A 57,671-nucleotide genomic window follows, 5' to 3' on the forward strand; every position below is an offset into this window, starting at 1 on the left:
ATCGCAAAATGGTAATTAAAATCCCTAAATATAGAAAGGTAAAGGAACCTCAGAACACCATTGATGTAGGAGATTATGAGAAATACATTGTAGCGCCAAAGGAAACACGGTGGAGCATTGCCAATAAATACGGGATTACCATTGATAGCCTCTTGGTATTGAATCCGTCACTTTCAAAAACTTCGAATTACCTTCAGGAAGGTTACGAGCTATTACTTCCAAAAATTGCGGGTTCCACGGTAGAAAATCAGGAAACGCAATTATTTACATCCTATACGGTTCCCCCAAAGATGAATTTTTATAGGCTTGAGAAGGAATTTGGGGTAAAATCCGATGAAGTGGTGCGATTGAACCCAGAGATAACAGAACGTGGGGGACTCAAGGAAGGCATGATAATACGGTTGCCCGAAACAAAATTGGATCCCGGGGAAATCAATACCGATAACTATATTTTCTACGAAGTAAAACCCAAGCAGAACGAGTTTAGGTTAACGCGAAAGTTTGGTATGTCCTGGGAGGAATTGATAAAGCTCAACCCGGAACTTAGGGATGGTCTTAAAGCTGGAATGGTCCTTAAACTACCCAAAAATCAAGTGGGTGAATTTGAAGTTAGGAATTCATTGGTATTGGACAAGATCAATCTATTGGATAGCATAAACGTGGATAATAAGCCCAAGATAATGTTCCTATTGCCGTTCAGGTTGGATAAATTGGATTTGAACGATACCGAAACGGTTGAGTGGACCATACAAAACAGAAACAGTCTAAAATACAGTCTTGGTCTATATTCGGGGGCATTGGTAGCGTTGGATTCAATTAAATCCTTGGGTGTATCCGTTGATGTCAAAACATTTGACAATCGTCTAGATCTTCAAAGAACAAAGGAAATTTTACAGCGGGAAAACTTAGGGTCTTACAATGCTATTTTTGGCCCTTTGGATGTGCTTTCCCTTAAAGAGGCTTCAACACAGGCGGCTGGCTACGACCTGCCTGTTATTGCCCCTGTTCCCGCTAAAAGTGACATAAGTTTGGGAAACGTTTTTTTCTCCTACACGCCAGAGCATACCTTAAGGGAGCATATGCTTAGTTTTGTTCTTGAAAAACGGGTGGATGAAAATATCATCATCATCGCAGATGCCAAAAACAGGGTTGTAAAGGATTCTATTTTAAGAAAATTCCCAACTGCGAAAATAATTTCGGTTAAGGAAGAGGAAAAAAACATTGGTATCAATCGAGATAAGTTGGAGCTTCAATTGTCCAAGGAGACCGAGAATTGGGTATTTGTAGAATCAGATAATTTTAAATTGATATCCAGTGTGGTTTCCATTTTAAATTCCTTTCATAATTCTGTTTTGGATATAGAGGAGCCTAATGCCAAAAAGATTCGGGTACGCATGTTTACTACAGATAAGAACAATGCTTTTGACAACGATGTTATTTCAAGCACACACCTGTCCAATCTAAGGTTTACGTATCCGTCCGTATATAGGGAAGCTCCGTCGGATTCCTTTGAAAAAAGATATAAGGCACGTTTTGGGGTCGTGCCGGATAGATTTGCGGTCAGGGGTTTTGATGTGACTTTTGACCTTCTTCTAAAACTGGCATATAAGAACGATTTGTTGGATGTTTCCAAGTTTATTGGCGAAACCCAATACAGTGGTAGCAAATTCGACTACGAGAAGGATATTTCCTCTGGATATTTTAACAAGGCCTCTTATATCATGGGGTATGACAATATGTATATCAAGGAATTGGAGTAGTACAACCTCCAGTGCTTCGTTTTCGTTGTTTTTCCAACAATAATTCCCCAATCCCTTTGGTAATGTGGAGATATATATTGGTATTGAAAATTCTATTCACCTTTTATTCCTCTTTTATATGGGCTCAGGAAGAAATCCTATGGTCGCCCCACGGAAAATTGGAATGGAGGGATTTTCAGGGGGACGTTCCCCCAGGTTCCAAAGCCGCGGCCACTACGGCGAGCGGAATCAGTTATAGCTTTTCAACCTTTTTTGAAAATGGGGAGATGAAAGTGAATTACAAGGTAGAGTCCTTTTTTTATCCCACGAAATCATGGTTTAGACCAAAAATTTGCAACGATGTGACCTTGCTTCACGAACAGTTGCATTTCGATATTTCCGAAGTATTTGCCAGAAAAATGGATAGTGAAATGTCCGAAACAAAATTTACAAAAAACATCAAGCAAGAAGTTAGGCTACTTTACAAACGGATTTTAACGGAGTTGGATGCATTTCAAAGGCGGTACGATTTGGAAACCGATTTTTCCCGAAACATCGAGAAACAAAAACTCTGGCAGAAACAAATAAGTAGTATGCTCAAGGAGAATGAAAACTTTTAATTACTCGAACAGGCTGTTCTCAAATCTGCAAAAGACTGCCTAGTACTTTCCGATAAGTAGTCCCTACAGGTCCTTTCCAAGTCGTCTAAATCTGCTATAATTGCAGTACAACTTCTATCAGGGTTTGCTTCATTTGTGTCCTCAAATTCTTGTACACGGTTTGCACATGTCAAAGCTTCCGTAGTTTCATCAAAAGCGTCCTTTACTTGTTTTACACAGCTGGAAAGTAGCAATATCGATAAAGTTAAAGCAGTTAGGTTTTTTAATTTCATGATTTTGATTTTGTGGTAAAAAGGTCGGGATTTTGGTTTGCAATAAAAAGCTAACGAATAAAAAACCCTTTTCTTGTGAAAAGGGTCAATTAAGTCTTGTAGCCAATTACTTTATCTAAACATCACATATCGTTACACCTTGTTTTAGGGCTGCAATCTTATCTTCCCAACTGGGCACAAATTCTTGGGCAACATATCCTGTATATCCTGTATCCAAAATAGCTTTCATGACTGCTGGATAAAAAATCTCCTGGGTTTCGTCTATTTCATGGCGTCCCGGATTGCCTCCGGTGTGGTAGTGGCCGTAATACTGATGATAGTCCTGTATATTCCTGATTATATCACCTTCCATTATTTGCATATGATAAATATCGTAAAGGAGTTTAAAGTTATCAGAACCAATGGTCTCACAAAGGGACACTCCCCACTCGGATGTATCGCACATATAATCCTTGTGGTTTACCTTGCTATTTAATAATTCCATTTGAATAACTACTCCATGCTCTTCGGCCATCGGTATAATTTCCTTAAGCCCTTTGGCACAGTTCCGCAGTCCTACCATGTCGTTCATACCGTTTCTATTTCCGCTAAAACAGATCAGGTTGGTGTACCCTCCTTCAGCGACCAAGGGAATGACACGTTTATAATCTTCAATAAGTTCTTTATGGTATTGCGGGTCGTTCCATCCTTTTTCAATACCAAGACCGGCTCCCCAACACATAGAGGCATGGATATTATATTTCTTTAGTAATGGAAATTGTTCCGCGTCCACCAAATCTATTGCCCTAATATCCAGTTTGTTCAACTCTTGTAAAAACGTTTCGAAAGGGATAGAACCATAGCACCAATAGCAAGCACTATGGTTGATATTATGCTTAAGCTTAAAAGGTTTTTCAGAGAGGTTGGTTTCCGTAACTGTTTTGGCAGAAGCCATAAAACCAACGGAAGCCGCAGCGGATGTGCCTATAAAGTCTCGTCTTTTCATCTGTTAATTTTTAAAGTACACATGCAATCGGCAATTTTAATCTTTTCAATGAAAAGATTTTAAAATGCCCATTTCATATTGATTGTTAAAGTTGATTTCCTAAAGATAATTTTTTTAGCTTTAAAAAATGGATTTAAAACCGGATAACCAAAAATTAATTGAATTGGCACATTATAGAATGCCATACGGAAAATATAAAGGCCGCTATTTGGTGGACTTGCCTGAACCGTATCTGGTTTGGTTCCAACAAAAAGGGTTTCCTGATGGAAAATTGGGAGAATTGTTGCGTTCTATGCTGGAAATCAAAACAAATAGTTTGGAAACCTTAATTAGGGGAATCCAAAAACATTTTCCAAAGGAAAGTCCTTAAGTTTTATTCTCAATTTGTACTTTTGTGTCCCGTAACATAGAAATCGCAAAATGGCACAAACCAAATACATCTTCGTTACGGGAGGCGTTACTTCATCCCTGGGAAAGGGTATCATTGCCGCATCTTTGGCAAAACTGCTTCAATCCAGAGGATACAAAACAACCATTCAAAAATTAGACCCCTACATCAATGTAGATCCTGGTACGCTCAACCCTTACGAACATGGTGAATGTTATGTTACGGATGATGGTGCGGAAACCGATTTAGATCTTGGCCATTATGAGCGGTTTTTAAATGTGAGAACATCCCAGGCAAACAATGTTACCACGGGAAGAATCTACCAAAGCGTCATAGAGAAAGAGCGAAGAGGAGAATTTTTAGGGAAGACCGTTCAGGTAGTGCCACATATCACCAACGAGATCAAGGAGCGGGTACAAGTGTTGGGAAACAGCGGCGAGTACGATATTGTGATAACAGAAATAGGGGGAACCGTTGGTGATATCGAGTCCTTGCCCTATATTGAAGCGGTGCGTCAATTGCTGTGGGAGCTGGGCGATAACAATGCCATAGTGGTTCATTTGACCTTGGTACCTTATTTGTCGGCCGCAGGCGAACTAAAGACCAAACCTACGCAACATTCCGTAAAGACCTTGATGGAAAGTGGTATAAAGGCAGATATCTTAGTTTGCAGGACAGAACACAAAATTTCCGATGAAATAAAGGATAAATTGGCCCTTTTTTGCAATGTAAAACGAGAGGCCGTTATTCAAAGTATTGATGCTTCCACCATTTATGATGTTCCCATATTAATGCAAGAGGAGGGACTGGATACGGTCACGCTGCAAAAGTTGGCATTGCCCAACACCAAGGAACCGGACCTTACCAATTGGAAGGAATTCTTGGAGAGACATAAAAACCCGAAGAACGAGGTAACTGTAGGTTTGGTAGGTAAATACGTAGAACTTCAAGACTCCTACAAATCGATTTTGGAGGCATTTATTCATGCGGGTGCCAAAAACGAGGTGAAAGTAAATGTGCGGTCCATCCATTCCGAATATATTTCGGCTACGAATATTGAAAGTAAACTAAAGGGCCTAGATGGTATTTTAGTTGCTCCGGGTTTTGGAGAGCGCGGGATAGAAGGAAAAATACAGGCCGTGAATTATGCCAGAACCAATAAAATTCCCTTTTTGGGAATATGTTTGGGCATGCAGATGGCAGTTATTGAATATGCCAGGAATGTGCTGGGTCTTAAAGAAGCCAGTTCTACCGAAATGAATTTGGATACACCGGATCCTGTTATAAGCCTAATGGAAGAACAGAAGTCCGTTACGGATAAGGGCGGAACCATGAGACTAGGATCATGGGATTGTCAACTAAAAGAAGGAAGTTTGGTACAAAAAGTTTACGGTGGTGCCGTTGAAATTTATGAAAGACATCGCCATCGGTACGAATTCAACAATAAATACAAAGTAGATTTGGATGCGGCCGGTTTGGTTGCATCGGGAACCAACTCTAAAACCAATTTGGTAGAAATCGTAGAGTTAAAGGACCACCCTTGGTTTATTGGAGTACAATATCACCCGGAATATAAGAGCACCGTGGCCAATCCGCACCCATTGTTCGTTGGTTTTGTAAAGGCCGCCTTGGTACACAAAAAGTCACAAACTAATGCCAGTATGGCATAAACTGCGTATTTGGGCATATATTTGCTCCTTGAGAACCAAATAATTACCGCACATATTATATTTAAATGGAAGAGAAGAAATTAGATGTAAAGTCTATCATTGGGTTTGTCTTGATTTTTGGAATCTTGATTTTCATGTTCTATCAAAACAAACCTACTCCAGAAGAACTTGAGGCTCAGAAAGCGAAACAGGAACAAATGGATGCTGCTGCGGCCGAGGAGTCATCTCCCGAGGATATTGTAATTGACGATACCCCTGCCGTAAACCTAAATGATTCTACCGCCGTTGCAGGCTACAAGAGTCAAATAGGTGCATTTGGATTTACCACGCCAAAAGGAGGAACCACGGTATTGGAGAATGATGTGCTTTATTTGGAGATAAGTAACAAAGGAGGCCATGTGGTAGAGGCAAAAATGAAAAATTTTGTCACCTATGATTCGGTTCCCGTTTATTTGGTTAAGGATGGCAATTCTGCCTATGCCATTGATTTTTCTACTACTGATAATAGGGTCTTAAATACCAAGGATTTATTCTTTGAACCCACATTGAGCAAATCAGGAGATAACCAGGTCCTCTCCATGAAGGCCAAGACTGCCAATAACCAATTTTTGGAATATAGGTATGAGATGAAGCCAAATGAATATTTGGTAGATTTTTCGGTACGTACCCAAGGTTTGGACCGAATCCTGAACAGTAATAAACCTGTTACATTTGATTGGAGGATGAAGGGTATCAGACATTCCAAAAGTATCGAATATGAAAACAGGTATACCCGTTTGACCTATAACCACGAAGATGGTAAATTAAGCAAACTTTCTGCTGGCGGCGACGATGAGGAAACGGAAGAGGACATTAAATGGATTTCCTACAGACAGCATTTTTTTAGCTCTATTCTGGGAACGGATGAACCTTTTAAAACAGGGGAGTTGAAATCCCAAGATTTGGTCAAGGAAGAGAGTAGGACCTTTGGTTTTACAAAGAACTATACGTCCATACTACCTTTGGAAATCAAGGGAGGGGAAATCTCAAAAAATATGTACCTCTACTATGGCCCAACGGATTTGGAAGTACTCTCCAATTACAAAGATTTGAAGTTGGCGGATTCCATTCCTTTTGGTTGGGGAATTTTTGGATGGATAAACCGCTATGTGTTTACCCCGTTTTATGGATTGTTGAGCACCTATTTTCCATACGGAATTGCTATTATCATCATGACCATCCTAGTGCGGTTGGCCATGTCTCCAGTGACCTATAAATCCTATTTATCCCAGGCAAAGATGAAGGTATTAAAGCCGGAAATCAATGAATTGAACGAGAAGTACAAGGACAATGCCATGAAAAAGCAGCAAGAGACCATGAAATTATATGGTAAGGCCGGGGTAAGTCCCATGAGCGGATGTGTCCCGGCATTTTTACAAATGCCCATTTTCTACGCCCTGTTCATGTTTTTCCCAACATCCTTTGCACTAAGGCAAAAATCTTTTTTATGGGCGGATGATCTATCTTCATTTGATACTATTTACCAATTCCCGGAGGGTTTCTCCATTCCTTTTTATGGTGATCATGTAAGCCTTTTCCCTATTTTGGCATCTATTGCTATATTCTTTTATATGATGATGACCACAGGTCAAAACATGCCCACCCAACCCGGAATGCCCAATATGAAGTTCATCATGTATTTAATGCCTTTTATGATGTTGTTCTTCTTTAACAACTATGCCAGTGGTCTTAGTTTATATTATTTCGTTTCTAACTTGATTACCATTGGAATCATGTTGGTCATCAAGAATTTTATATTGGACAATGATAAAATCCATGCCCAGATTCAGGAAAACAAAAAGAAACCTAAGAAAGAAAATAAGTTTCAGCGTAAAATGCGGGAAATGATGGAGCAGGCAGAAGCCCAGAAGAAGAAATAGATTTCCATTAAATTGAATAAAATGAAAAGCCTCTACTATTTTAGTAGAGGCTTTTGCCATTGATTAAGGTTTGGTTTGGTAAGATTTGGGGATGTAAATATGGCGTATTAGTTTTCTAAAAAAAAAAAAGGGTTGTCAAGTAGGGTTATTTGTATGCTAATGAATAATAAGCTGATGTTAAAAATGAACGGATTCTTTTATTTCGGTTCACATTGGATATTTATATCGGAATGCTATCATATTTATAAACCCTATAAATTTAAAAAAGCCGCATGAAGCGGCTTTATAAACGTTGATAAATTGGTTTAATTACTGGTGTTTGGTATCATCACTTTATTAATGGCATGAATGACACCATTGAAGGCTTGTACATCCACCGCAATGATTCCAATATCAGTATTGCCTGAACCATCGATTATTGTAACATTGTTTTCAGAATTAATACTAAAAGTTAGCGTGTCCCCCTCTAAAGTTGCAGGAGAAACCAATCCATCGCTCAAATCATTTGAAACAATATTTCCTCCTGAAATAACGTGATGATTGAGAACAGCTGTTAAAACATCTCCACTTGGTACTTCTGATAGTGCGGCAAAAGCATCGTTCACTGGCGCGAAGACCGTGAAAGGAGCCGGTGCCTCACCAGAGGTACTTAATACAGATACAAAATCAGGTTGGCCTTCGCTGGTAAGTGCGCCTACCAACGAGCTAAAGTTGGGGTCGGCCGTTGCGAAAGTAACTACGGTAGGTAAATCTATGACGGTATCCACGGCATGTATTATTCCGTTCGTCGCTACAATATCTGCTGCAGCAACTGTACTTGTACCATTTATCCGTACACCATCATCTACATTTATATACAGACTTAAGTTATCACCATCCGCATTGGTAGCTAAACTATTCACATACATATTGGTCAAGCTTCCGGAAGTTGCTGCTGTTCCTGAAATTACATGATTGGATAATATTGCATTTAAATCATTGCCATCTGGATTCATAAAGCTGCCAAATGCCGTATTTAAAGGTGCAAAAATAGTATAATCTGTTTCAGAATCGGAAAGCAAGTCGGTAAAAGTTGTATTTTCATCTGTGGTAAGAGCTCCTACTAATGAAGATAGGTTTGGATTTGCTACTGCGTGGTCGACTATATTTGGTAGACCAATGACCGAATTTACAATATGCACTACACCATTAATCGCCTTGTTATCCGCAGAGGTTACCTCTGCAACCCCATTTATCTCAACACCACCTTCCGTATTTATGAAAAGGCTTAGGTTACTATCATTAGGCCCGGCTGTTGACAGTGAAGAAACATAACCTGTGGTAAGATCTGTAGATAAATTGGTGCCATTAACTACATGGTTTAATAACACTTGGGTAAGAACTTCAACAGGTACGTCGTCAAGACTGGCAAAATTGTTTGCGGTCAAGAAAGCTTCAAAAGCATCATTGGTAGGTGCAAAAACGGTAAAAGGACCTCCATCGGCCAATACAGCGGGTAAATCACCATTAGCGGTCAATAGCGCATCCACTAAAATGCTCAGGTTTGGTACCGAGATTGCTAAATCTGTAATGGAACTTAATAAAACGTCACTTAACGCGTCCAAAGCAGATTGGGGTATTAGAACCTTATCAATTATATGCACGACACCATTTTCAGTTTGTATATCAGCAGTAGTAACTGATGCCATTTCACCAGCAGCGTCTGTAAAAGAAACACCTCCAACTAAACTTACGCTTAAGTTTTCACCTTGGACAGTAGTAATTGATTGACCTTCTTGAAGCTGATCGGAAGTAACTGCAACTCCTGAAACCACATGATACGTTAGTATAGTGGCCAATAAATCTTGTAATTGTTGGCTATTAAAATCATCAAGGGAATCAAATCCGTCCAATCGATTCAACAAGTCCGTAAAAGCTTCATTTGATGGTGCCAATACCGTAAAATCAATGTCCTCGTTGCTCAAGGTGGTAATCAAATCATTATTGGAACTTTCGTCTGCTTTGGATAAGGCAGAAACCAATGAACTTAAGGAACTTGTTGCTTGTGCAGTTTCGACAATGTTGTCGTCTTCAATTATAATAGGACTTGGTTGATCGTCGTCACTACAAGAAAAGAAAAATGCCACCATCAAGAGCAAAATGGCAGGCTTCATAAATGTTTTAAAAGTTTTCATGTCAATTTTGTTTAATTATTTGACAAGAAAATTAAACAAAATATTATTGTTGAAATTAAAGATTTGTTAATTTTGACTTGGTGATTAACTTGGTTTAGGTTGTTTTTTTGGTTTGAACGCACACAATTTGGGGTGTTTTTGGCTTCTTCTTTTCTGATTTATCAATAAATTTTTTTATTAAACTTTAACATAAACCTTTGATTTAAAATCTTCTTATAGCATAGGTTTCAATATTTTTCAGCTTTCGGATAAACATTTTTAGACATTTCAATATACTTCCCAGAATTATTATAATTGTAATCCGGTATTCTAATTTTGTACTTTTGTTACGCCAAACAGGTCAGTATGAAAAAAGTTGTAGTTGGACTTTCCGGGGGAGTAGATTCCAGCGTGGCAGCCTATCTTTTAAAGGAGCAAGGCTATGATGTCATTGGGCTTTTTATGAAAAATTGGCACGATGATTCCGTAACCATCTCTGAGGAATGCCCGTGGTTAGAGGATAGCAATGATGCGCTCATTGTTGCTGAAAAACTGGGTATTCCTTTTCAAACTGTGGACCTGAGTGCACAGTACAAGGAAAGAATTGTGGACTATATGTTCCGTGAATATGAAATGGGACGCACGCCTAACCCTGATGTACTTTGCAATAGGGAAATCAAATTCGATGTTTTTCTCAAAATTGCCATGGAGTTAGGCGCGGATTATGTAGCTACGGGCCATTATTGCAGAAAAGGGACCCTTGTTAATCCCGATGGTACGGAAACCTATCAGCTTTTGGCCGGCAAGGATAAAAACAAGGATCAGTCCTATTTTTTATGCCAACTTTCCCAAGAACAATTGTCAAGGACATTGTTTCCCATTGGTGAGTTAACCAAACCCGAAGTACGGCAAATTGCCGCAAAAATGGATTTGATTACGGCCGATAAAAAAGACTCGCAAGGTTTGTGTTTTATAGGAAAAGTTCGCCTTCCCGAATTTTTGCAGCAACAATTGAAACCCAAAAAAGGTAAAATTATAGAGGTTGCCTCAACAGAAAGTAAATATAATCAGGTTGTACCGCACTTTGATGATAAGGTTTCCGAACTTGAGTTTTTTGCAAAAAAGCCCCAGTATACCCTTGCGGATGGTAACGTGGTAGGGGAGCACCAAGGGGCCCATTATTTTACCAAAGGTCAGCGTAAAGGACTACAAGTAGGGGGAACCAAAGAGCCGTTGTTCGTTATTGAAACCGATGTTGACGAGAATGTGATTTACACGGGACAAGGAAAATCGCACCCCGGACTTTACAGGAGAACTTTGTTCGTTCAGGAGTCGGAAATACATTGGGTCAGACCGGATTTACGCTTAAAAACCGAAGAAAACTTATCCGTTAAGGCAAGGATCAGGTATCGCCAAGAACTTCAAAATGCCATTCTTTATAAAATTGAAAATGGATTGTACGTGGATTTTGAGGAAGAGCAATCGGCCATAACGGAAGGACAATTTGTAGCTTGGTATCAGGATGACGAGCTTCTAGGTTCCGGGGTTATTTCATAAAGGTTATTGGGATTACCAAAGTCACAACATCCAAAATTTGAATCAATGCAGAATAGGATTACAGAATTATTCCGTGTGAAATACCCAATTATTCAGGCAGGAATGGTATGGGCCAGTGGCTGGAAATTGGCATCGGCGGTTTCCAATGCCGGCGGATTGGGGCTAATTGGAGCAGGAAGTATGTATCCGGAAGTTTTAAGAGAGCATATTAGAAAATGTAAAAGGGTAACGAATAAGCCCTTTGGGGTCAATGTTCCTATGTTATATCCGGAGATTGACAAGATTTTCAAGATAATCGTAGAAGAAGGGGTTAAAATTGTTTTTACTTCCGCCGGTAACCCAAAAACGTGGTCTTCCTACCTAAAGGATAATGGAATAACGGTGGTACATGTTGTAAGTAGTTTAAAATTTGCATTAAAGGCCCAAGAGGCCGGAGTCAATGCCATTGTTGCCGAAGGTTTTGAAGCGGGGGGTCACAACGGAAGGGATGAAACTACGACCTTCGTACTTATCCCCATGGTTAAGGAGAAAATCCATATACCGATTATTGCTGCTGGGGGAATTGCAACCGGAGCGGGGATGCTCGCTGCCATGGTTCTTGGTGCCGATGGCGTACAAATTGGAAGTAGGTTTGTAGCGAGTGAAGAAGCTTCCAGTCATTCAAGTTTTAAGGAAGAGGTTGTAAAGGCCAAGGAAGGGGACACCCAGTTGACCTTGAAGGAATTGACTCCTGTGCGACTTTTAAAAAATAAATTTTACTTGGAAGTGCAAGCCGCCTACGATAGGGATGCCTCATTTGAAGAACTCAAAAGTCTTTTAGGCAGGGGCAGGGCCAAAAATGGAATGTTCGAAGGTGACTTGGAAGAAGGCGAACTAGAAATAGGTCAGGTTTCATCGATTATCCATGAAATAAAACCAGCTAAGCAAATTGTGGAGGAAATCATGTGTCAATACAGGGATTGTCTAACACTTTTTTGCACCGGGAAATAATTTTCATTTTAGGAAATTGATAACTGGTTTAATTTTCTTCTTCCTTTGAAAATGTAAATGTAATTCTTGCACCGGTCAGTACACCGTTTACTTCCTGAACGTCCAGGGAAAGGGTATATGAAAATTGTGAATCATCCTCGTTAAAGGTGACATCATAAACATTTGAACCACAGGATACAACCAGCAAAAGCTCGTTTTGACTCAATTGCCAAGTCCCGGATGTTGTACTCTTTGTGCAGCCATCCGTTTGAGTACCGGTGTTATAAGTATATGTCCTATTCTGATTGAATGTGTAAAATGCATCTTTGGAACAATCGCTGGATTGGTTGTAAATATCCGTGCTTGGATTGTCTTGGGAATCATTGCTAATATCCACCTCTGTGTCTGCCGTTATTGCGCTGATTTTCCAGGTACCTACAAGCGTCCCTTCCGTTTCCAACAAATCTCCAGTTAAAGGCGATGGACATGCTACGGGGTCCTCGTTTAGATTACAATTAACGAATAGCATGCATAGCATGGCAAATCCCAATTTCTTAATAAAATGCGAGTTCATAACCTTCTTTAATCAGAAGATGCGATTATAGTAAAAGGTTGCCTAAGATGTTTGACTTTTTAAATGAATCATATTTCTTTAAGCTCCTTTATCTTGTTGTTTCAAACTACCCAAGTACTCCATTAAATCCCTAAGTTCCCTTCTTGTAATCATTCTGCCCATGGGAGGCATGGCGGAAACCGAGTTCTCCCTCTTTTTTATTCTTCCTTTAGGAACGCGCATAGGTTCCGCTTCAGAAGTACGCAACAGCAGTTCTTTGCTGTTTTCTTCCAAAGGTACGCCGGAGACCATTTGTCCATCGGTTAGGGTGAGGTTTACGGTGCCATATCCTGGTGCCAATCTAGCACTGGGTTCAATAAGGGCTTCCAAAATTTGTTCACGCGTCAAAATATTCGCGATATTATCCAGCGGGGGACCTACCTCTCCTCCCGAGCCGTTTACTGCATGACAGCGCACACACTGGGCCGTTGGGTTACTATTAAAAACATCCCTTCCGTTCCATCTATTGCCTCCGTACAAAGTCTCTAAATATGAATCGGCCGTGTAGCCCGCGTCATTCAGCTTGTCCATTTTGGCGATTAAAACAGAATCTTCGGTTGCCGCTACAGACTCCATTAAATCGAGGATGATATCTTGTCCCAACCTATTTTTACTCGCTTTGTCAATGAGGCTGTTCAAGATGGCATTGGTTTTATCCTTGGGTAGATCACCCAATACATTCAACATACTTTGTTGTTCCCTTGTGGACCCATTTTGAAATATGGGGTCGACCAAGGTTGGAAGTTTTTCTTTGGGAAGGTTTAATTGGGCCAATAAACCCACAGCCGCGGTTCTCACTTCCTCGTTGGCATCTTTCATGCCCAAGGACATGGCCACTTCCATTCTTCCGTAGTCCAGATTTCCCAAGGCCGATAAAACGGCGGCCCTAACTTCCGCATTTTTACTATTCCTGAAAATGTTGAAGAGTTTGTCATTATAGCTATCGATACCTACGGCACTTAAAGCTTTTGACACTCCAATAAGGATTTCAGGATTTTTTTGCTCCAGAAAAACGGGGATTTCCTGCTCCAATCGGTTTTTTAACTGACTGCTATCCCTGATGATTTCGCCCCTATACCTACCATCGACCCGGTCTAAAACAGAAGGTTTGTTCCATGTACTTAAGGCCGATAGCGCCTCGCCCCTTAAAACATTGGAAACGGTCTCTCTTTTTGCAAAATCAATCAGGTCCTGTAAGGCCTCATCACTTCCCACACGCAACGCCGCATTGATGGCCCTTCTCAACAAGGGTTCAGATTTGTACTTTTCGTTTCTCAGTAGTGCAGCAAGATCCGGCAAGGCAGCTTCTATAGACCAATCATCGTTGATGGCCCTGGCCACTTCCGTAACAATATAGGTGTCCGGATCTGAAAGGAATACGCTTATTTCCGGACTCTGAAGTTTTCTCAGTACCAATACGGCCGCCAAACGGAGACTTCTATCTTCATGGCTTGCCAAAGCAACCATTGGCTCTACCTTGCCTATTCTGGAAAGGGCAAGAACCGCAGCATGCCTCAAATAGAGGTCTTGGTCATCATTGACGGCAAGCATTTGGATTAAAGGCTCTATGGCAGGTTCGTAGGCCAAACGTCCCAATGCCTGTGCCGCGTAAAATTTAACCCTATCGTTCTCATGTTTCAGCAATGTTATTAATGTTTCCGATGCATCGGGGTACCGAACGTCGCCCAATACTTTGGCTACTTGGGCAATAATCTCGGAATCGCTATCCGATAACAATGGCACTAATGGTTCCGCTTTTTTTGGATTATCCGATGCAATTTGGCCAATACCCCAAATGGCATGTATCTTGGCGAACTGGTTTTCTTCTTCCACGATGGCCTTTTCCAAGGCCCGATATCCCCAAAATGTCCTATTTGCAAGTTCAAACTGGGCCTTTAACCTGATACGCATATCCTCATAACTTAATAACTTGATGAGGTTTTCAGTGTCATCATCTTTATAATTATGGGTCATCAGCTTTTGGGTCTCCAAACGTTGTTGTTCCAAATCGTTTTCCGTTTCCGTAACATCCAATTTCCAAACCCTACCAAAATCTTTGGACCCCCATCCATTGATCCAATCGGCCAGATACAAGGCTCCGTCAGGTCCAAAGGCGATACCAGTAGGCAAAACTCCTGTTAAAATGGATTCGTCCGAACCCAGTTCAAAAGATGCCCCTTTCGGTTTTAGATCAAAGGACCAGATGTGGGACCTGCTGGGATCACCTACAAACTCCACCAAAAAGAATTTGTCCAACCATTTTTTTCCCAAGGCCGTTCCCGGGTTATAAAGCATTCCGGTGGGACCGTTGTGAAAATTTTGAATTGGTGGAATGATGTAAGCGGCTTGTCCTTCCCATCTTGGAACATATAATTTTTCGTCCATCCAAACATTGTATCCATTATTGTTCGGGTCAGTATACTTCCCATATTGCCAGTTGGCACGCCAGCCAGCGTCAGACCCTTCTACAATATGCACCAAACGCTCGCTCTCGCCCTTGTGGTCCCCATCATTATCGGAGGAAATAATATTTCCGTAGGCATCAAACACAAATTCATGGGTATTTCGTAGTCCACGGGCAAAGACCTCAAAATTACTTCCATCTGGATTGCTACGTACGATGACCCCTTGATTGGGGTATTTATGGTTGACCCCATCAACAGTAGTGATGTTCGCACCAATATCGCCTATGCCCCAATATATTTTACCATCGGGACCTTGGGTGGCCCCGGACATACCATGTCCACCAAAACCAATATGTACCGCAAAGCCGGTCGCTATACTTGTTTTTTCATCCAAGATTTTATCTCCATTGGTATCCTTCAGGCGATACATATCCGGTCCAATGCCCACAAAAACATCCTCGTCACGAACTAAAAGAGCCCCGGCAACATCATTGATTTCATCATTGAAGTCATTGAGAATCTGGGTAGATACGTCCGCGATGCCATCACCGTCCGAATCTTCCAGCATCCAAACCTCGTCCTTTTGAACAGCCAAGTCCTGCCAATCATGAATAGAATCATTGTTCAGATCTGGAAACCATTGATTCTCCTTACTTTTTTCCGGAGCAAAGGTCTCTCTAAGAAAGTCTCTTCTATCCTCAACGGATTGCAAACCAATGGAGGCTGTCATCCAATCGCGATGTCCGCGGATATCAAATTCGGAATTTTTGTTCCTATTGGACCTAGTTATATATATTCTCCCCTCGTTATCGACATCCATTGCTATAGGATCGGGTGCCAAAGAATCGGTGGCCCATAGGCTTAACTTTAGTCCATCGGCTACAATAGCGGAGACCCCCGCTCGGGCGGATTCTACTTTTTTAGCTATAGCCGTACTGTCCTCATAAATCACCACAGGTGTCTCAACGGGGTTTTTGTCTTTACAGGAAATAATCAATAATAAGAATAGTAAAAGCAGGGAGTTAATTACGAATCGCATGATATTCTTTACGGATTTAGAAGTCTTAAAAATAGTAATTATCAAATTCAAACTAACGGAAAAAGTATTTGGATTTATAAATTAGCCTAGGCTAAAATTTGAAATTTAAAATTTTAAGTACCGATTATTGCCTAAATACATGAATTTTCCCTAGTATCCATGTATACAATACGCGGCACATCGATTATATTTGAAACTACATTTACTATAATTTAATGAACCGCTTTATGAAACCCTTATCGAGGGATTTGTTACAGCAAGTTAAATACCCCTACAATTGGAAATGTTTAAAAATCAATTTATTAATTCAATTTTAAACGTATGAAATCAAGAGTATTACTTTTCCAAATTCTTTTTAGTTGTTTTTTCATGGTCTGCGGCCAAGAAGGCCATCCATTGGAAGGTAGGTGGAACCTGACCATCTCGCAAGAAGGTACAGATTTGCCAAGTTGGTTGGAGGTCATGCATTCTGGGAATAATACACTAATTGGTAGGTTTACCTATGCTTTTGGGAGCGCCAGACCAGTGGCCGAGGTCAAAAAATTTGGGGACATCTTTCAGTTTGATATCCCGCCCCAATGGGAGCCTGGAGCATCCAATATGGAATTTCAATTTAAAATGGTGGGTGAGGGCCTGGAAGGAACCATGGTCTATACCAATGGAAAGACATATACGTGGGTAGGGGAGAAGGCCCCTGAGCTGCCTTATTACGATGATTATAAATTAGGCAAAAAAATCGACCTCTTCAATGGAAAAAACCTGGATGGTTGGGAGATAAAGGATGGCAACCAATGGAAAGTTGTGGATGGTATCTTGACCAGCGACAAATCTGGGGTGAATTTAGTTTCCAAGGAAAAATTCAAGGATTTTAAGATGCATGTGGAATTTAGATATCCTGAAGGAAGTAATAGTGGACTATATTTAAGGGGACGTTATGAGGTACAAATTGCCGATAATATTGGATTACCACCAGCATCCATTTATTTTGGAGGCGTCTACGGTCTTTTGGCCCCTAATGAAAATGCGGCAATGAAGGCTGGGGAATGGCAATCTTTTGATATCACTTTGATAGGGAGAAGGGTAACCATTGTGGCCAATGGAAAAACCGTTATTGAAGGACAAAATATCCTAGGTATGACGGGTGGCGCTTTGGATAACCATGAAGCTGAACCTGGTCCCATCTTAATTCAAGGAGACCATGGTCCCGTTGAATTTCGGGCTATCGAATTAACACCAATCAGCCAGAAATAAAAGAAGGCCTCCATTTCGGAGGCCTTCTTTTATTCGTCCCAATTCAATTGGGAAATGATTGTTAAAGCTTGCGCTTCCTCGTCCTTATGGACAAAAATTTCCGAGATATGGGGCAAGGGGGTTCCAAAACCGGCTAATCTAGCCGATTCACTTTCGCTTTTAACAATCGGACTTATATCGTTTTCCTTTAACAATTGCTCCACACAATCGCTTTGAGTGACATTTCCACCAAATACTTTAATATAATCCGATTTCATGTTCATTAAGAATTTAATATATTGATATTAGACCGATTTCGTCCAAAAACGAATAAACTAGCCATTATTTTAAAGTACTGATAATTTCCTTCAGGTGTTCATTAAAGTTACTTAAAGTTTCGCTAAGCGCTTTTATTTGTTCCCTCGCCTCGGACCAATTCTTCTGTTCGATTGCTTCCCGAACACCCGGAAGGGTCTTGACACCGTATCCGGTATAGAAACCAGGTGCATAAATCTGATGTTTGAACCATGGTCTTCTGGGCAATCCTTTCTTTGACAAAAGTTTGTGCTCCGCATCCATCAACATCGCATTGAGCTTGTCCTTTTTAGCCTTTGGAAGACTACTCAAATCCAGTTTATTGTATGTATCAATGGAAGCTTTAAGTTCACCAATTACATTTTGTAAAGGGGAAAAGTCCAGATAGGGAACGGGTTCCTTTCGTTCGGGGGCTTTTATATTTTCCCTGGGATCTAATGCCAATGAAAAAGCATTTCTGTCTATCAGTTTATTATGTTTTTCAACAGACGAACGCATTTTTGAGGTTTCTTCCATGATTTCGTCCAAATAACCAGATACCGTTTTATGCCATTGTGTAAAATCCAACGGAATAATATCCGCATTGGCAAGTCGTAACGTGATTCTTCCTGCTGTATTTGCCAAGGCTACTCCATAGGCAAACTCGGGGTCTTTAAATCTTTTGTAGTGTGGATAGGTGTCGTAAATAGTGTGGTATTCGCCTCCTTCATTTTCTCCACCAAAACCTATATTCAGTGAAGCGATACCGGCATGTTGGATGAAGGGTGTATAATCGGACCCAGAACCTAGGGCATAGAGTTCAAAGGAATCGTCTCCTCCATTGACCATATTCCTTGCAATCCTTCTTTCTTTGACGGAAACCTTTGTTTGTGGATCTTTAACGGCTCCTGCAACTTCACTAACCATAGCTTGCAAGGAATGCGATCCCCCAACCCCTAAAAAACCTCTTCCGTTCCCATCGGTATTGATATAGGCTACTACTTTTTCCTGAAGTTCTTTTTTATGATCTTCCACCCATTCCGTAGAACCTATGAGTCCCGGTTCTTCGGCATCCCAAGCGCAATAAACCAAAGTCCTTTTCGGTTTTTGTCCTTTTTTTGCCAATTCCCCTACGGCACGCGCCTCTTCCATTAGTGCTACCATACCACTTACAGGGTCATTGGCACCATGTACCCAAGCATCATGATGATTCCCACGTACGACCCATTGATCTGGAAATTCCGTTCCCTTCATGGTGGCAATGACATTGTGTGCCGGAACCAGTTTCCAGTCAAACTTCAGTTTCAAATGTACTTTGGCCTTTCCAGGCCCGATGTGGTAGGTGATGGGCAAACCACCACGCCAAGATTCCGGGGCAACGGGCCCGTCCAGAGCTTCCAATAAAGGTTGTGCGTCTTCATAGGAAATGGGCAACACCGGAATTTTAGTGATGGTAGGGGCCTCCTCCTTCGTTAGCCTTTTGGCATCTTTGGTAGCGCCATAACCCGGGGTCAGAACATCTCCCGGATACGTGGGCATGTCCATTACGGAACCACGCTGTACTCCTGTCTTATTTTTGAAGGCACCCTTTGGATATACATCCCCACGTCCATAGCCATCATCTTGTGGGTCCGAATAAATAATGCATCCTATAGCCCCGTTTTCAGCCGCCAATTTTGGTTTTATGCCCCGCCAGCTTCCTTGATATTTGGCAATTACGATTTTGCCCTTTACGCTAATTCCCAATTTTTCAAGCTCTTCATAATCTTTGGGAATTCCATAATTCACGAATACGAGTTCTCCTTCAACGTCACCATCCGTTGAAAACGCATTGTAACTTGGTAACAGAGCATCACCTTGGTCAGTAAACGGGTCGCCCTCTACGGGTACTGCCGTAAGTTTTGCTTTGTAAGGGGTTGGACCGGTCAACTCCAACACTCTCTCAGTGGGATAAGGAAAAAGAATATGATAGGTCTCAATTTTGGCATCATATCCCCAAGACTTGAATTGATCCTGCATCCATTTGGCATTTTCCTCACCAAATTTAGTACCTACCCAATGGGGTTCGGCGGCCATTTTCTGCATCCAATTGTCAATATTGGAGGAATTGAGTTTTTCTTCAAAGGCTTTTTCAATTGCCTGTTGTTCGGAGGCACTTTTTTCGGAAAAACCTAGCATTGAATTTTGGGCACTGCCAAAGGAAAAAACCAACAATAAGCACGATAGGGTAATAGTATATTTCATAATAGTGTTAAATAGATGTTCCTTAAAAGTTACCTAATAATTTTAGAATTTTCAACAGGGTTACAATGAAGAAAGGAACGCTACTCCAGATGTATCGTTTTTCCGGACTTGGAACTGTCGAGGGAGGCCTGTAATATCTCCATGGCGATCATGTTATTTTCCAAGGTATACGGACCATATTTCTCCAATACCAAACTTCCATTGATTACGGCAGCAAATACCGAAAAAGGGTCATCATAGGGAATAGGTCTGTCCTTAAAAAAAAGAGTTTCTTCCGTGTAGCTGCTGTAGCCTGTAGAAAGCCTAATTCGCAATTGATTGGCATTATCCGAATATAGGGCACCCGTTTCCCCGTAGAGTTCCATATCCTTTCTTCCAATGGGCCAATTCCATGAGGGTTCCAAAATAGCCATGGCTGTATCATAGGTCAGAATAATGGTGGCATCATCGTCTACATTTGGATTGTTTTCGGATTGGAGTTGTTGGGTAACGGCCGTGACGGAATTCGGCTTTTTACCTTTCATCAACCAAGTCATTAAATTCGCCCCATAGCAACCAAAATCCATAATGGCACCTCCACCGTTTAGCTCAGGGTGCGTCAACCATTCAAAAAACTCATTGGAAACCCCAATTTTCTTGGGACCCTTATGGCCGTCCCTAATGATAGCTTTTCTAAGCCCGCCAATTGTACCTTCCTCTAAAAGGCTTTTTGCCTTAAAATTGGTTTCATACCAAGACGTTTCATAGTTAGTCAACAAATGAATACCATGTTTTATGGCCAAGGCTTCCATTTTTTTGGCGTCCTCCAAGCTTATGGCCAAAGGTTTTTCTACCATTACGTGAATCCCTTTTGGGGCACAGGCTTCCACTACGGACAGATGATCTTTTATGTTGCCGAAGGCCGCAACGGCATCCGGTTTTGTGGCTTTTAGCATTTCCTCCATACTATCAAAGACGATATCCATCGAGAAGCCGTACTGCTTTGACATTCTTTGAGCCAATTCCGTATTTTGCTCGAAGATGCCCACCATGTTGATATCTGATTGATGTTCCCTACCCAAAATCCATCCAACATGTCCGTGGGTCAGTCCTGCTATACCTAGTTTTAAGGGTTTTTCCTGGGCCAAAAGAGGAAAAATTGCTAATACCGAAATAGTAATTGAAAAAAGTAATTTCATTTTGTAGGGTCGATTTAGTTTATATTTTCATCAAGAGCAGCATATTCTATTGGAATCTTTATAAAAAATGTGGTACCCTTATTAAGTTCTGATGTTATCCAAATTTGACCTGCGTGATGATCTACTATTTTTTTGCAGCCATATAATCCAAGTCCGGTTCCCTCATAATCATTTTGTGTGGGTATCCTTTGAAATGCGCCAAAAATATTTGACCGTTGGTTTTCAGGTATTCCAATACCATTGTCCGAAATTTTGAAGACGTAATAACCATTTGATTCTTCACAATCGATATGTATAAGGGGGGTTCTATTTTCAGGGACAAACTTCAAGGAATTGTCCAAAAGGTTTTGAAATAACAGTCTAAATTCAATATCATAACAATTAATTATTGGCAGATTTCCAATAATTATCTGTGCTTCCAAACTTTTAATTCGCTCAGAAAAATCTTCAAGGATATTGTTTAATAAATCAATAAGAGATACATCATTTTTAAATTTCGAACCTCCTATTTTGGCATGATCTAAAATGTTGTCAACCATGTTGGACATTCTGTAGGAACTTGTTTTGAGATAGTTTAAATAAGTGGAGATAATCTTATTATTGGAATTCTTTAAAATGGACTCCAATTCAGTAGCAATGCTGTTGATATTGTTTATGGGGGCTTTTAAATCGTGTGTAACCAAATATGTAAATTCCTCCATCTGTTTAGTCTTGAGTGCCATTTCATCGTTTAATTTTTGCATTTCCCCATTTTGTGAGGATAGATAATTTTGAATTTTTAACAATTCATCAGTTGTGGTCTTTAAATATTTATTTTTTAATTCTAGGTCCTCTGTATAAAATCTGGTTTTTTTTTCGTCATACATGTAAAACGTTAAAGATAACCAACATAGACAGGCTACGAATACTATAATTTCATCAAAGGCCAAATTAATTGTACCCAATAAAGGCCCGTAAATATTTACGTAAATGGTAGGTACAATATACATTAACAAATCAAAACCTATAATAAACTTTCTTGTCTTGGGATGATCACGGAAAACAATGAAACTAAGAAAGGTTGAAGTTGCAATCCCCAATCCTTGGTTAAAATTTCCTCCTACCAACACAATTATTATCCCAAACATTAGAGGGGGTAAGGTAGTCATGTACAAAGAAGTTAAAAAAGGTTTTCCCAATCTATACAATACCAAACCAAGCGCGAAACCCAATGTTGCTAGAAATGTAATAATTTGCGCTGTACGCGAGTAAAAAAATAAAGTAACCAAAAATACAAGGAAAGAACCTATGGTGGAAATTACCGTAATGTAGCTGAAGATATCTTTGGTTGAAGATTCCTGAGTAAAATCACTCTTTACTTTTTGGAAAAATAATTGCAATTCTAAAGGTTGTTTTTGAAGATCTAAAAGGTACAAATTATCAGTTAAATTTAGATAAATATGGCCATAAGATTGTAGGCTTTTACCTAAAATTATTCCAAAGAGATTTCCTTTATTACCCTTCCTATTTTGCAATCATGCTCAAAAATTCATAGGTACTTCCATTATCAGGAATTTGGCATTTTTGGTAGCGTTTAACTCAAATGAATCGGTGTCCCAAATCCCGAAACCGTCCCTGGCATTCAGTGTTGTGTCCTCGATATTCAATTCTCCTTCCAAAACAAAAACATAGGCCCCGTTTTCTTCGGATTTTAAAGAGTAGGATTCCGATTGCCCTTTTTCAAAATCGCCCATATGGAACCAAGCGTTTTGATGGATCCATACGCCTTGGTCTTTTGGATTTGGAGAGAGTATCTGATAAAGCTTATTCTTCACTTTTAAATCGGATAGCGAAATTTGGTCATGTCTCGGTTCCACGTTTTCTTTATTCGGAATAATCCAAATCTGAAGGAATTTGACCACCGAATCCATATTGTTATTAAATTCACTGTGTTCCACGCCGGTTCCTGCACTCATTACCTGAATATCACCTTCCTTGATGACCGTGAAATTGCCCATGTTGTCCATATGCTTTAAATCGCCTTCCAGGGGTATGGAGATAATTTCCATATTGCTATGGGGATGCTTTCCAAATCCACGTCCCGCAGCAACGTTATCGTCATTTAAGACCCTTAATGCCCCAAAATTCATTCGGTTTGGGTCGTAATAATTGGCAAAACTGAAGCTGTGAAATGAATTCAGCCAACCGTGATTCGCATGCCCCCTGCTATCCGCTTTATGTAGTATCGTTTTCATCTGTTAATTTTTATTGTTTTTCATAGTTTAGATGTAATTCGGCATCCCGATAACTATCGGTACATCTCTGTTTGTATCCAAACTTTTTATAGTTCAATTCATATATAATCGTATTCAGGTTAGTCGTGAAATTACCCATTTTTTTACAAAGTATTTTACTGGCTATAGTTGGCAGAAAATCGACTTTTCATGTATTAGGTCAAAAAATTGATTTTTTAGGTAGGGTAAGCAAAAAACGTATTGTTTCCTTAGATAAAGATTTCTTTACTCATAAAATTTAATAGCAACTATTTCGTTGATGAACGTATATAAAACTAGAGTAAAACCATGCACATCAGGATATTTCTCTTAATTATTGCTTTTAATTTAACATTATCCTATTCCCAAGATTTTAACAATGCGGCAAAACATGTGGGTGCCGGAGTGGTCATTGGTGGAGTAGGTGGCTATGCCGCCCATAAAATATTTCCTGGTCAACGGGGCTGGACCTGGGCAGGTGCCGTTGGGTCGAGTTTGGCCGCCGGTCTTGCCAAGGAAACGTATGACAAGTCCAATTCCGGTTTATGGCAAACAGATGATGTGTTGTATACCACACTGGGTGGGGTAATATCCGGACTGGCTTTGGAACTTTTGTTTAAAAATACATATCGTAGAAATGGTCGCTCAGGGAAGGGATGTGGTTGTCTTGTTGCTGACGGTTCAAACAATGCGACCCCTATTTTTATACCTGTTGTTTCGGAAAAAAGCTCGAGAGATATTCAATCCCAAATTCAAGTATCCTTCTTTTTGGAATAAGTTTTATAATATTCCCCGCGCCTTGATTTCTAGATATTTGTTAATGGCCTTTATGGTCAGTTCTTCGGGTTTGGTCAAAATGGTCTGTATACCATACTTTTCCAGTTCCTTTTGCATCAATTTTTTATCCAGGGAGAACTTTTCGGCAATGGTTTTATGGTAAATCGCCTGCATATCCTCGGCATCGGTATGGATGAGTTTTTCCAATTCGGAGTTTTCAAAGAAGATGACCACTAGCACATGTTTTTTGGCCATGGCCAAAAGGTAGGGTAGTTGTCTCTTTAGGGCTGAAATATGTTCGAAATTGGTATATAGCAACAGAAGGCTTCGGTGGGTTATTTTTCGTTTTACGTGTCCGTAAAGCAATCCAAAATCGGAATCCGTAAAAGCGGTGCCAATGTTGTACAGTTTTTCCAGTATGGTGTTGAGGTGGGTAATCTTTTGAACAGCCGTTACATAGGTTTCAATATTTTTTGAAAACGCGATTAACCCGGTTTTATCATTCCGTTTGAGGGTCACGTTGGAAAAGGCCAAGCAGCTATTAATGGCATAATCCAACAGTTTCAATTCGTTAAATGGCATTTTCATCACCCTTCCCGTATCAATGATGGAATAGATAGGTTGCGATTTTTCGTCCTGGTACTGGTTTACCATCAATTGATGCTGTTTCGCCGTTGCTTTCCAATTTAAGGTTCGTATGTCGTCACCTTGTACGTATTCCTTGATTTGTTCAAACTCCTGGGTATGGCCAATTCTCCGAATTTTTTTGAGGCCAATGGTTGTTAGCCTTTTGCTGATGGCCAAAAAATCATATTGCTGCATCTGTATGATGGAGGGATACACGGGAACCATCTGATCTTTTTGAAAACTGTATTTTCTTTTGATGATACGCAGCGGCGATGATGCAAATACAATCAGGTTTCCAAATACATATTCTCCACGGTCTACAGGGCGAACCTCATAATCGAACTGTTTTTTTTCACCCTTGATGAGCGACGTTTTAAAGTCGAAATCCCGCTTTTGAAACTGAATGGGCAATTCGTCAATAATGGAAATATAGGTCCGGAATCCATACTTGGTTTCAAACGTGATTTTTATTGGATTTATGTCGCTATTGGAGAGCTTTTTGGGAAGCTTTCTTTCGGCAATTATATTTTGGCCTGATGCATAGAGCAGAAAAATATCAAAAAGAAACAGACCGATAAGCAGTAGCGTCAAAAGCCATGCGATGGGGTAGAGTGGTTTGACCCAATAGGAAAGGACAAAACAACCCGAAAGGACCGCTATGTACCTAAAAAAGATATTATTAATGTAAAACGACCTTATAAAGTTCATTTATCTTGGTATTTCTACACTTTCCATGATCATTTGTACGACATTCTCAGTGGACATGCCTTCCATTTCCCGTTCCGGGGTTAGGATGACTCTATGGTTCAAAACTGGAACCATGGCTTTCTTTACATCCTCTGGGGTCACAAAATCCCTACCGTTGATCGCCGCGAATGCCTTTGCACTATTCAGGGCCGCAATGGATGCTCTAGGCGAACCGCCCAAATACAGATGTGGATGGTTTCTTGTTTTGGCCACGACTTCGGCAATATATTTGAAAATCTTTTCCTCCACCACTACTTCATGAATCTGTCCCTTGAAAATCGCCAATTGTTTTGGGTCGAGAATATCCTTAATCAAAGTTTGTGGTTGCGACCCTTTACGTTCGTGATGGGTTTTTAGGATCAAAACTTCCTCATCCGTCTGCGGGTATGATATTTTTATTTTAAAAAGGAAACGGTCCAATTGTGCTTCGGGTAGGGCATAGGTGCCTTCCTGTTCAATGGGATTTTGGGTGGCTAACACCATGAAGGGTGCGGTCATGGGATACGTAGTGCCGTCCATGGTCACCTGCCGCTCCTCCATAGTCTCGAACATGGCCGCTTGGGTCTTTGCAGGCGCCCTGTTTATTTCGTCGATCAAGATGATATTCGAAAATATCGGACCTTTTTTAAATTCAAAGTCGGTAGTTTTTGCATTGAATACGGATGTCCCCAAGATATCACTGGGCATGAGGTCTGGGGTGAATTGGATCCGACTGAAATCGGTTTTCAAAGTCTTGGCAAAGAGCTTTGCCGTGATAGTCTTAGCCACGCCTGGAACCCCCTCGATAAGCACATGCCCATCTACGAGGAGCGACACTATTAAAAGCTCAATAAAATTTTCTTGACCTACGATTACTTTGGAGAGTTCCTGTTTGATGTCGGCTACAGCCTTTTGCAGCTCGGCCAAGGGAATCCGACTGTCAAAACCAAGTTCGTTCTTTTGTTCCTCGTTATTTTCCATCGTTATTGGATTTAAATTTCTGAATCAGATTATTTAGTTGTTTGAGTTGATGTTCTGATACTTGGTCGCTCGACCTAAGCTCGTCCATCAGCTTAAAAAGTGATTTGGTTTCCTCAAGGGAGTTTCCACTTCGGGCCGATACATTCTTGTAAAATTCCTCCTCTTTGGTAACGTTTCCAAGATAGTACCGACTCCTGATATCATGGAGGAAATAATTGATTTTATGCTCCGCTATGGATTTTCTATCCCCTTTTTCAAAATACATGTCCGAAATGGTTCGGGTAAAGGCGAGCGTCTGGTTTTGAAGCGGTTTCACAACGGGTATGGGGCGTTGCTTTCTTTTCCCCTCAAAAATTATGTAAACTAGCCCTCCAATAAGTACGAGATAATAGGCCCATTTCAATTCTTTGGTGTTGAGAAATATATACATGGGCGAGGTGTAGAAGGACTTTCCACTTTTGTAGTAGTTGTCCATATAAATATGCTCCGCTTGCCCAAAATAGGAAACTAAACCGGCCGTGTACTCCCTGTTGTCTTCCTCCAAAATAAAGTAATTGGTAAAGGCCTTGGGAAAGGTGGATAGTATGATTTCCCCCTTACCAAACGGACTTTTTATGGCCGTTACATCCTTGGATTTTTTATCATTTCCTTCCTCGAGTAGTTCCACGGTGGCCAATGCGACCGACTTAATTGTATCAAGTGCTTCAAAGACGGTCACAAAGCTTTCCTTTTTATAAGGATATGATTTACCACTTTTCAATTTGGGATTTACCAATCGATGTTCCTGATTCTGGGTTACCTCAAAACCTGCATATCGGGTTCCGAGTTCAAATCCTAAGGTATCCCTGAGGGTTTCCTCAAAACCTTCGGAAGCAATGAAAAGGGTATTGCCTTCGGCTGTCCATTCCAACAACCGGTTCAGCTCGGCTTCCTCAAAAAATACGCCATTGTTCACAAATGCATAGATGCCTTTTTTGGATTGGATATCAGCCAAGAACTCAAAAGGGGGGATATGGACCTGTTGTACTTTTTCTTTAAAAAGTAGGTTTTCCAGCAAATCATTTATAACAAAAGTACCGTACGGAATTTTGTGGGTACTCACATAAGACTCGAACCAATTAATAGACTTTGGTTTGTTGTATTGTAAAAGCAACAACCCGGCAATCAGGATTATAGCGGTTACTATGTAGGAAATCCCTTTTTTACGCATTGGTCACTTTCTGTTTTAAAGCAATAAAGAAGTTGGACACATTTTGGTATTTGGGTTCGTCCAGCGGAAAATCCCCGTACCAGATGTAGTTGTAATAAAGGGTCGAGGTTTTAAAGGCATCCTTTAGCCCTGTTTCCTTAATTTCGGATAGGTAGTCCTCGTTCGTTTTCTGCAATTCCCATTGAATGATTTCCTTATCGGTCATCAAACGTAATATCAATAAATAATAATAGCGGATGGCAAGTCTATAATTCTTATCGGCTAATGCTTTTTCTATCAAAGACTCTATATTTTCGTTCTTGATGATTTGCTCCTCTTCGGACAGATGCACCAAAGACTTATTGTTTTTAGTATGCATCAAGGAACGGGCATGCACGTTCAGGAAAAACTTTATCAGGATAAAAATCAGGATTCCCAAAAGGAGATACGGGAGAATTTGAAGAAAGGCATTGAATGCGCCTGAGGCCTTTTCAATGCCGAAAATCCACTCGAACAACCTCATGAATATCCTACCTAACCAATTCTTAAAAGAAATCCACCAATCCGGAGCGGTTTTTTCCACGACTTCATAGTCGAACTTTGGGTCATTCCTAAAAGTATCCAGATCGGCATCTTCTATGACTACCGGATTTATTTCTGATGTATCATATTTAACGACCAAAGAATCCTGCTGGGCCAATAGAAAATCGGTCAGAAATAAAAATAGTACCAATAGGACCCGTTTTGGCATATTATTCTTCGGCTGTTTTTCCTAAATTTTCTATTTGTTCAAAGGTTCCGGTGAAATTCTTTTTTTCGTTGAGGTTGAAGTAAATAAGGGCCAAAGAAATGATGCTGATTAGGTTCAACAAAAATTGGGCTACGGTACCAATAATATTGAATAGTATGTACAAGGGGTCCGTTGTCATTTCAAAAACATTTTCGGCATCCACTTCTCCAGAAAGAATGCCCATTTTTGCCCATTGGTACACTACGGCGGGTAATGAAAAGGCCAAGGCCGCTATATAAAGTATAATCCCGATGACGAAGATTGTGGCAAAGGATATCCACCATTCGTCCTTTACCAACTTAAAACTGTAGCTATACGAGTCCGATGCACCCATTTTATCAAAGACCATAATACTGAATGACAGTGCCAAAGGAACGTAAAGATAAATCCCTGGTATAATACAAAGCATAATCCCTACTATTATGGAAAGGCCAACCATGATGCCCAATCCTATAAAACTCCAAAAGCTTCCGTAAACCTCTTTTCGTATGGTATTGAAATCCGTGGTGCCCTGACCATTGGAATAGGATTTTATGTAGTGCAGTACCGTAGATTGTGACATGGTGTACAGCACAATAATCGATAGGACATATACAAGCCCAACCACGAAAATGGTGGCAATGCTTGCCGCGCCGCTTTCATTTTGAAGCATAAAAGTGAAACCATTCCCAATAAAATATAGGTAGGCTACTAGGGCAACGATCATCGCAGCAAGGAAGGGGCCTACAATTTTGAAAAAAGTACTGAAAAAGGGTTTGAACTCGGCCCTTAGAAAAGCAAAGGTGTCCGAGATAATTTCCCCAAGATCCCGCTGCTTTTTGAACTCAATGTAATTTGGTTTCATTTAATCTTAATCTTTTATGGATTTGGTATGGATATATAACGTAGTAAAAAAGAATTAGTGCAAGCGACCCTAAAATTATCAAAATAGCAAGCCAGTCCGGCATTTCAGTGTGCCTGGTCACAAAACCTTCCAGGAATCCGGCAACCACAAAAAAGGGTATGGTACTTACCATGATCTTTAGTCCGTTCTTAACACCTCTTTTAAAGGATTCCAATCGAGTGTAGGTACCCGGAAACAACATGCCGTTGGCCAGGACGAGACCGGCGCAACCAGCGATTATTATGACCGATATCTCAATGGTGCCGTGGATCCAAATGGTACGCACTGACTCCCACAGCAATCCTTTTTCGTAGAAAAAATATTGAAAGCTGCCGAGCATGATTCCATTCTGCAACATTACCATGAGGGTTCCCACGCCGAGCATGATGCCGTACACAAAGGCCATCAAGGCCACCCTTATGTTGTTGATGGTGATTCCCAGGAACATATTGAACTCCCCCATTTGCTTGTAAACCGCCATGGGGTCGCCCTTTTCGATGTTTTCAAGGGTCATGTTCACATAGGCATCTCCCAATATGGATCGGACAAAATCCCCTTCATTGGCGGCCGAATAGGCACCTACGAACGAAAAAAAAACAAATACCAGAAAAGCGATCAAAAGTTCTCGATGATGCTTTTTGAACATCAAGGGAAATTCAGTTTTCCAAAAGGTGATGATACGGCTTTTGGACTCCCTTTTTGTCTTGTATATTTTTTGATGTGCCTGTGAGGCGAGGGAATTGAGATAAAACTCGGTATTGCTATTTGGATAGAAGGTTTTGGCGTAGCTCAGATGGTCCGTAACCTCTATGTATAAATCAGACAATACATTTGGGTCCAGATTCGTTTTGTTAGCCAATGCGCTTTCAAAAGTTGACCATTTGTCCTTATTTTGCTTTACAAAGGCGGCTTCGCGCATTAACTACTCGGTTTATACCAAAGAAACAAAAGAATGGAACAATTTCAAATAGAAACTGCTCAAAATATAAGCATTGCCCAAAATACCGCGCATCTTGGGGACCGCATTTTGGCCTATATTATTGACACCCTGATTATCGTTATTTACTACGTTCTTATGTTTTGGTTGCTACTGGCATTGGATGTGGAACCGGGCGATTCCTGGGCCATTTACTTGCTCATGAGCCTTCCCGCCTTCCTATATTATTTTTTGATGGAGACTTTTATGGATGGGAAGACCATTGGTAAGCATTTTATGGGTATACGGGTGGTCAAACTGGATGGAACCAAACCCGGGTTTTCCAGTTATTTTATTAGATGGATTCTACGGATGTTGGACATTACCTTGACCTCTGGAGGTATTGCCGTTTTTACGATTTTAATTCGCGGTAAGGGACAACGAGTGGGGGACATTGCAGCGGGAACTACCGTAATTAGCGAAAAGCGAAAGGTGTTCTTGAAGGATACGCTTTTACGGGACTTACCTTCTGGTTACACCCCAAAATTTCCTCAGGTTACGGTCTTTAAGGACAGCGAGATGCAGACCATCAAAAACTTGTACGATAACGCCCGAAGAAATGGAAACCACAAGGTAATTTTATCCCTGAACAACCGCATAAAAAAGGTAACAGAGATTTCCAGTGATTTACAGCCCATGGAATTTGTGGATATCGTTATCAAGGATTACAGTTATTATACGCAGCAACTTTAGTATATGCTCTACTCCCTTATCGACATTCTAGGAACCATTGCCTTTGCCATTTCGGGAGTACTGGTGGCCATGGATAAACGCTTGGATGTCTTTGGTGTCTTTATCATCGCCTTTGTGACCGCTGTTGGTGGCGGTACCTTGAGGGATGTGCTGATAGGTAACACACCGGTTGGCTGGATGACCCAGCCCAACTATACCATCATCATCATCATAACGGTTATTTTTTCGATTCTTTTTGCCGGAAGGCTGAAGCACTTTAGAAAATCCCTATTCCTTTTTGATACAATTGGTATAGGCCTTTATACAATGGTTGGGATACAAAAGGGCTTGGACGCCGGTTTATTGCCTATTATGTGCATCGCTTTGGGTACCATGACCGCCTGTTTTGGAGGGGTTATTAGGGATATCTTGTGCAATGAAATTCCGGTTATTTTTAGAAAGGAAATTTATGCGACCGTTTGTATTCTTGGTGGTGGTATCTATTTTTTAATGCTCCAGTTTCCCGTGAATCCAGATATTCCCTACATCACGGGAATTATCTGCATCATAGTTTTACGCCTTTTGGCAGTGAAATTTAAGATAGCCTTGCCCAGTATTTACAATAAGTGAGACTTATTCGATGACCTCCGCTTTGGTGATATAAATATTCTGTTGTGGCCAATCACCCTTACCAACGGGTTGGGCATTGATTTTATCCACTACCTCCATCCCTTCGATTACTTTGCCAAAAGGTGTAAAATCTCCATCCAGATGGTAAGACCCAGGATCTGTTACTACAATAAAAAACTCATATGGGGAAGCGAGTTTGTGGGGATTGTCCGTTTCGCTGCTGGGCATGGAGACGGTGCCCCTGTGATGGCTGTATCCTTTTTTTGTATCCGGTGGAAGTAGGTACCTACCAATGTCCCATCGTTTATCGGCCGTTCGTTTATCATCGGAACTACCTCCCTGTATAATGAAATCCTTAACTACTCTGTGGAATTGGGTATAGTCAAAATATCCTTTTCTGGTCAGATAAATAAAATTGGCCTTGTGGTAAGGAACATCGTCATAGAGTTGAATGACAAAACTTCCAAATTTCGTCGTCATTTTTACCTTATTAGCTTTAAGGTCTTTTTGATAGTCGAAGAAAAAATCGATGGCGTTCTCTTCCGTGAGTTCAAAGGTATCTTCTTCCACCTCCTTGGTTTCTTGGGTTGCCATAGCAGAAGAATCCACTTCTTTTATTTCGATTCTAAAAGGGGTTTCAGATTTTTGAGGCTTATCTTTACAACTGATGAATTGAACCGTAAGGAATATGAAAAAATAGTAGAAAGTCTTTATACGCATGGATTTCAACTTTTTTGAGCAACGGATTTCAAAAATAAAGGATTTACCACTTCCAGGCGAAATTTCGCATTATAAAATGGCCCCAGAGTTTAGGATAAGGGAGTTGATGGAAGGTAGGATGGTTAGGGATAATCCTCGCAAGGCCGCGGTGATGGCCCTTTTTTATCCAGGAAATGAAAATAGGACCCAACTTTTGTGTATTTTACGGAAAACATATGAAGGGGTACATTCCAATCAGGTCGCATTCCCAGGGGGTAAGGCGGAAAAGGAAGATGGAAACTTAAGGATTACCGCCCTTAGGGAAACCTATGAGGAGGTTGGGGTGAACCCCAAGGATGTGGAAATCGTAAGGACTATTTCAGAAGTGTATATTCCTCCAAGTAATTTTGAGGTCCAACCTTTTATCGGTCTGTATAAAAAACCAAAACCGTTCAAGATTCAGGAATCCGAAGTAGCCTCACTTTTGGAAATTTCCCTGACGGATTTTTTAGAGGATATCAACCTAACCACAAAAAAAATGAGTACCTCGTACGCCAATGAAATTGAAGTACCGGCCTTTAAATTAAACGATTATATTATATGGGGTGCCACTGCAATGATGTTGAGCGAGATTAAAGATCTTTTGAAGCAGGTGTTATAAGTAGTATTTAGTATTTTAGCGACTATGGGATTGTTTAAGAAAAACCCTTTTGGGCATAACCTTTATCTAAAAAAATGGTTGATACGGATATTAGGTCTCATGTCCCATCAAAGGTATAAGCGATTTAATAAGTTGGAGATAGAGGGTTCGGAGATTATTCGTAACCTTCCCGATGCCAATGTTCTTTTTGTAAGCAACCACCAGACCTATTTTGCTGATGTGGTGGCCATGTTCCATGTTTTTAACGCTAGCTTAAGCGGTAGGGAGGATTCGATTAAGAATGTAGGCTATATTTGGCAGCCAAAGCTCAATATGTATTACATCGCCGCAGCGGAAACCATGAAAAAAAGTCTACTGACGAAGATTCTGGCCTATGCTGGTTCTATCAGCGTGGAAAGAACTTGGAGGTCTGAGGGCAAAGAAGTGAACAGACAGGTAAAAATGAGCGATATTTCCAATATTGGTATTGCGCTTAGGGACGGTTGGGTAATTACCTTTCCCCAAGGAACCACCACTCCTTGGAAACCCCTTAGAAAAGGTACGGCCCACATCATAAAAAAATACAAGCCCATAGTGGTTCCCGTGGTTATCGATGGTTTTAGACGCTCCTTTGATAAAAAGGGGCTAAGGGTCAAAAAGAAAGGGATTTTACAATCCATGGTCATCAAAGAACCGTTGGAAATCGATTATGACAACGAGTCGACGGAATCCATCATAGAGAAATTGGAATATGCCATTGAACAGCATCCTTCCTTTCTAAAGGTCATTTCAAAAGAAGAACTTTTGGCGTACGAGGAAGAGAACAAACAAAGGCGTTGGCGAAAGACCGATTAAATTTCCAGTTGTTTTAGTTCACTATAGTTTTTATTCAGTTTTCTTAACAATAGACCGTAGAGAAGAAAATAGACACCACCCATAAACAACGTAAGGACAACCCCAAAAATTCCAACAGAAACCATGAGGGTAAGTTTTAACTTGTCTGGGGAAATGTTTTCAAGGTTATTTTTTAAATCTGGAAATGCACTTAGAACATTATCGCTTAAAGCGATACCTAGGACCATAATCAATACATTTACCAGTACCATCGAAAGGGAAAAGATAACATAATGTTTTACCGTTCTTCTGGTCCTAATGATCTTTCGCATTAGATTTTTGGAGCTATCCAATACTGAAATTTCCCTAAATCTCCTGTAGAATTGGAAAATGAAATAGAAAATAACGGCATAGGTTACCGCGGATGCCCAAAATAAGTATTTAGATACTCCAATCTTCTTATAAACTTCCATTCCATCTTGCATGGATGGTAAAAGATATAGTAAATGGGGCAGGGCAAACTCCAAAATACTGATAATCATTATCCATTTGACAATGGACGAGGATTTCTTCCAAATCATTTTGTGAATATCCTCATATGACAGTTTGGGAAGATTTACCTCTTTTTTCTGCCAGTCCCTTTTTAATAAGTCCAATTCATCCGTCATAAACTAAGGGTTCAAAATAGTTCTTAACTTTGTTTTGATACGGTTCATCTTTACACGGGCATTTACCTCTGTAATACCCAATGTTTCTGCGATTTCCGTATAATTTTTATCTTCCAAATACATAAATACCAACGCTTTGTCAATATCGCCCAATTGCCGTACGGCCTTGTACATTAATTTTAATTGTTGCTCTTCCGTTTCATCATATTCATCGGCCTTTATTTTAAAAATGACCGACTCATAATCCTCCGTATCAATTCTTCTTTTGGATTTTCTATAGAGAGTAATCGCAGTATTAAGTGCTACCCTGTACATCCAAGTGCTGAACTTGGCTTCTCCCCTAAACTTGGGGTAGGCCTTCCATAATTGAATAGTTATTTCTTGAAACAGGTCATTGTGAGATTCCTTGTCATTTGTATACAACGTACATACTTTGTGGACAATATTTTGATTGTCCTGCAGCTCTGTCACAAAACTATGTTCCAGTTCTTTATCCACTAATGGTTGGTTGTTGTTGTGGTATTAGTAGTCGATAAATGAGAAATGTTACAAACAATATCCAAATAAATAAAAAGTGCACAGTAGATTACCTGTGCACTTTCTATGATTAGGGGCATATTAATTCCTATAATCCAAGGCAGGCTCCCGATTTCCCAAAAGCGGAATGTATTTGAAGTCGGCTCCCCGTTTTTCTAAGAATTCGGCCTTGGCGGCCTCCACCAATTTTTTATCGGAAAAAATATCTATGGCTGTTAAGGTCAGGGTCTTTGCGGCGACCATCATGCCTTTCTTACCAATGGAAGTACCTCCCGCCGCTACGGCCTGCCAACTATGCGCCGGTGTACCTGGCACCCACGTGGCGGCGCTCATTCCTACGGTTGGCACAGTAAAGCTTACATCGCCCACATCGGTGGAACCTCCCGGTTTTGCTTCGGTTTTGTAAGGTTGAATGTTTTGGGCAACACTTATATCGGCCTGATTCTTACCCATGGATTTCGCTATTTTATCAGCAAATTCCTTCTCTTCAGGTGTATAATCAAAACCTCCGACTTCGGTTAGATTGTCGAACATCACTTTCTGTAGGGTAAGGTTGGGTAATAGTTCATGGGTACCTCCGATCATCTCGTAATCAACGGTAGTCCCCGTTCCCATCGCGGCCCCTTCGGCAGCTTTCACGATCCTATCAAAAATATCGATGACCACATCCCTTTTCGCATGGCGTGCATAATAATAGACTTCGGCAAAATCTGGAACCACATTGGGCGCCTTACCACCGGAGGTTATAACATAATGAATTCTTGCATCAGATGGAACATGTTCCCGCATCATATTGACCATCATGTTCATGGCCTCCACACCGTCCAAGGCGGAACGCCCCTGTTCGGGCGCGGCAGCTGCATGGGCAGAAAATCCATGGAAACGAAACTTTGCCGATTTATTTGCGAGTGCAGCACCCGCATTTGATGCATTTTGGGCACCTGGATGCCAATGCAGTGCAATATCCACATCGTTAAAAAGTCCGGCCCTTACCATATACACTTTTCCCGATCCGCCCTCTTCCGCTGGTGTTCCATAAAACCGAATAGTCCCTTGTTTATTGTTGGCCACCATCCAATCCTTGGTAGCTATGGCTGCCGCAGTAGAAGCTGTACCAAATAGGTGGTGCCCACATGCATGACCGGCAGCACCTCCAGCCGATTTTTTCTCGGCCACCGCCTCCTGTGAAAGTCCCGGAAGCGCGTCGTATTCGCCCATTATGGCCACTACCGGACTTCCGCTGCCATACTCGGCAATAAAGGCCGTTGGAATGCCCGCTACGCCCGTTTCAATAGTGAATCCGGCTTCTTCCAACGTTTTTTGTAATAACGCGGAGCTTTTTACTTCCTGATACCCCATCTCGGCCAGGTTCCAAATTTCCTGCGAGATTTCCCCGTAGGATTCACTTTTTTGGTCCAAGGACTTTAGAACATCTTTTTTTGTTTTTTGAGCGCTCAAAGAAAGTACAGAGGTACATAGAACTAAGAGCATTGAGATTGATTTTCGCATGCTAGGGTTATTTATTTGAATTAGTCCTTAAAATTACTAAAAACGCGATATTCTTTTCGAATGGAATCCTGTTTGTTTAATTTTGGAACTTACTTTTATACTATGAACATACCTCGTTCCAATAATCCTAGAATTGTAATCATTGGAGGGGGCTTTGGAGGAATTGCCTTGGCTCAAAAACTACGGAAACAAGAAGTACAGGTGGTACTCTTGGACAAGAACAATTATCATACGTTTCAGCCCTTGCTTTATCAAGTATCCACGGGCGGATTGGAACCGGATTCCATAGCCTATCCCTTAAGAAAGGTATTGATTGGTTATGATAATTTCTTTTTTAGACTTGCCGAGGTTACCGAAATACTTCCTGAAAAGCAACTTCTAAAAACCTCCATTGGAGAGATATCATACGATTATTTAGTGGTCGCTACGGGTTCTGAGACCAATTTCTTTGGCAATACGGAATTGGAACAGCACGCCATGGCTATGAAATCCATACCGCAGTCCTTGAACCTAAGAAGCCTCATTCTGGAGAATTTTGAACAGGCACTATTAACGGATGAATACCACGAACGTGATGCGCTTATGAATTTTGTAATCGTTGGGGGAGGACCTACGGGAGTAGAACTGGCTGGTGCCTTGGCCGAAATAAAAAAAGGAATTCTTCCCAAGGATTACCCTGATTTGGATACTAGAAGAGCACAGATAAACTTGATTCAAGGAGGAGACCGAATATTAGATGCTATGAGCGAAAAGGCCTCTGAGAAGGCGGAGCAATTTTTGGAAGATCTTGGCGTACAGGTTTGGAAAAATGTGAGGGTAACCGGTTATGACGGAAAAACCGTGCGGACCAAAACAGATTTAGTCTTTGAGACAGCCACCTTAATTTGGGCGGCCGGGGTGAAAGGAGCCACGATTAAGGGTCTGGATGCCAAGGAGCTGATTGCTGGTGGCAATCGATTGTCTGTCAATGAATTCAATCAGGTAATTGGATACCCGAATATTTTTGCCATAGGCGACATTGCATGTATGCAAAGTGAAGAGGCACCTAGGGGGCATCCTATGATGGCGCAACCGGCCATTCAACAGGGCAGAAAACTGGGTGAAAATTTGGTCCGACTCATAAACGGCAAGTCGCTTGAACCTTTTGTATATAAGGATAAAGGCAGCATGGCCACAGTGGGTAGGAATAAGGCCGTATGTGATTTAAAGCATATTCGGTTTCAAGGTGTTTTTGCTTGGTTTGTTTGGATGTTCGTGCATCTATTTTTCCTTATAGGCTTTAGAAACAGGGTTGTGGTATTTATTAACTGGGTGTATAATTATATCCGTTTTGATCGGGAGGCACGTCTGATTATCAGACCTTTTAAAAGGAATTACGACCAGTTTAGGGATTGATTTTCAATAAGCTACGTTAAATATTTCCTAAGTCGGAAGACTTTAAATGGTTTTTTCTTTTCCTTTAGGGAAAAGACCTATTTCTATGAAGTTATATCTCTTTTTTGTGTTTTTTATCTTTCAAACGCTTGGTTTTTCACAAACAAATGGATTTGGGAAAGAACCTAGACCAAATGAAGGCTTACAACTGGAATCATTTGGGTATCCTATTTTCTTTGGAGGGGAACAACACAGTTCCTTTCATTTGAAATATCCCATTACAAATACCATAAGGGCAGAGCTAAATACTTTTTATGATACCTATATTTTATCTGACCGTATTAGAACCGATATTCAGTTCAAAAAATATTGGGATGATAATTGGTATTTGTTTTCTGGTATGGAATCAGAATTTAGCTTTAACAAATATCCAGGAGTAGAATCCAAGAAACAGGCTCGTCCACGGATTGGTGTTATTTCCGGTTTAGGATATGAAGTCAATAAAAACTTTACTATGGAGGCTCAAAGTAATTTCCAGATAAATAACGCCCCAATTGGAGCCTATGGAGAACATTTGATACCCATGCCACAAGTATATACGCTTAAGGGAAAGATTAAATTTTGATTATTTTCTTGGATGGAATTTATTTAGAACTTCCGCCAAATGCGTTCTATCAACGTGCATGTATACCTCCGTTGTCGTAATGCTCTCATGTCCCAGCATTTGTTGGATCGCCCTAAGATCGGCACCATTTTCCAATAAATGGGTGGCAAAGGAATGTCGAAAGGTATGTGGACTGATATTTTTGTGCAGCCCTATTTTTTCGGCAAGATTTTTAACTATGGTAAATACCATGGCCCTTGTCAATTGCCTGCCCCTTCTGTTCAGGAAAAGGGTATCTTCAAAACCTTTTTGAATATTTAGGTGGATTCGTACTTCCTTTCTGTAGATATTGATATATTTTTTGTTGATGTCGCTGATTGGAACAAATCGTTGTTTGTCTCCTTTACCTGTCACCTTGATAAAATCCTCCTCAAAAAATAGGTCGGATATTTTTAAACCGATAAGTTCCGATACGCGAAGGCCACAACCGTATAAGGTTTCTAGCATGGCCCGGTTTCGTTCGCCTTCGGGTTTGCTCAAATCGATATTTTCTATGAGATTATTAATTTCCGCTTCGGAAAGGGTGTCCGGCAATTTTCTGCCTATTTTGGGAGATTCTATCAGATCCAAGGGGTTGTCCTGCCTATAATCCTCGAAGACCATATAATTGAAAAAACTTTTAAGACCGGATATGATGCGTGCCTGTGAACGAGGATTTAGCACCTTGGCTACCTCGTATATGAACTGTTGCAGGATATCTTTTGAAATGGTTGTTGGGGATTCCTTAATTTGATAATCCGAAAGGAAAGCAATAAGTTTCTCCACGTCCATTATGTAATTTTTAATGGAATTATGGGCTAAGCCACGTTCCAATTTTAGATAATTACCATAATCAATTAGAGCATTTTTCCATTCCATATTTCAAAGATAGGATTTAGGCAGTTCTTTTTTAGTACTCTGGAACTTAGGCCTAACGCTGACCCTTTAAAAATAAACTTTGAATGTTGTTTTGAGGACAAGTTCAATATCTTTAAAATTTCAATAACGCTAACTTTTATATTAATGAGAAAATAGTACTTAATTAAATTTTCCTCCAATCAGTTAAGCCCTATACTAATCAAAGAATTGTTCCCTCGAGTTAAAATTATTATCCTAATGCCTAAGGCAACTTAAGTTATTTTATATACGATATTATAAACGTATGATCTAGGTAAACAAAGATTAATATATTTGATAAAGCAACCTTTAAATTAATAAACATGAAAAAAATAGTTTTTTTGGTGTCCTTCTTCCTAATGGGATACTACACGGTGACTGCACAGGAAATTACAAGATTTGGAGCAAAAGCAGGATTTAATCTTTCCACGCTGGGAGGGGACGCTCTGTATAGTTTTGACCCAAAAGCTGGTTTTCACTTAGGAGGTGTTTTGGAAATTCCGTTCAGTGATAACATAATCATTCAGCCGGAAGCACTTATTTCCCTTCAAGGAAGCGGCGGTTTTTTTCAGGACGATTTGAATTTTTGGTATTTGAACATTCCAGTAATGGCCAAGTATAATGTATTTGATGAACTATACATAGAAGCAGGTCCTTATCTTGGTTTATTGTTGTCAAATAATTTAGACGGAAACACTTTTGTGGGTGGTCAGACCTTTGACGAAACTAACGGACTTGACCTAGGTCTGGGAATTGGTGCGGGGTATCGTTTGGATGAAAATTTCTATTTCCAAGCTAGATATTCAGCTGGATTGATAAATGCCATAGAAGACCTCAAAACCAAAAACAGGGTATTTGCGCTTTCCGTAGTATATTTTCTATAATAAGAAAAATTATCTTATCAAAGGCGAAGGAGTTCCTTCGCCTTTTTTGTACTCGTTTAAATGACCCTTTTTGGGAAACTACCGGACCCAAAACCCTCACTATTCTCTTTTTTACCACCATTATTTTACACGTCACAACTTAAAATTAGTCAATTGTTAAAATCAGGTTAAGTTTAAGGCTTAATCAACAAACAAGAATAATGAAAGCTTTAGTAACAATTTTGTTTTTATTGGGAATAGGATACTATGGTACAGCCCAGTATGTGGACCGGACAAACTTTAGGGCTGGTCTGGTTGGAGGTGTTGTGGTAGGTAACTTTTCGGAAGCCTATAGCCTAAATCTAGGTTTGGATATTTATCACCACTGGGGTGTTTCCAAGGAAATAGATTTGGGTCTTACTACGGGCTTTATGAATGCCTTTGGAGAAAAAAGGTCAGATTCTGTTGGAGGAACTTCAACTCAAAATGAATTCAGTAATTATCAAATAATTCCTATTGGAGGATCGGCACGGATTTACCCCACTTCAGGATTTAAATTTGGCGCGGATGCAGGCTATGCCATCGGGATAAATGAAGGTAACAAAGGTGGATTTTATTATAGACCGTCCATAGGTATCGACTTGAGCGGAGGATCTTCGGAATTGAATGTTTCCTATCTGGCCGTTACTGAAGACGTAACTTTTGGTACGGTACTTTTAGGGTATTTGTTCCTGTTTTAGAAGATTTCGAGAGAATTATTTCATATGTGGTATTCCTTGAATACCACTTTTTTTTGTTCAAATAATTAGTACTTTTAACTTCATGAAGCTTATAATAATCAATGGCCCTAATCTCAACCTATTGGGAAAAAGGGAACCTGAAGTTTACGGTCACAAAACCTTTGAAGATTACTTTTCTGAACTGCAATTTCGTTTTAAGGATGTGGAATTGGAGTATTTCCAATCCAATATTGAAGGTGAGCTGATTACCAAGTTGCAGCAAGTAGGTTTTCAGTACGATGGTATCGTATTAAATGCCGCGGCCTATACACATACGTCGGTTGGATTGGGCGATGCCGTAAAGGCAATAAATACACCTGTTGTTGAGGTGCATATTTCCAACACGTACAATCGGGAGGATTATCGGCATGTTTCCTACATTTCCCCTGGGGCAAAAGGGGTGATTTTAGGTTTTGGGCTACAGAGTTACGACTTGGCTATCCGCAGTTTTTTATAAAATGAAATTATTCAGATAGATCTAAGGACCCTTTGTTTTTCGTAGATACATAAAATTTTATGCTATGAAAAAATCGTTTTCTATTTTGACCCTTGTTTTTATTTTCATTTTCTCGTCCTGTAGTAATTCCGATGATATAAATCTTAAACCAATTGAGGATGAAAGCGTTACGATAGTAAATACCTTTCCCAATCTTTCCTTTTCAAGGCCCTTAGATCTGCAAAGCCCCAATGATGGTACCAATAGGATTTTTGTGGTTGAACAACGAGGGACCATAAAGGTATTCGAGAACGATACTGAAGTCACAGAATCAAGAACGTTTTTTGATATGAGCGGAAACATTGCCAGTTCAGACGAACTCGGGTTATTGGGCCTGGCCTTTCACCCAAATTTTGAATCGAACGGTTACTTCTACGTTTGCTATACTCCCTCAAGCGATTTGAGTGTAGTTTCCCGTTTTAAAACAATGGATAACGACCCTAATATGGCAGATCCAAGCAGTGAGACGCTGTTGTTGCAAATTCCCCAGCCTTATACCAACCATAATGGAGGTCAGCTTGGATTTGGACCCGATGGTTATCTATACATAGCATCCGGTGACGGAGGATCAGGGGGCGACCCTGATGGAAACGCACAGAATTTAGGAAACCTTTTGGGAGCAATCTTGCGCATTGATGTTGACAATACGGGTAATGGTCTTAATTATGCCATTCCTAACGACAATCCATTTGTGGATACTGAAAATGCCAGACCTGAAATCTATGCCTATGGCCTTAGAAATCCATGGCGCTTTTCCTTTGATGTACGGAACGGGAATTTATGGACAGGTGATGTGGGTCAAGGCGAAAAGGAGGAAATCAATATTATAGAATCTGGAGGAAACTATGGCTGGAACATCTTGGAGGGAACTTCGTGCTATAACGCAATGGATTGCGATGACTCTGGTACAATTACCCCTGTTTTTGAATATGATCACAGCAATAATGATAGGTCCGTAACTGGAGGATACGTGTATAGGGGAAGCCTAAACCCCTCCTTGGTTGGGTATTATATTTATGGGGACTTCATATCCGGCAGGATATGGGCCTTGGACAATGTATCCGGCTCCATGGCATCCAATAAATTATTGTTCGAAACTAGTTTGCCTATAGCTTCCTTTGGAACGGACCAAGAAAACGAACTTTATATCTGTAGTTTCGATGGTAATATTTACAAGATAGTAGAACAAAGTCTACCGTAGATATTTTTCCTCTACATAAAAAGTTGCAAATGGAAGCAAGGAGGCAATTCCAAAAATTGCCAAGCGTTTAAATCCCCATTTTTTGTTGTAGCAAACAATGATGGACAATAAAATAAAAGCTATAAACAAAAAGCCATGGGCATACCCCACCCATTTGTTGGGCTCGGGAATTTCCGCCCAATACTTCAGGGGCATGGTCACTCCAAATAAGGCCAAATAGGATATTCCTTCTAAAATGGCAGTGATTCTAAAGGCTTTGAGCATATCAAAGTGGAATTAAGGAAAAGCGAAGTGCCTTGGCACTTCGCCTAAACAATATTTTATAAGTGAATTACCTCACCATAGGCATCCGCTACGGCTTCCATGACCGCTTCGCTCATGGTAGGGTGGGGATGTACGGCCTTTAAGACTTCATGACCGGTTGTTTCTAGCTTTCTTGCTACAACGGCTTCGGCAATCATATCAGTAACACCGGCACCTATCATGTGGCAACCTAGCCACTCACCATATTTTGCATCAAAAATCACTTTTACAAATCCGTCGGAGGCTCCTGATGCCTTTGCTTTTCCGCTAGCGGAGAAAGGAAACTTTCCAACCTTGATATCAAAACCTTTCTCCTTGGCCTGTTTTTCGGTAAGTCCCACGGAAGCAATTTCTGGAGAGCAATAGGTGCATCCGGGGATGTTTCCATAATCCAAGGGTTCCACATGCATTCCTGCAATCTTTTCAACACAAAGAATACCTTCTGCCGATGCCACATGGGCCAAAGCTTGTCCTGGTGTTACGTCTCCAATCGCGTAATACCCTGGAATATTGGTTTGGTAATAATCGTTCACCATAATCTTGTCCCTATCCGTAGCAATTCCAACGGCCTCCAATCCAATATTTTCGATGTTTGTTTTTATGCCGACAGCTGACAATACTATATCCGCTTCCAAAACCTCTTCACCTTTGGCCGTTTTAACGGTCGCTTTTACGCCATTTCCTGAAGTATCCACAGCGGTTACTTCTGCAGAAGTCATGATTTTTACCCCCGCCTTTTTAAAGCTTCGTTCCAATTGCTTAGATACATCCTCGTCCTCAACGGGAACGATGTTGGGCAAATATTCCACAACAGTTACCTCCGTACCCATGGAATTATAGAAATAGGCAAATTCGATGCCTATGGCCCCACTACCTACAACGATCATTTTCTTGGGTTGCTCGGCGAGGGTCATGGCTTCCCTATATCCAATTATTTTCTTCCCATCCTGAGGCAAACTGGGTAATTCCCTGCTTCTTGCACCAGTAGCGATAACAATATGTTCCGCGCTATATTCGGTTTCTTTGCCATCCTCGGATTTTACAGAGACCTTTTTCCCTGGTTTCAACGTACCAAAACCGTTGATAACCTCTATTTTATTCTTCTTCATCAAGAATTGGACCCCTTTGCTCATCCCATCGGCAACACCTCTACTTCTTTTGATAACGGCGTCAAAATCCTTATCCACACCTTCAGCTTTAAGACCGTAATCACCAGCGTGCTGTAGGTATTCGAATACTTGAGCCGATTTAAGTAATGCCTTTGTTGGTATACAGCCCCAATTTAGACAGACACCACCTAAATTTTCCTTTTCAATAATGGCGGTCTTAAAACCTAGCTGGGAAGCTCTAATAGCGGTAACGTAGCCACCGGGCCCACTACCCAAAACAATGACATCAAAAGTGCTCATATAAATTTCTTTTTGAGGTTGAAAATTGAGGTGCAAAAATACAAAACCAAATCGGAATTCTGCCTTTGATGGGAAATAAAGAAAATATAGCAGCCTACTTAATCATGGTGAGGCCATTGAAGTATTTTGCAATTTTATATTGTCCTTAAGATGAAAACAAAAAGTCCATATCTCCACTTAACAAAACTTTAGGCCCCTATTTATAATATTTAGGAATACTTTTAATTAATTAATAATGAGACTTTTGTATGGTTCTCTTTAATCAGTTATAGAGTATTCTACAGATTTTAATCCTCGACGAAATTTAACGCGACGCCATTAATGCAATGTCTTAGACCCGTTGGGGCAGGGCCGTCCTCAAAAACATGGCCCAAGTGCCCACCACAGGTGGCGCAGTGTTCCTCGGTTCGTTTGTAACCAATCTTGTAATCCACATCGTACCCCACGTTTCCTTCAATCTCTTGATAAAAACTGGGCCATCCGGTACCGGAATCAAATTTGGTATCGCTTTTAAAAAGCGGGGTACCGCATCCAGCACACACGTAGGTTCCTTTTTTCTTATTGTCCAAGAGTTCACTGGTAAAAGGATTCTCCGTTGCGGCCTTCCTCAAGACATAAAACTCGGCATCCGTCAATTCCGCTTTCCATTCCGTCTCCGTTTTTTCAACCTTGAAGCTTTTGCTCTGTTTCTGGCCTTCATTTTTGACCATATCTTTTTCCTGTGAGACGCCTTTGCAACCGGTTAAAAGTGTCAAAACTATAAGTACTGCAGAGATTTTCATGAGTGTTTTTTTTAATGTGTCGATAATTTTTCTGTAACCTTTCAAAGTTAACTTAGATACGTAGAACTTTTAGTTAAGGTTTTCTAAAGAATAACCATGGAAAAAACCCCCGAATTATCGGAGGTTTACACTCATTTTTTTAAGTTTTTATTATAAATCGACTTTTTGCACATCCTTTTCAGTGACTCCAAGTCTGCTCATGACCGAGTTTATATTGGAAACATCCAATTTTCCACTTTGTGCGGCCTCGGCAGGCAATACGGCTATTCTAAAAACTTGGTTGTCCGTATCCCCTGGTAGTAGGGTGGCCAAGTCAAAGTCGGCCTCCAAGAAAATACTCACGTCAAAAAACGTATAATCATAATTATACTGAAGTAGGCCTTGGTCGATGATTCTGGTTTGCGGCATCAACCTCCAAATATCAACTGGGTCCCCATTTCCATCCTCTGTTTGGTCCCATAATAGGTATACCAATACGACATCGGTCTCAAAAACCTCAATGGATTGTGGAAATTCATAAAATATGGAATAATCATTTCCCGCATCAAACGTACCTTGTATATCAACCACCTTCCCTAAAATGTTTATCCCGTCTTGGCCATCGATACCATCACGCCCGTCCAAACCATCAAAACCCGGAGGCCCCTGAGGTCCTTCGCAGGCCATAAAAAAGAATGCCAAAAATGTACTGAGTAGAATCGTTGTTTTTTTCATGATATTTAATTTTTTGGGTTCACCATTATTAATTTTATCCAAGTTATTCAAAAAGCGTTCCAATTTTAGTATTTTAGGAAATATATGCTGCGGATAATAAATCGGTTTACATTAAAACCGAGAATAGGTCCATAAACGTATAAAAAAGGAACTAAATTTTGATTTTGAAGCGGGCTTCGGAACATATAAATCCCTAATATCGCTTAAAGTTGATTAGATTTACAGGCAAACCAAACGTGAAATTATGTCCAAAGTAATACCTCATTCGCTGTTTACAGATTTTGATATCGACCTTTTTAAAGGAGGCAAACACTATCGTTTACATGATAAATTGGGGTCCCATATTATAGAAGTTGACGGTATAAAAGGTACCTATTTTGCCGTTTGGGCCCCGTCCGCCAAATCCGTATCCGTTGTTGGCGATTTTAATTATTGGAATGCCGATGAACACAAATTGAACGTTCGCTGGGATTCCAGTGGCATTTGGGAAGGTTTTATCCCCAATGTCCAAAAAGGAGCCATTTATAAGTATAAAATCCAATCCCATAATAATGATATTTGGACGGAGAAGGCAGATCCCTTTGCCAGATTGTGCGAACATCCGCCCAAAACGGCCTCCATCGTTTGGTCAGCCGATTACAAGTGGAAGGATTCAGCCTGGATGGGCTACAGAAAAGATAAAAACGGCTTGGACAGGCCCTATTCCGTCTATGAAGTCCATATGGGCTCTTGGAAAAGGGACGCGGGCAATAATGTGCTCAGCTATAAGGAGTTGGCCAAAGAGCTGGTTTCCTATGTAAAGGAAATGGGATATACGCATGTGGAGTTTATGCCCGTGATGGAATATCCATACGACCCTTCCTGGGGATATCAATTGACCGGATATTTTGCGCCAACCTCCAGGTTTGGTACGCCCGAAGAGTTCAAATTTTTGGTAGATACATTTCATCAAAATGATATTGGGGTTATTTTGGATTGGGTGCCATCCCATTTCCCGGAAGATGCCCATGGATTGGGTTATTTTGATGGTTCCCACCTCTATGAACATCCTGACAGAAGAAAGGGATACCACCCAGATTGGAAGAGTTTGATTTTTAATTATGGACGGAATGAAGTGCGGGCCTTCTTGATAAGCAATGCGCTTTTTTGGCTCGATCAATTTCATGTGGATGGCTTACGGGTGGATGCCGTTGCCTCTATGTTATACTTGGATTATTCTAGGGAGGATGGCGAATGGGAACCCAATATGTATGGAAATAACGAGAATTTGGAGGCCATGTCGTTCATTAGGGAGCTCAATCAAGAGGTACAGGCTAGTTTTCAAGGTGCGGTTCAAACCATTGCAGAAGAGTCCACTGCATTTTCTGGGGTATCAAGACCCGTGGAATACGGAGGTCTTGGTTTTGGGATGAAATGGATGATGGGCTGGATGCACGATACCCTGGAATACTTTAAGAAAGAACCCATCTACAGAAAGCATCATCAGAACGACCTTACATTTAGTATGACCTATGCCTTCACGGAGAATTTCATGCTGCCATTTTCCCATGACGAGGTAGTTTATGGTAAGCAGTCCTTGGTGTATCGTATGCCAGGGGATGAATGGCAACGATTCGCCAATTTGAGATTGTTATTCGGCTATATGTTCACGCATCCAGGAACCAAATTGATGTTCATGGGAGGAGAATTTGGCCAGACGGCGGAATGGAACTTTCAGAATAGCTTGGATTGGCATTTGCTACAATATGAATCACATGCAGGTGTACAGCAATTTGTGAAAGATTTAAATTCACTTTATAAAAATTCACCTGCCTTGTATGAAAAGCAATTCAGTCCTGAAGGTTTTCAATGGATAGACTATGGGGATCATGAAAATTCCGTACTTACATACATCAGAAAGGGCCATGATGCGGAGAACGATCTCGTCATAGCCTGTAATTTTACCCCTGTAGTAAGGGAAAATTATAGGATTGGCATGCCTAAAAAAGGAAAGTTGAAAGAGGTATTGAACAGTGACGCTGCTAAATATGGAGGAACGGACAGAGTGAATGCCAATATAAAGACCGCCAACAAGCCATGGCATGGGCAAAAAAAATCGGTAGAGATTACAATTCCCCCCTTGGGTATCGTTATAATGAAATAACATTCATTATTGCTTCGGTCTTTATAGCCTATTTTTAAAATAATGTTTTTTAAGTTATACGATATTGTTCTTCTTTTGCGGATATCAATAACCAAGATGATATGATTACAAATACGGAGTTGGAATATAAAGGAAATTTGTATCCCAATCACATTGTCGCATTTAAACAGGACAATGATAAACTTTATTTTACCACGGAAAATGGGGTAATTCTTCAAGTGACCATTTTGCGAGGAAGTGTGCTCAGGTTCAGATATGCCACGAACCATGTCTTTGAGCCCGATTTTTCCTATGCCATAGATGAAGAGGCTTCACTGGGCTACAGTATTCTGGAAGTAACCGAATCCGAAACGGAATATCTTGTTAAGACTGCCAGATTGCAGCTTTTGGTGGACAAGATGTCCCTACGTACCCAGATTTCTGATTTGGAGGGAAACATAATCAACGAAGACGAAGCGGGTTTTCATTGGGAGGAAAATTATGAATATGGCGGCAACACGGTAAAAATGAGTAAAATGACCCCTACCGGTGAAAGTTACTACGGTATGGGCGATAAATCTGCCCACAGCAATTTAAAGGGAAAACGTGTTGAGAACTGGGTGACGGACTCCTACGCTTATGGGAAGGACCAAGATCCACTTTATAAGGCCATTCCCTTTTATATTGGATTGAACAGGGGAAAGGCCTATGGTATTTTTTTCGACAATAGTTTTAAGACCCATTTTGATTTTGCATACGAGAAAAGGACTATTACCAGTTTTTGGGCGGATGGTGGCGAGATGGACTATTATTTTTTCTATGGCCCTGATATGGCAACCGTGGTATCTGCTTACTCCAATTTAACGGGAACTCCAGATCTGCCACCCCTTTGGGCCCTTGGTTTTCACCAGTCTAAATGGAGTTACTACCCAGAAAGTAATGTAAGGGAAATTACCCAACAATTTAGGGAGCACAAAATCCCATGTGATGCCATCTACCTGGATATCGATTATATGGATGGTTTCCGATGTTTTACGTGGGACAGGAACCATTTTCCGGACCCAAAAAGAATGATATCGGAATTGGAGAAAGACGGTTTCAAGACCGTGGTAATGATCGACCCGGGCATCAAGATCGATCGCGATTACTGGGTATACCAAGAGGCTCTGGAGAACGATTATTTCTGTAAGCGGGGAGATGGCCCTTTGATGCATGGGAAGGTGTGGCCCGGGGAATGTAATTTTCCAGATTTTACGAATCCCGAGGTACGTGAATGGTGGGCGGAACTGTATAAGGAATTTATGTCGGACATTGGGGTACACGCTGTTTGGAACGATATGAACGAGCCCGCGGTGATGGAAGTTCCCAGCAAGACGGCTCCTTTAGATACCAGACATAATTACGATGGCCATCCCTGTACTCATAGAAAGGCACATAATGTTTATGGTATGCAAATGGTTAGGGCAACCTATGAGGGCGTCAAAAAATATGTATACCCAAAAAGACCTTTCGTAATTACAAGGGCTGCGTTTGCAGGTACCCAAAGATATTCATCTACATGGACAGGGGATAATGTTGCCACATGGGAACACTTGTGGATTGCCAATGTACAGGTGCAGCGCATGTGTATGAGCGGCTATTCTTTTGTTGGTTCTGACATAGGAGGCTTTGCGGAGCAACCCAATGGAGAACTTTTTGCAAGATGGGTTCAACTGGGCGTATTCCATCCATTTTGTAGGGTGCACTCCAGTGGAGATCACGGAGATCAGGAGCCTTGGTCCTTTGGGGCGGATATAACGGATATCGTTCGAAAATTCGTGGAAATTCGGTATCAGTTATTACCATACCTATATACCATGTTCCATAAGTATAGTAAGGAACATGTGCCTATGTTGAAACCATTGGTATATTATGACCAAGAAGACACCCAGACCCATTTCAGAACGGACGAGTTCATTTTTGGAAATCAAATGTTGGTATGTCCCATTCAAGAACCAAATGCCCATGGAAGGAGAATGTACTTTCCAAAAGGAAACTGGTATGATTTTTGGAACCAGGAATTTTTGAGCGGTGGCAAGGAGCGTTGGGTAACCGCTGAGTTGGACAAAATACCCATATATGTAAAAGAGGGGGCCGTTATACCAAAATATCCGGTTCAGCAATATGTAGGTCAAATAAAGATAACAGAGTTGATATTGGATACCTATTTCAAGATCGGGATAGAAACCTCTGAGGTATACGAGGACGCTCAGGATGGCTATGACTATAAAAAGGGCAGGTATTCGTTGCGAAACTTTAAATTGACCGGTAAGGAAAAGTCTTTGACCATCCAGCAATTCAAGGATGGTAGTTTTGTGACCAGTTATGAAAAACTGAAATTCAATTTTTACGGATTGCCTTTTAAAATAGGAAAGGTTCAGGTGGACAATGAGGAAGTGGATTTGAATTCCATACAGTTCACTAGAGATAATTCAATGTTGATAGACAAAAACTTTACCCTTTTGCATCTAACCCCAAAATAATATTTTTGTAATTTTCGAAAACACTGAAAAACACTAATACCATGAAAAGAATAGTTTTGATAATTACCCTGTTTTTGGCGGTTTCCGCTTGTAAGGTAAATCCATTTACAGGTCAAAAAACATTGAATTTTTATCCTAACAGTCAAATTTTTCCAATGGCCTTTGCCCAATATGATCAATTTTTGGGCGAAAATAATGTCGTTAAGGGAACCACGGAGGCACATATGATAACTAGGGTAGGACAAAGAATTTCATCGGCTGCGGAGCGTTGGCTTTCCGCTAACGGACACCCCGGCTATTTGAATGACTATAAGTGGGAATACAATTTGGTAAAGGACGAAACGGTAAACGCATGGTGTATGCCTGGAGGTAAAATAGTTTTCTACACCGGTATATTGCCCATTTGCAACGGGGAGACCGGTGTAGCCGTGGTCATGGGTCATGAGGTTGCCCATGCCTTGGCCGATCATGGTGCCCAAAGGATGAGCGCCGGTACTTTACAGCAGTTGGGAGCGGTTGCCGGTAACATTGCCATACAGGATCCCCAGAAAAGGAATATGTTCAATCAGGCCTATGGTATAGGCTCACAACTTGGGGCTATGTTGCCCTTTAGCCGCAGCCATGAAACGGAGGCCGATCGCATTGGTTTGCAAATAATGGCCATCGCGGGTTACAACCCTTATGAAGCTGCAGAGCTTTGGAAACGAATGAAGGCTCAGAGTGGGGGGCAGGCACCACCTGAATTTATGAGTACCCACCCATCCAATGATACCAGGATAAATAACTTAACGGCTTGGGCACCGGAAGCCGCAGCAGAGGCCGCTAAATTTGGAGTGACCAGTTTTAAATAATACATGCATTTTTATTGTATATTCAGGCCGTTCTAGGGAACGGCCTTTATTTTACCCAATATTGAAAACACTGGTTTTAAAAGGAAGTAAAAAACTATTGAACGCTTGGGCGTTCTATGACTGGGCCAATTCCGTCTATAGTTTGGTGATTTCTTCAGCCGTTTTCCCTATTTTTTACGGAGCACTTTTTCGCGTTGCGGAAATTGAAAAGGTAAACGTTTTTGGGGTTGAAATCGCAAGGGCCCCGCTGATTAGCTACACGACGTCCCTCGCTTTTGTGTTTATCGCGATCATTACCCCCTTGATTTCTGGAATTGCGGATTATTTAGGGAACAAGAAAATCTTCATGCAATTCTTTTGTTATTTGGGTGGCTTATCCTGCATTGGTCTAAGTTGGTTTTCACTTGAAAATATTTATTTCGGACTGCTTTGTTACTTTTTTGGACTTGTTGGGTTTTGGGTAAGTTTTGCCATCAATAATTCGTATTTGCCAGATGTGGCCTATCCAGAACAGCAGGACGCCGTTAGTGCAAAAGGGTTTTCCTTAGGATATATAGGCAGTGTTTTGTTGTTATTGGTGAATTTGGCCATGGTCATGAAACCGGAAGTTTTTGGGATTACCACGGATGCCGCTGGTGTGGCCGAAATCAAGGCAATGAAATACTCGTTTGTTTCCGTTGGCATTTGGTGGATAGTCTTTGCACAGTATAGTTTTTACTACCTCCCCAAGGGGAACAAGCGCGAAGGAGAACGGACCAATGTTATTTTGAACGGTTTTAGGGAGTTAAAAAGTGTATGGCACCAGTTAGGAAACCAGACTCGGTTAAAGCGATATCTAGGGGCATTCTTTGTATACAGTATGGCCGTGCAGACCGTAATGTTGATCGCTACTTATTTTGGGGAGGAAGAAATAGGTTGGGGCTCTGATACCGAACGAACTACAGGCTTGATCGTAAGTATCCTGGTCATTCAAATTGTGGCCATATTTGGGGCTTCCGTTACCGCTTGGGCCTCAAAGAATTTTGGAAATATAAAAACGCTTATCGTGGTAAACGCACTTTGGGTCGTCATATGTGTATATGCGTATTTTTTGATTACACCGATGGATTTCTATATAGCCGCCGGATGTGTTGGATTGGTGATGGGCGGCATTCAGGCCCTGTCACGTTCCACCTATTCCAAGTTCATCCCCGAGACTAAGGATACCACCTCTTTTTTTAGTTTCTATGATGTTGCCGAAAAAATAGGAATTATCATAGGTACCTTTTTGTATGGTTTTATTGCACAGTTTACGGGTAGTATGCGAAATGCAATTATTTTTTTAGGTGTTTTTTTCCTCGTTGGTATGTTGTTGCTTACACGGGTCAAGCAACTAAAAAGACCCCTTGAATAAGAGGCCTTTCTACAGTTGTTGATTGTTCGCAGTTTGATTTTATCCTTTGGAAATATCTCCGGAACCGGAGGTTTTGGTGTCTATCTTTTCAGGATTTCCTCTGTAGGTAATATCCCCGGAACCTGAAACCCTCGCTTTTAGCATTTTATTGGCGGTCACCTTAATGTCCGCCGAGCCGGATACTGTTGCATCCACATTATCGGCTTCCATGTCAAAGGCCTTAATATCCCCACTCCCGGAAATGGTAGCGTCAAAATCCCGGGTACTGCCACTTAACGTAATATCTCCGGACCCGGACATACTGGCACTTACCGTATTTGTATCCACATCCAAGGTAATGTCGCCGGATCCGGACATAGCCGTTTCCAAATTGTCTGTTTTTATCGTGGTCTTACCCTCAATATCTCCCGAACCGGATAGTGCAATGGCATCCACGCTTTCAACGGGAACGGTTATCGTGATACCATTTTTCCAAGAGGAAGGTTTTAAGTTGACCCCTTTTTCCGTCTTGATTTCCAATTTTCCATTTTTTACTTCGGTAATAATGTATTCTAATAGATTCGATTCCCCTGTAAGTGTCAATTGACCTTCTTTGCCATCTACCAAATGTACATCGAACCAACCCGATACACCAATGGCATCGTAGTCGCTTGTGCTTCTGTTTATGGTAACCTCGTCCCCATTACCATTTATTTTTTTGCCCCATTGTGCAGAGCAGGAAACTGTCATGGCCAAAACAATGGCTAGTGTTGTGATTTTTTTCATTTTTAATTGATTTTGAGCTGAACATCGTTCAGCTTTTGATTGATATTAATTTTTGATAAAACTGATGCTTCCGTAGTCACTGTTCAAGGTAACCATATTTCCACTTGCTTGGCTTCCATAGTAGCCTTTATAGTGCTTGGAGGTCGACTTTTCCTCACTGATATTGATAACAAAATCATCTTTTCCGCTCACGCCCGCATAACTGGTGGTGATATCGAAGTCGAAGTGGTAGTTGGCGTCATAACCTATTTTAACCCCCGTGTAATCTGACCTGATATTGACATTGCCTGCATCTTGGGCCAGTTCCTCGATCCGTATGGAGCCATAGTCAGATGAAATATCAACATTCCCATGGATACTTCCCAATTTTATGGTAATGTAGTCACCATTTCCCTGTACATTTTTTGCATCCCCAACTTCCATTTTTCCATAATCACTGCCGTAATCCAAGTTTTCCATCTGGTCTATTTTGACATTTGTATAATCGGCATTGACTTTTAGGTTTCCCGCTTTTTCAATGGTGAAGCCTGAATAATCAGCTTTGATCTCACCGCTGTTTATGAATCCTATGGTGGAGTTTGAGGTGTAATCAAAATTCAATTGATTGTTTCTGCCCCTAAGTTCCCCAATTTCCAGCCTTCCATAATCACAACTAATCTTTGCATGGCCGTCTATTCTGTCCAATATTATGGATCCGTAGTCATTGTCAAGATTTATGCTGTTTTTGACGGGAAGTTTAATGGTATAGTTGATTTGCATGTTCACATTGTTGCTTCTGCCCCAATTCCAGCCCCAGCCACTTTTGTTGTCGTTAAATTTCGTTTCTGCGGATACAATAGAGCTACTGGCGTCAAAATTCACTGAAATTTCATCCAGTTTTTGCTGTACTTTCTCCTCATTGTTGCCATTGGTCTTAATATGGACCTCGATCATGATCCTATTTTCGTTCCATGAAGTAATGTTCAAATTACCATAGCTGTTATCTACCTTCAAAAGTGCATCGGGATTTACGTTGAACTCTTTTTTAATGGTCTTTTCCTTGGTGTACTTACCGTTTAGTTTTCCGCCATTATCGGCCAATAGTATCGCCGGAAAAAGGAAGATTAGCAATAGGCTATATTTAAATAGTAATGTTTTCATTTGTATGTTTTTTATTGTTTTTAATGGACAAAAGCAATGAACCGTTTATTGGTCTTTGATAGATCAAAGAATATTTTGGTTCATTTCGTCATCGTAATTTTTTATATTTTTTATAGTTTCGATTTGGTTTAAAACGTCGTTCAGCAAGTCGATCCTTGTCTGGAAATTGGTAATCATGGCACTTAGTATTAATTTGCTGTTACCCCCGTTTAACAACTCATTTTCCAACATTTTATAGTCCTGTTCCAGTTTTTTAAGCTGGTCCAAGGTGTCTGAAATTATTTTTCTTGTTTCAGGGGTTTCCTCAGCTTCCAACTCCTTTATTTGCTGCTCGATGAGACTTGCAAAGTAAAACTGGGTATTGGCCGCTTCGGGCGAGATTTCAGCTACTTGCTCCTCCAAACTGGGATTGGAATCCATCGCGCCATACGCCAATGCAACCAAAAGCGCCATGGAAGCCGCTATGGACAAAGGTTTCCACCAAATGAAGTGAGTTTTGGACAATGAAACGGTTTGATTGGCCTTGTTCAGTTTGGCCAAAAAACGTTCTTGGTGCCCCAATGCTGGTTCTTCCGTATCAAAACGGCCTTGAAGTGTTTTGAACAAATTCTCTAGATTATCTTTTTCCATCAGTTCTCAATTAATAATTCTTTTCTAAGACTTTCCTTTGCCCTGGAAATGGTGGTCCTACAATTGGCATAGCTCATATTCATTATGGAACTAATTTCCTCGTAGTCGTAACCCTCGATCAAATGTAAGGTCAAAGAAATTCTGTAATTGTCTTTTAAGCGTTTCATGGTTTCCATTACTTTTTGAGCCTTTTGTTCAGCAAACACATGATCCGAAGCAATTCCGTCATTATCTTCGACCTTGTACATTAAATCGTCCAGCGCAACTTCATTCTTTTTCCGTTGCTTTTTGTAATGGTAAATACTGTTGTTCACTACAATTCTCCTAAGCCATGCGCCAAAAGTAACCTCGCCCCTAAAAGTATCCAGTTTCGTAAACGCGTTCAAAAACGACTCCTGCATAATGTCTTCGGCCTCTGCACTATGTTTTACAATTCGCAAAGCAGTGTTGTACATAGCTTTGTAATACCGATTGTAAACTTCCATTTGTGCACTTTGTTTACCTTCCTTGCACGATTGCAATAAATCATCAATATGTACCTTACTTTGGCTCAAAAAGTGATTGGTTTGTCTAAGAGATGACTCAATTTACCTATTGTTACAGTTTTGACCGAAAAGTTTTTCTAAATTGAATTTTTGTTACAAACTAAATTTGGACTAACAATAAATTTACGCGATGACAGAAAGGGAAAAAATGCTCCAGGGAAAGGTCTATAATTCCAGGGATCCTGAACTTTTGGAGAGGTATTTTCGTGCAAGAAGTCTAGTCAAGAAGTTCAACGATTTGGATGCTGACCTAGTGTTGGAACGCCAGGAAATCCTATCTCAACTTTTTGAGCATATAGGAAAAGGGGTGTGGATAGAGTCTCCTTTCTATTGTGATTATGGGAATAATATTTCGATTGGAGAGGGCACCTTCGTGAATATGAACTGCACCTTTTTGGACAATAACAAGATTAGCATTGGAAAAAATGTGCTCATAGCACCTTACGTTCAGATTTATACGGCTTCCCATCCTTTAAGGGCCTCTGAGAGGATATTGGTAAATAATAATGACGGTGCGCCCTATATAACTAAAAGTTTGCCCGTAACAATTGGCGATAATGTCTGGATCGGCGGCAACGCTGTTATTTGTCCCGGGGTTATCGTAGGTGAAAATGTTACTATTGGGGCAGGAAGTGTCGTCACCAAGAACATACCGGATAATACGCTTGCCTTTGGCAATCCGTGCAGGGTCATAAGAGAACTTTAGTATTTGTATTCTTTGTTTTATAGTAACCAAAAAATACAAGATCGGTTACTATATAAATGGCACAGGAATTGAAATGGATAGGGCGTAGAAAGACAATTAAAACGACATAAACCCTGTAAGCATGGTCTATCAAGGGTTTTTGAATTTTGAACGATAAAAAAAGTGCACGCTGTTTAATGACAGAATGACCGATATATGAGTATGGAAGATTCTAAATTTTCAAATTTTGACAATATGTCTTTACAGGGCATCGATCAGGATTCCGAGTTAATTCCGTTGCTTACCGCAGAGGACGAGGAGCAAATGAATAGTGAGGAATTGCCCGAAACCTTACCTATTCTACCCCTTAGGAATACGGTTTTGTTTCCCGGTGTCGTAATTCCAATTACCGCCGGAAGGGACAAGTCCATCCAATTGATAAAGGATGCCAATAACGGTAGTAAAGTGATAGGGGTGGTGTCCCAAAAGGATGAGGAAACGGAAAACCCTGATATCAAGGATATCAATACGTTGGGTACGGTTGCCCGTATTTTACGGGTATTGCAGATGCCCGATGGGAATACAACCGTAATTATCCAAGGAAAAAAACGTTTTGAGATTGCCGAAGTATTGACCAAAAAGCCATATATCACGGCAACTGTGCGTGAAACCGAGGAAATTAGGCCGGATAAGGGGAGCAGTGAATTTTTGGCGATCATCGATTCCATTAAGGATTTGGCCTTGAGAATCATTAGGGACAATCCAAATATTCCTAGTGAAGCTTCTTTCGCCATCAAAAATATACAGAGCGATTCCTTTTTGATAAACTTTGTTTCCTCCAACCTCAATTTACCAGTAAAGGAGAAACAGGAATTATTGGAAATTGGGAGCT

54 protein-coding genes (2 of these 54 cut by a window edge) are annotated in these 57,671 nt (G+C 40.7%); 25 read left to right on the top strand and 29 right to left on the bottom strand.

Features of this window, described 5'->3' with window-relative positions:
- Both DZC72_RS16455 and DZC72_RS16460 read left to right on the top strand, forming a co-directional pair.
- Nucleotides 1-1,760, top strand: the 3' portion of a protein-coding gene (locus DZC72_RS16455) for a LysM peptidoglycan-binding domain-containing protein (protein ID WP_125224021.1). 463 nt of this gene lie to the left of the window's left edge; the window shows 1,760 of its 2,223 coding nt (coding positions 464-2,223); the start codon falls outside the window, past its left edge; it ends in the stop codon at nt 1,758-1,760.
- 62 nt (nt 1,761-1,822) lie between these two features.
- A complete protein-coding gene (locus tag DZC72_RS16460; RefSeq protein ID WP_243641767.1) occupies nt 1,823-2,359 on the top strand; it encodes a DUF922 domain-containing protein in 537 nt (178 codons plus the stop codon).
- On the opposite strand, the gene DZC72_RS16465 is transcribed toward DZC72_RS16460, so the two are convergent.
- Both DZC72_RS16465 and DZC72_RS16470 read right to left on the bottom strand, forming a co-directional pair.
- Complete coding sequence (locus tag DZC72_RS16465) at nt 2,356-2,592, bottom strand: hypothetical protein (RefSeq protein WP_125224022.1); 237 nt, start codon at nt 2,590-2,592, stop codon at nt 2,356-2,358. The genes DZC72_RS16460 and DZC72_RS16465 overlap by 4 nt on opposite strands.
- A gap of 154 nt (nt 2,593-2,746) precedes the next feature.
- A complete protein-coding gene (locus DZC72_RS16470) occupies nt 2,747-3,616 on the bottom strand; it encodes a hydroxypyruvate isomerase family protein (RefSeq protein ID WP_125224023.1) in 870 nt (289 codons plus the stop codon).
- Between the two features lie 127 nt (nt 3,617-3,743).
- Here DZC72_RS16470 and DZC72_RS16475 point away from each other — a divergent pair, with 127 nt between their 5' ends.
- The 3 genes from DZC72_RS16475 to yidC all read left to right on the top strand — a co-directional run bounded on the left by DZC72_RS16475 (nt 3,744) and on the right by yidC (nt 7,593).
- Entirely contained in the window at nt 3,744-3,986 is a 243-nt protein-coding gene (locus tag DZC72_RS16475) for a DUF3820 family protein (RefSeq protein WP_125224024.1), read from the top strand.
- A gap of 50 nt (nt 3,987-4,036) precedes the next feature.
- Nucleotides 4,037-5,674 carry a CTP synthase gene (locus tag DZC72_RS16480; RefSeq protein WP_125224025.1) on the top strand — a complete coding sequence of 546 codons (1,638 nt, stop codon included), beginning with the start codon at nt 4,037-4,039 and terminating at the stop codon, nt 5,672-5,674.
- Between the two features lie 65 nt (nt 5,675-5,739).
- The gene (gene yidC, locus DZC72_RS16485) at nt 5,740-7,593 is read left to right on the top strand and encodes a membrane protein insertase YidC (RefSeq protein ID WP_125224026.1); all 1,854 of its coding nucleotides are present in this window, start codon (nt 5,740-5,742) and stop codon (nt 7,591-7,593) included.
- Between the two features lie 305 nt (nt 7,594-7,898).
- On the opposite strand, the gene DZC72_RS16490 is transcribed toward yidC, so the two are convergent.
- Nucleotides 7,899-9,767 (bottom strand): fasciclin domain-containing protein, encoded by a 1,869-nt coding sequence (locus tag DZC72_RS16490; RefSeq protein WP_243641768.1) that lies wholly within the window; start codon nt 9,765-9,767, stop codon nt 7,899-7,901.
- A gap of 345 nt (nt 9,768-10,112) precedes the next feature.
- Between DZC72_RS16490 and mnmA the strand changes: the two genes are divergently transcribed.
- Both mnmA and DZC72_RS16500 read left to right on the top strand, forming a co-directional pair.
- A complete protein-coding gene (gene mnmA, locus DZC72_RS16495) occupies nt 10,113-11,303 on the top strand; it encodes a tRNA 2-thiouridine(34) synthase MnmA (RefSeq protein ID WP_125224027.1) in 1,191 nt (396 codons plus the stop codon).
- A 45-nt stretch (nt 11,304-11,348) separates the two neighbouring features.
- Nucleotides 11,349-12,293 (top strand): NAD(P)H-dependent flavin oxidoreductase, encoded by a 945-nt coding sequence (locus DZC72_RS16500; protein ID WP_125224028.1) that lies wholly within the window; start codon nt 11,349-11,351, stop codon nt 12,291-12,293.
- A gap of 28 nt (nt 12,294-12,321) precedes the next feature.
- Here DZC72_RS16500 and DZC72_RS16505 read toward each other — a convergent pair whose 3' ends face one another.
- Nucleotides 12,322-12,846, bottom strand: coding sequence for a DUF5004 domain-containing protein (locus tag DZC72_RS16505; RefSeq protein WP_125224029.1), 525 nt, complete (start codon nt 12,844-12,846; stop codon nt 12,322-12,324).
- Nucleotides 12,847-12,924: 78 nt separating this feature from the next.
- Entirely contained in the window at nt 12,925-16,329 is a 3,405-nt protein-coding gene (locus tag DZC72_RS16510; protein WP_125224030.1) for a HEAT repeat domain-containing protein, read from the bottom strand.
- A gap of 321 nt (nt 16,330-16,650) precedes the next feature.
- Between DZC72_RS16510 and DZC72_RS16515 the strand changes: the two genes are divergently transcribed.
- Nucleotides 16,651-17,580, top strand: a complete 930-nt coding sequence (locus tag DZC72_RS16515; protein ID WP_125224031.1) for a 3-keto-disaccharide hydrolase — start codon at nt 16,651-16,653, stop codon at nt 17,578-17,580.
- A 29-nt stretch (nt 17,581-17,609) separates the two neighbouring features.
- Here the strand turns inward: DZC72_RS16515 and DZC72_RS16520 are convergent, their stop codons facing one another.
- The 5 genes from DZC72_RS16520 to DZC72_RS16540 all read right to left on the bottom strand — a co-directional run bounded on the left by DZC72_RS16520 (nt 17,610) and on the right by DZC72_RS16540 (nt 23,509).
- Entirely contained in the window at nt 17,610-17,837 is a 228-nt protein-coding gene (locus tag DZC72_RS16520; protein ID WP_243641769.1) for a putative signal transducing protein, read from the bottom strand.
- 64 nt (nt 17,838-17,901) lie between these two features.
- On the bottom strand, nt 17,902-20,097 hold the full coding sequence (locus DZC72_RS16525) for a transferrin receptor-like dimerization domain-containing protein (RefSeq protein WP_125224033.1): 2,196 nt from the start codon (nt 20,095-20,097) through the stop codon (nt 17,902-17,904).
- A gap of 80 nt (nt 20,098-20,177) precedes the next feature.
- The gene (locus tag DZC72_RS16530; protein ID WP_125224034.1) at nt 20,178-21,275 is read right to left on the bottom strand and encodes a Gfo/Idh/MocA family protein; all 1,098 of its coding nucleotides are present in this window, start codon (nt 21,273-21,275) and stop codon (nt 20,178-20,180) included.
- 14 nt (nt 21,276-21,289) lie between these two features.
- A complete protein-coding gene (locus DZC72_RS16535) occupies nt 21,290-22,789 on the bottom strand; it encodes a sensor histidine kinase (protein ID WP_125224035.1) in 1,500 nt (499 codons plus the stop codon).
- A gap of 6 nt (nt 22,790-22,795) precedes the next feature.
- Nucleotides 22,796-23,509: a pirin family protein gene (locus tag DZC72_RS16540; RefSeq protein WP_125224036.1), complete on the bottom strand. Its 714-nt coding sequence runs from the start codon at nt 23,507-23,509 to the stop codon at nt 22,796-22,798.
- 327 nt (nt 23,510-23,836) lie between these two features.
- Between DZC72_RS16540 and DZC72_RS16545 the strand changes: the two genes are divergently transcribed.
- Nucleotides 23,837-24,304, top strand: coding sequence for a hypothetical protein (locus DZC72_RS16545; RefSeq protein WP_125224037.1), 468 nt, complete (start codon nt 23,837-23,839; stop codon nt 24,302-24,304).
- 3 nt (nt 24,305-24,307) lie between these two features.
- Here DZC72_RS16545 and DZC72_RS16550 read toward each other — a convergent pair whose 3' ends face one another.
- Genes DZC72_RS16550 through DZC72_RS16575 form a run of 6 tightly spaced genes read right to left on the bottom strand, consistent with a single transcriptional unit; the run spans nt 24,308 to nt 30,419 of the window.
- A complete protein-coding gene (locus tag DZC72_RS16550; protein WP_125224038.1) occupies nt 24,308-25,639 on the bottom strand; it encodes a DUF58 domain-containing protein in 1,332 nt (443 codons plus the stop codon).
- A complete protein-coding gene (locus DZC72_RS16555) occupies nt 25,640-26,638 on the bottom strand; it encodes an AAA family ATPase (RefSeq protein WP_125224039.1) in 999 nt (332 codons plus the stop codon).
- Complete coding sequence (locus tag DZC72_RS16560) at nt 26,628-27,848, bottom strand: DUF4350 domain-containing protein (protein ID WP_125224040.1); 1,221 nt, start codon at nt 27,846-27,848, stop codon at nt 26,628-26,630. The genes DZC72_RS16555 and DZC72_RS16560 overlap by 11 nt, the downstream gene beginning before the upstream one ends.
- Complete coding sequence (locus DZC72_RS16565; protein ID WP_243641770.1) at nt 27,841-28,560, bottom strand: DUF4129 domain-containing protein; 720 nt, start codon at nt 28,558-28,560, stop codon at nt 27,841-27,843. Before DZC72_RS16565 ends, DZC72_RS16560 begins: the two co-directional genes overlap by 8 nt.
- A gap of 19 nt (nt 28,561-28,579) precedes the next feature.
- Complete coding sequence (locus DZC72_RS16570; RefSeq protein WP_125224042.1) at nt 28,580-29,461, bottom strand: hypothetical protein; 882 nt, start codon at nt 29,459-29,461, stop codon at nt 28,580-28,582.
- Nucleotides 29,442-30,419, bottom strand: a complete 978-nt coding sequence (locus DZC72_RS16575) for a stage II sporulation protein M (RefSeq protein ID WP_125224043.1) — start codon at nt 30,417-30,419, stop codon at nt 29,442-29,444. Before DZC72_RS16575 ends, DZC72_RS16570 begins: the two co-directional genes overlap by 20 nt.
- A gap of 33 nt (nt 30,420-30,452) precedes the next feature.
- Between DZC72_RS16575 and DZC72_RS16580 the strand changes: the two genes are divergently transcribed.
- Together DZC72_RS16580 and DZC72_RS16585 are read left to right on the top strand one after the other, a co-directional pair.
- Complete coding sequence (locus DZC72_RS16580; protein WP_125224044.1) at nt 30,453-31,169, top strand: RDD family protein; 717 nt, start codon at nt 30,453-30,455, stop codon at nt 31,167-31,169.
- A gap of 3 nt (nt 31,170-31,172) precedes the next feature.
- Nucleotides 31,173-31,778, top strand: coding sequence for a trimeric intracellular cation channel family protein (locus DZC72_RS16585; RefSeq protein ID WP_125224045.1), 606 nt, complete (start codon nt 31,173-31,175; stop codon nt 31,776-31,778).
- Between the two features lie 3 nt (nt 31,779-31,781).
- Here DZC72_RS16585 and DZC72_RS16590 read toward each other — a convergent pair whose 3' ends face one another.
- A complete protein-coding gene (locus DZC72_RS16590) occupies nt 31,782-32,498 on the bottom strand; it encodes a peptidylprolyl isomerase (RefSeq protein ID WP_125224046.1) in 717 nt (238 codons plus the stop codon).
- Here DZC72_RS16590 and DZC72_RS16595 point away from each other — a divergent pair.
- Together DZC72_RS16595 and DZC72_RS16600 are read left to right on the top strand one after the other, a co-directional pair.
- A complete protein-coding gene (locus tag DZC72_RS16595; RefSeq protein ID WP_125224047.1) occupies nt 32,497-33,138 on the top strand; it encodes an NUDIX hydrolase in 642 nt (213 codons plus the stop codon). The genes DZC72_RS16590 and DZC72_RS16595 overlap by 2 nt on opposite strands.
- A gap of 24 nt (nt 33,139-33,162) precedes the next feature.
- Complete coding sequence (locus tag DZC72_RS16600; RefSeq protein WP_125224048.1) at nt 33,163-33,972, top strand: lysophospholipid acyltransferase family protein; 810 nt, start codon at nt 33,163-33,165, stop codon at nt 33,970-33,972.
- On the opposite strand, the gene DZC72_RS16605 is transcribed toward DZC72_RS16600, so the two are convergent.
- The 3 genes from DZC72_RS16605 to DZC72_RS16615 form a co-directional block, all read right to left on the bottom strand.
- Nucleotides 33,969-34,619, bottom strand: coding sequence for a hypothetical protein (locus tag DZC72_RS16605; RefSeq protein WP_125224049.1), 651 nt, complete (start codon nt 34,617-34,619; stop codon nt 33,969-33,971). The genes DZC72_RS16600 and DZC72_RS16605 overlap by 4 nt on opposite strands.
- Nucleotides 34,620-34,622: 3 nt before the next feature.
- Complete coding sequence (locus DZC72_RS16610) at nt 34,623-35,117, bottom strand: RNA polymerase sigma factor (protein ID WP_125224050.1); 495 nt, start codon at nt 35,115-35,117, stop codon at nt 34,623-34,625.
- Nucleotides 35,118-35,237: 120 nt separating this feature from the next.
- A complete protein-coding gene (locus DZC72_RS16615; protein WP_125224051.1) occupies nt 35,238-36,665 on the bottom strand; it encodes an amidohydrolase in 1,428 nt (475 codons plus the stop codon).
- Between the two features lie 102 nt (nt 36,666-36,767).
- On the opposite strand from DZC72_RS16615, the gene DZC72_RS16620 reads away from it, so the two are divergent.
- Together DZC72_RS16620 and DZC72_RS16625 are read left to right on the top strand one after the other, a co-directional pair.
- Nucleotides 36,768-38,060 (top strand): NAD(P)/FAD-dependent oxidoreductase, encoded by a 1,293-nt coding sequence (locus tag DZC72_RS16620; protein WP_125224052.1) that lies wholly within the window; start codon nt 36,768-36,770, stop codon nt 38,058-38,060.
- Between the two features lie 85 nt (nt 38,061-38,145).
- Nucleotides 38,146-38,664 carry a hypothetical protein gene (locus tag DZC72_RS16625; protein ID WP_125224053.1) on the top strand — a complete coding sequence of 173 codons (519 nt, stop codon included), beginning with the start codon at nt 38,146-38,148 and terminating at the stop codon, nt 38,662-38,664.
- Here DZC72_RS16625 and xerD read toward each other — a convergent pair whose 3' ends face one another.
- Entirely contained in the window at nt 38,665-39,561 is an 897-nt protein-coding gene (xerD, locus tag DZC72_RS16630) for a site-specific tyrosine recombinase XerD (RefSeq protein WP_125224054.1), read from the bottom strand.
- A gap of 341 nt (nt 39,562-39,902) precedes the next feature.
- On the opposite strand from xerD, the gene DZC72_RS16635 reads away from it, so the two are divergent.
- The 4 genes from DZC72_RS16635 to DZC72_RS16650 all read left to right on the top strand — a co-directional run bounded on the left by DZC72_RS16635 (nt 39,903) and on the right by DZC72_RS16650 (nt 42,918).
- Nucleotides 39,903-40,463, top strand: coding sequence for a porin family protein (locus tag DZC72_RS16635; protein WP_125224055.1), 561 nt, complete (start codon nt 39,903-39,905; stop codon nt 40,461-40,463).
- A gap of 200 nt (nt 40,464-40,663) precedes the next feature.
- Entirely contained in the window at nt 40,664-41,182 is a 519-nt protein-coding gene (locus DZC72_RS16640) for a hypothetical protein (RefSeq protein WP_125224056.1), read from the top strand.
- Nucleotides 41,183-41,264: 82 nt separating this feature from the next.
- Nucleotides 41,265-41,678, top strand: coding sequence for a type II 3-dehydroquinate dehydratase (gene aroQ, locus DZC72_RS16645; protein WP_125224057.1), 414 nt, complete (start codon nt 41,265-41,267; stop codon nt 41,676-41,678).
- A gap of 64 nt (nt 41,679-41,742) precedes the next feature.
- Complete coding sequence (locus DZC72_RS16650) at nt 41,743-42,918, top strand: PQQ-dependent sugar dehydrogenase (RefSeq protein WP_125224058.1); 1,176 nt, start codon at nt 41,743-41,745, stop codon at nt 42,916-42,918.
- Here the strand turns inward: DZC72_RS16650 and DZC72_RS16655 are convergent.
- The 4 genes from DZC72_RS16655 to DZC72_RS16670 all read right to left on the bottom strand — a co-directional run bounded on the left by DZC72_RS16655 (nt 42,910) and on the right by DZC72_RS16670 (nt 46,126).
- Nucleotides 42,910-43,182: a DUF3817 domain-containing protein gene (locus DZC72_RS16655; protein WP_125224059.1), complete on the bottom strand. Its 273-nt coding sequence runs from the start codon at nt 43,180-43,182 to the stop codon at nt 42,910-42,912. The genes DZC72_RS16650 and DZC72_RS16655 overlap by 9 nt on opposite strands.
- A gap of 56 nt (nt 43,183-43,238) precedes the next feature.
- Entirely contained in the window at nt 43,239-44,630 is a 1,392-nt protein-coding gene (gene lpdA / locus DZC72_RS16660) for a dihydrolipoyl dehydrogenase (RefSeq protein ID WP_125224060.1), read from the bottom strand.
- 287 nt (nt 44,631-44,917) lie between these two features.
- On the bottom strand, nt 44,918-45,412 hold the full coding sequence (msrB, locus tag DZC72_RS16665; protein ID WP_125224061.1) for a peptide-methionine (R)-S-oxide reductase MsrB: 495 nt from the start codon (nt 45,410-45,412) through the stop codon (nt 44,918-44,920).
- A 150-nt stretch (nt 45,413-45,562) separates the two neighbouring features.
- Nucleotides 45,563-46,126: a collagen-like protein gene (locus tag DZC72_RS16670; protein ID WP_125224062.1), complete on the bottom strand. Its 564-nt coding sequence runs from the start codon at nt 46,124-46,126 to the stop codon at nt 45,563-45,565.
- A 244-nt stretch (nt 46,127-46,370) separates the two neighbouring features.
- Here DZC72_RS16670 and glgB point away from each other — a divergent pair, with 244 nt between their 5' ends.
- The 4 genes from glgB (at nt 46,371) to DZC72_RS16690 (ending at nt 53,014) form a co-directional block, all read left to right on the top strand.
- A complete protein-coding gene (gene glgB, locus DZC72_RS16675; protein ID WP_125224063.1) occupies nt 46,371-48,269 on the top strand; it encodes a 1,4-alpha-glucan branching protein GlgB in 1,899 nt (632 codons plus the stop codon).
- A 101-nt stretch (nt 48,270-48,370) separates the two neighbouring features.
- Nucleotides 48,371-50,770: a glycoside hydrolase family 31 protein gene (locus DZC72_RS16680; protein WP_125224064.1), complete on the top strand. Its 2,400-nt coding sequence runs from the start codon at nt 48,371-48,373 to the stop codon at nt 50,768-50,770.
- A gap of 41 nt (nt 50,771-50,811) precedes the next feature.
- Entirely contained in the window at nt 50,812-51,621 is an 810-nt protein-coding gene (locus DZC72_RS16685; RefSeq protein WP_125224065.1) for a M48 family metallopeptidase, read from the top strand.
- A 58-nt stretch (nt 51,622-51,679) separates the two neighbouring features.
- On the top strand, nt 51,680-53,014 hold the full coding sequence (locus DZC72_RS16690; protein ID WP_125224066.1) for an MFS transporter: 1,335 nt from the start codon (nt 51,680-51,682) through the stop codon (nt 53,012-53,014).
- A gap of 39 nt (nt 53,015-53,053) precedes the next feature.
- Here DZC72_RS16690 and DZC72_RS16695 read toward each other — a convergent pair whose 3' ends face one another.
- From DZC72_RS16695 to DZC72_RS16710, 4 genes are all read right to left on the bottom strand, one after another.
- Nucleotides 53,054-53,779 carry a head GIN domain-containing protein gene (locus DZC72_RS16695; RefSeq protein ID WP_125224067.1) on the bottom strand — a complete coding sequence of 242 codons (726 nt, stop codon included), beginning with the start codon at nt 53,777-53,779 and terminating at the stop codon, nt 53,054-53,056.
- A 45-nt stretch (nt 53,780-53,824) separates the two neighbouring features.
- Complete coding sequence (locus DZC72_RS16700) at nt 53,825-54,919, bottom strand: DUF4097 family beta strand repeat-containing protein (protein WP_125224068.1); 1,095 nt, start codon at nt 54,917-54,919, stop codon at nt 53,825-53,827.
- Nucleotides 54,920-54,982: 63 nt separating this feature from the next.
- Complete coding sequence (locus tag DZC72_RS16705; protein WP_125224069.1) at nt 54,983-55,549, bottom strand: hypothetical protein; 567 nt, start codon at nt 55,547-55,549, stop codon at nt 54,983-54,985.
- Nucleotides 55,549-56,103, bottom strand: coding sequence for an RNA polymerase sigma factor (locus DZC72_RS16710; RefSeq protein WP_125224070.1), 555 nt, complete (start codon nt 56,101-56,103; stop codon nt 55,549-55,551). Before DZC72_RS16710 ends, DZC72_RS16705 begins: the two co-directional genes overlap by 1 nt.
- A gap of 121 nt (nt 56,104-56,224) precedes the next feature.
- On the opposite strand from DZC72_RS16710, the gene DZC72_RS16715 reads away from it, so the two are divergent.
- Together DZC72_RS16715 and lon are read left to right on the top strand one after the other, a co-directional pair.
- Nucleotides 56,225-56,800: a sugar O-acetyltransferase gene (locus DZC72_RS16715; protein WP_125224071.1), complete on the top strand. Its 576-nt coding sequence runs from the start codon at nt 56,225-56,227 to the stop codon at nt 56,798-56,800.
- A gap of 201 nt (nt 56,801-57,001) precedes the next feature.
- Nucleotides 57,002-57,671 carry the 5' portion of an endopeptidase La gene (lon, locus tag DZC72_RS16720; RefSeq protein ID WP_125224072.1) on the top strand. The gene runs 1,781 nt beyond the window's last position, so 670 of the gene's 2,451 nt are visible here — the first part of the coding sequence; the start codon lies at nt 57,002-57,004; the stop codon falls past the right edge of the window.

Source organism: Maribacter algicola (assembly GCF_003933245.1).
Taxonomy (GTDB): domain Bacteria; phylum Bacteroidota; class Bacteroidia; order Flavobacteriales; family Flavobacteriaceae; genus Maribacter; species Maribacter algicola.

What these genes read in the sequence shown, in the direction of transcription:
- DZC72_RS16595 (WP_125224047.1), top strand. Translation starts at nt 32,497, where the DNA reads ATGGATTTCAACTTTTTTGAGCAACGGATTTCAAAAATAAAGGATTTA.
- DZC72_RS16625 (WP_125224053.1), top strand. Translation starts at nt 38,146, where the DNA reads ATGAAGTTATATCTCTTTTTTGTGTTTTTTATCTTTCAAACGCTTGGT.
- DZC72_RS16480 (WP_125224025.1), top strand. Translation starts at nt 4,037, where the DNA reads ATGGCACAAACCAAATACATCTTCGTTACGGGAGGCGTTACTTCATCC.
- DZC72_RS16500 (WP_125224028.1), top strand. Translation starts at nt 11,349, where the DNA reads ATGCAGAATAGGATTACAGAATTATTCCGTGTGAAATACCCAATTATT.
- mnmA (WP_125224027.1), top strand. Translation starts at nt 10,113, where the DNA reads ATGAAAAAAGTTGTAGTTGGACTTTCCGGGGGAGTAGATTCCAGCGTG.
- lpdA (WP_125224060.1), bottom strand. Translation starts at nt 44,630, where the DNA reads ATGAGCACTTTTGATGTCATTGTTTTGGGTAGTGGGCCCGGTGGCTAC.
- DZC72_RS16505 (WP_125224029.1), bottom strand. Translation starts at nt 12,846, where the DNA reads ATGAACTCGCATTTTATTAAGAAATTGGGATTTGCCATGCTATGCATG.
- DZC72_RS16520 (WP_243641769.1), bottom strand. Translation starts at nt 17,837, where the DNA reads ATGAAATCGGATTATATTAAAGTATTTGGTGGAAATGTCACTCAAAGC.
- DZC72_RS16670 (WP_125224062.1), bottom strand. Translation starts at nt 46,126, where the DNA reads ATGAAAAAAACAACGATTCTACTCAGTACATTTTTGGCATTCTTTTTT.
- DZC72_RS16560 (WP_125224040.1), bottom strand. Translation starts at nt 27,848, where the DNA reads ATGCGTAAAAAAGGGATTTCCTACATAGTAACCGCTATAATCCTGATT.
- DZC72_RS16585 (WP_125224045.1), top strand. Translation starts at nt 31,173, where the DNA reads ATGCTCTACTCCCTTATCGACATTCTAGGAACCATTGCCTTTGCCATT.
- DZC72_RS16605 (WP_125224049.1), bottom strand. Translation starts at nt 34,619, where the DNA reads ATGACGGATGAATTGGACTTATTAAAAAGGGACTGGCAGAAAAAAGAG.
- DZC72_RS16470 (WP_125224023.1), bottom strand. Translation starts at nt 3,616, where the DNA reads ATGAAAAGACGAGACTTTATAGGCACATCCGCTGCGGCTTCCGTTGGT.
- DZC72_RS16555 (WP_125224039.1), bottom strand. Translation starts at nt 26,638, where the DNA reads ATGGAAAATAACGAGGAACAAAAGAACGAACTTGGTTTTGACAGTCGG.
- DZC72_RS16515 (WP_125224031.1), top strand. Translation starts at nt 16,651, where the DNA reads ATGAAATCAAGAGTATTACTTTTCCAAATTCTTTTTAGTTGTTTTTTC.
- DZC72_RS16600 (WP_125224048.1), top strand. Translation starts at nt 33,163, where the DNA reads ATGGGATTGTTTAAGAAAAACCCTTTTGGGCATAACCTTTATCTAAAA.
- DZC72_RS16640 (WP_125224056.1), top strand. Translation starts at nt 40,664, where the DNA reads ATGAAAGCTTTAGTAACAATTTTGTTTTTATTGGGAATAGGATACTAT.
- DZC72_RS16620 (WP_125224052.1), top strand. Translation starts at nt 36,768, where the DNA reads ATGAACATACCTCGTTCCAATAATCCTAGAATTGTAATCATTGGAGGG.
- DZC72_RS16575 (WP_125224043.1), bottom strand. Translation starts at nt 30,419, where the DNA reads ATGCGCGAAGCCGCCTTTGTAAAGCAAAATAAGGACAAATGGTCAACT.
- xerD (WP_125224054.1), bottom strand. Translation starts at nt 39,561, where the DNA reads ATGGAATGGAAAAATGCTCTAATTGATTATGGTAATTATCTAAAATTG.
- DZC72_RS16545 (WP_125224037.1), top strand. Translation starts at nt 23,837, where the DNA reads ATGCACATCAGGATATTTCTCTTAATTATTGCTTTTAATTTAACATTA.
- DZC72_RS16680 (WP_125224064.1), top strand. Translation starts at nt 48,371, where the DNA reads ATGATTACAAATACGGAGTTGGAATATAAAGGAAATTTGTATCCCAAT.
- DZC72_RS16490 (WP_243641768.1), bottom strand. Translation starts at nt 9,767, where the DNA reads ATGAAAACTTTTAAAACATTTATGAAGCCTGCCATTTTGCTCTTGATG.
- DZC72_RS16650 (WP_125224058.1), top strand. Translation starts at nt 41,743, where the DNA reads ATGAAAAAATCGTTTTCTATTTTGACCCTTGTTTTTATTTTCATTTTC.
- DZC72_RS16705 (WP_125224069.1), bottom strand. Translation starts at nt 55,549, where the DNA reads ATGGAAAAAGATAATCTAGAGAATTTGTTCAAAACACTTCAAGGCCGT.
- DZC72_RS16635 (WP_125224055.1), top strand. Translation starts at nt 39,903, where the DNA reads ATGAAAAAAATAGTTTTTTTGGTGTCCTTCTTCCTAATGGGATACTAC.
- DZC72_RS16695 (WP_125224067.1), bottom strand. Translation starts at nt 53,779, where the DNA reads ATGAAAAAAATCACAACACTAGCCATTGTTTTGGCCATGACAGTTTCC.
- DZC72_RS16590 (WP_125224046.1), bottom strand. Translation starts at nt 32,498, where the DNA reads ATGCGTATAAAGACTTTCTACTATTTTTTCATATTCCTTACGGTTCAA.
- DZC72_RS16475 (WP_125224024.1), top strand. Translation starts at nt 3,744, where the DNA reads ATGGATTTAAAACCGGATAACCAAAAATTAATTGAATTGGCACATTAT.
- DZC72_RS16550 (WP_125224038.1), bottom strand. Translation starts at nt 25,639, where the DNA reads ATGAACTTTATAAGGTCGTTTTACATTAATAATATCTTTTTTAGGTAC.
- DZC72_RS16685 (WP_125224065.1), top strand. Translation starts at nt 50,812, where the DNA reads ATGAAAAGAATAGTTTTGATAATTACCCTGTTTTTGGCGGTTTCCGCT.
- DZC72_RS16525 (WP_125224033.1), bottom strand. Translation starts at nt 20,097, where the DNA reads ATGAAATATACTATTACCCTATCGTGCTTATTGTTGGTTTTTTCCTTT.
- DZC72_RS16700 (WP_125224068.1), bottom strand. Translation starts at nt 54,919, where the DNA reads ATGAAAACATTACTATTTAAATATAGCCTATTGCTAATCTTCCTTTTT.
- DZC72_RS16530 (WP_125224034.1), bottom strand. Translation starts at nt 21,275, where the DNA reads ATGAAATTACTTTTTTCAATTACTATTTCGGTATTAGCAATTTTTCCT.
- DZC72_RS16655 (WP_125224059.1), bottom strand. Translation starts at nt 43,182, where the DNA reads ATGCTCAAAGCCTTTAGAATCACTGCCATTTTAGAAGGAATATCCTAT.
- yidC (WP_125224026.1), top strand. Translation starts at nt 5,740, where the DNA reads ATGGAAGAGAAGAAATTAGATGTAAAGTCTATCATTGGGTTTGTCTTG.
- glgB (WP_125224063.1), top strand. Translation starts at nt 46,371, where the DNA reads ATGTCCAAAGTAATACCTCATTCGCTGTTTACAGATTTTGATATCGAC.
- msrB (WP_125224061.1), bottom strand. Translation starts at nt 45,412, where the DNA reads ATGAAAATCTCTGCAGTACTTATAGTTTTGACACTTTTAACCGGTTGC.
- DZC72_RS16580 (WP_125224044.1), top strand. Translation starts at nt 30,453, where the DNA reads ATGGAACAATTTCAAATAGAAACTGCTCAAAATATAAGCATTGCCCAA.
- DZC72_RS16715 (WP_125224071.1), top strand. Translation starts at nt 56,225, where the DNA reads ATGACAGAAAGGGAAAAAATGCTCCAGGGAAAGGTCTATAATTCCAGG.
- DZC72_RS16540 (WP_125224036.1), bottom strand. Translation starts at nt 23,509, where the DNA reads ATGAAAACGATACTACATAAAGCGGATAGCAGGGGGCATGCGAATCAC.
- aroQ (WP_125224057.1), top strand. Translation starts at nt 41,265, where the DNA reads ATGAAGCTTATAATAATCAATGGCCCTAATCTCAACCTATTGGGAAAA.
- DZC72_RS16460 (WP_243641767.1), top strand. Translation starts at nt 1,823, where the DNA reads ATGTGGAGATATATATTGGTATTGAAAATTCTATTCACCTTTTATTCC.
- DZC72_RS16510 (WP_125224030.1), bottom strand. Translation starts at nt 16,329, where the DNA reads ATGCGATTCGTAATTAACTCCCTGCTTTTACTATTCTTATTATTGATT.
- DZC72_RS16615 (WP_125224051.1), bottom strand. Translation starts at nt 36,665, where the DNA reads ATGCGAAAATCAATCTCAATGCTCTTAGTTCTATGTACCTCTGTACTT.
- DZC72_RS16570 (WP_125224042.1), bottom strand. Translation starts at nt 29,461, where the DNA reads ATGAAACCAAATTACATTGAGTTCAAAAAGCAGCGGGATCTTGGGGAA.